The 42,793-nt window shown below is 72.2% G+C and carries 48 protein-coding genes and 1 pseudogene; 28 read left to right on the forward strand and 21 right to left on the reverse strand.

Annotated features, from left to right (window positions below; all coding sequences use genetic code 11):
• The first annotated feature begins 251 nt into the window (after positions 1–251).
• Positions 252–587 carry a hypothetical protein gene (locus tag ACWEJ6_RS46095; protein ID WP_358289570.1) on the forward strand — a complete coding sequence of 112 codons (336 nt, stop codon included), beginning with the start codon at positions 252–254 and terminating at the stop codon, positions 585–587.
• A 10-nt stretch (positions 588–597) separates the two neighbouring features.
• Entirely contained in the window at positions 598–1,404 is an 807-nt protein-coding gene (locus ACWEJ6_RS46100; protein ID WP_387679630.1) for an inositol monophosphatase family protein, read from the forward strand.
• A 24-nt stretch (positions 1,405–1,428) separates the two neighbouring features.
• Here the strand turns inward: ACWEJ6_RS46100 and ACWEJ6_RS46105 are convergent, their stop codons facing one another.
• Entirely contained in the window at positions 1,429–1,872 is a 444-nt protein-coding gene (locus ACWEJ6_RS46105; protein ID WP_452431715.1) for an HIT family protein, read from the reverse strand.
• Positions 1,873–2,040: 168 nt separating this feature from the next.
• Positions 2,041–3,087: a trypsin-like serine peptidase gene (locus tag ACWEJ6_RS46110; RefSeq protein WP_452431716.1), complete on the reverse strand. Its 1,047-nt coding sequence runs from the start codon at positions 3,085–3,087 to the stop codon at positions 2,041–2,043.
• A gap of 173 nt (positions 3,088–3,260) precedes the next feature.
• Here ACWEJ6_RS46110 and ACWEJ6_RS46115 point away from each other — a divergent pair, with 173 nt between their 5' ends.
• Positions 3,261–3,392, forward strand: coding sequence for a hypothetical protein (locus tag ACWEJ6_RS46115; RefSeq protein ID WP_452431717.1), 132 nt, complete (start codon positions 3,261–3,263; stop codon positions 3,390–3,392).
• 5 nt (positions 3,393–3,397) lie between these two features.
• Here the strand turns inward: ACWEJ6_RS46115 and ACWEJ6_RS46120 are convergent, their stop codons facing one another.
• On the reverse strand, positions 3,398–4,156 hold the full coding sequence (locus tag ACWEJ6_RS46120) for an NAD(P)H-binding protein (RefSeq protein WP_452431718.1): 759 nt from the start codon (positions 4,154–4,156) through the stop codon (positions 3,398–3,400).
• Positions 4,157–4,322: 166 nt separating this feature from the next.
• Between ACWEJ6_RS46120 and ACWEJ6_RS46125 the strand changes: the two genes are divergently transcribed.
• Positions 4,323–5,210 carry a maleylpyruvate isomerase N-terminal domain-containing protein gene (locus ACWEJ6_RS46125; protein ID WP_452431719.1) on the forward strand — a complete coding sequence of 296 codons (888 nt, stop codon included), beginning with the start codon at positions 4,323–4,325 and terminating at the stop codon, positions 5,208–5,210.
• A 41-nt stretch (positions 5,211–5,251) separates the two neighbouring features.
• Positions 5,252–5,479, forward strand: a complete 228-nt coding sequence (locus ACWEJ6_RS46130) for a hypothetical protein (protein WP_352327393.1) — start codon at positions 5,252–5,254, stop codon at positions 5,477–5,479.
• A 156-nt stretch (positions 5,480–5,635) separates the two neighbouring features.
• On the opposite strand, the gene ACWEJ6_RS46135 is transcribed toward ACWEJ6_RS46130, so the two are convergent.
• Entirely contained in the window at positions 5,636–7,435 is a 1,800-nt protein-coding gene (locus tag ACWEJ6_RS46135) for an alkyl/aryl-sulfatase (RefSeq protein WP_452431720.1), read from the reverse strand.
• Between the two features lie 160 nt (positions 7,436–7,595).
• Between ACWEJ6_RS46135 and ACWEJ6_RS46140 the strand changes: the two genes are divergently transcribed.
• The 5 genes from ACWEJ6_RS46140 (at position 7,596) to ACWEJ6_RS46160 (ending at position 11,174) form a co-directional block, all read left to right on the forward strand.
• On the forward strand, positions 7,596–8,222 hold the full coding sequence (locus ACWEJ6_RS46140; RefSeq protein ID WP_387679646.1) for an HAD family hydrolase: 627 nt from the start codon (positions 7,596–7,598) through the stop codon (positions 8,220–8,222).
• Positions 8,219–8,677, forward strand: a complete 459-nt coding sequence (locus ACWEJ6_RS46145) for an N-acetyltransferase family protein (protein ID WP_452431721.1) — start codon at positions 8,219–8,221, stop codon at positions 8,675–8,677. Before ACWEJ6_RS46140 ends, ACWEJ6_RS46145 begins: the two co-directional genes overlap by 4 nt.
• An 18-nt stretch (positions 8,678–8,695) precedes the next feature.
• Positions 8,696–9,634 carry a ribose-phosphate diphosphokinase gene (locus ACWEJ6_RS46150; protein ID WP_387679652.1) on the forward strand — a complete coding sequence of 313 codons (939 nt, stop codon included), beginning with the start codon at positions 8,696–8,698 and terminating at the stop codon, positions 9,632–9,634.
• A gap of 54 nt (positions 9,635–9,688) precedes the next feature.
• The gene (locus ACWEJ6_RS46155; protein ID WP_452431722.1) at positions 9,689–10,435 is read left to right on the forward strand and encodes a nucleotidyltransferase domain-containing protein; all 747 of its coding nucleotides are present in this window, start codon (positions 9,689–9,691) and stop codon (positions 10,433–10,435) included.
• Positions 10,436–10,535: 100 nt separating this feature from the next.
• Positions 10,536–11,174 (forward strand): maleylpyruvate isomerase N-terminal domain-containing protein, encoded by a 639-nt coding sequence (locus tag ACWEJ6_RS46160; RefSeq protein WP_452431723.1) that lies wholly within the window; start codon positions 10,536–10,538, stop codon positions 11,172–11,174.
• 13 nt (positions 11,175–11,187) lie between these two features.
• Here ACWEJ6_RS46160 and ACWEJ6_RS46165 read toward each other — a convergent pair whose 3' ends face one another.
• Positions 11,188–11,757, reverse strand: a complete 570-nt coding sequence (locus tag ACWEJ6_RS46165; RefSeq protein ID WP_452431724.1) for a TetR/AcrR family transcriptional regulator — start codon at positions 11,755–11,757, stop codon at positions 11,188–11,190.
• A 73-nt stretch (positions 11,758–11,830) separates the two neighbouring features.
• Between ACWEJ6_RS46165 and ACWEJ6_RS46170 the strand changes: the two genes are divergently transcribed.
• On the forward strand, positions 11,831–13,006 hold the full coding sequence (locus tag ACWEJ6_RS46170; protein WP_452431725.1) for an FAD-dependent monooxygenase: 1,176 nt from the start codon (positions 11,831–11,833) through the stop codon (positions 13,004–13,006).
• Between the two features lie 60 nt (positions 13,007–13,066).
• On the forward strand, positions 13,067–13,891 hold the full coding sequence (locus tag ACWEJ6_RS46175) for an NmrA family NAD(P)-binding protein (protein WP_452431726.1): 825 nt from the start codon (positions 13,067–13,069) through the stop codon (positions 13,889–13,891).
• Position 13,892: 1 nt separating this feature from the next.
• Here ACWEJ6_RS46175 and ACWEJ6_RS46180 read toward each other — a convergent pair whose 3' ends face one another.
• From ACWEJ6_RS46180 to ACWEJ6_RS46200, 5 genes are read right to left on the reverse strand one after another with little or no spacing between them, the layout of a single operon-like run.
• Positions 13,893–14,897 carry an ABC transporter ATP-binding protein gene (locus ACWEJ6_RS46180; protein WP_387679667.1) on the reverse strand — a complete coding sequence of 335 codons (1,005 nt, stop codon included), beginning with the start codon at positions 14,895–14,897 and terminating at the stop codon, positions 13,893–13,895.
• Positions 14,894–15,874: an ABC transporter ATP-binding protein gene (locus ACWEJ6_RS46185; protein ID WP_387679670.1), complete on the reverse strand. Its 981-nt coding sequence runs from the start codon at positions 15,872–15,874 to the stop codon at positions 14,894–14,896. Before ACWEJ6_RS46185 ends, ACWEJ6_RS46180 begins: the two co-directional genes overlap by 4 nt.
• Positions 15,871–16,752, reverse strand: a complete 882-nt coding sequence (locus tag ACWEJ6_RS46190; protein WP_364326693.1) for an ABC transporter permease — start codon at positions 16,750–16,752, stop codon at positions 15,871–15,873. The genes ACWEJ6_RS46185 and ACWEJ6_RS46190 overlap by 4 nt, the downstream gene beginning before the upstream one ends.
• Entirely contained in the window at positions 16,749–17,804 is a 1,056-nt protein-coding gene (locus ACWEJ6_RS46195; RefSeq protein WP_452431727.1) for an ABC transporter permease, read from the reverse strand. The genes ACWEJ6_RS46190 and ACWEJ6_RS46195 overlap by 4 nt, the downstream gene beginning before the upstream one ends.
• Positions 17,801–19,621: an ABC transporter substrate-binding protein gene (locus ACWEJ6_RS46200; protein ID WP_452431728.1), complete on the reverse strand. Its 1,821-nt coding sequence runs from the start codon at positions 19,619–19,621 to the stop codon at positions 17,801–17,803. Before ACWEJ6_RS46200 ends, ACWEJ6_RS46195 begins: the two co-directional genes overlap by 4 nt.
• Positions 19,622–19,767: 146 nt before the next feature.
• Here ACWEJ6_RS46200 and ACWEJ6_RS46205 point away from each other — a divergent pair, with 146 nt between their 5' ends.
• Positions 19,768–20,118, forward strand: coding sequence for a ribosomal maturation YjgA family protein (locus ACWEJ6_RS46205; RefSeq protein ID WP_387679680.1), 351 nt, complete (start codon positions 19,768–19,770; stop codon positions 20,116–20,118).
• Between the two features lie 4 nt (positions 20,119–20,122).
• On the opposite strand, the gene ACWEJ6_RS46210 is transcribed toward ACWEJ6_RS46205, so the two are convergent.
• Positions 20,123–20,383 (reverse strand): heavy-metal-associated domain-containing protein, encoded by a 261-nt coding sequence (locus ACWEJ6_RS46210; protein WP_352325934.1) that lies wholly within the window; start codon positions 20,381–20,383, stop codon positions 20,123–20,125.
• A gap of 110 nt (positions 20,384–20,493) precedes the next feature.
• On the opposite strand from ACWEJ6_RS46210, the gene ACWEJ6_RS46215 reads away from it, so the two are divergent.
• Positions 20,494–21,039 (forward strand): type 1 glutamine amidotransferase domain-containing protein, encoded by a 546-nt coding sequence (locus tag ACWEJ6_RS46215; RefSeq protein WP_452431729.1) that lies wholly within the window; start codon positions 20,494–20,496, stop codon positions 21,037–21,039.
• A gap of 108 nt (positions 21,040–21,147) precedes the next feature.
• On the opposite strand, the gene ACWEJ6_RS46220 is transcribed toward ACWEJ6_RS46215, so the two are convergent.
• Positions 21,148–21,702 carry a TetR/AcrR family transcriptional regulator gene (locus ACWEJ6_RS46220; protein WP_452431742.1) on the reverse strand — a complete coding sequence of 185 codons (555 nt, stop codon included), beginning with the start codon at positions 21,700–21,702 and terminating at the stop codon, positions 21,148–21,150.
• A 92-nt stretch (positions 21,703–21,794) separates the two neighbouring features.
• Between ACWEJ6_RS46220 and ACWEJ6_RS46225 the strand changes: the two genes are divergently transcribed.
• From ACWEJ6_RS46225 to ACWEJ6_RS46240, 4 genes are all read left to right on the forward strand, one after another.
• Complete coding sequence (locus tag ACWEJ6_RS46225) at positions 21,795–22,709, forward strand: zinc-binding dehydrogenase (RefSeq protein ID WP_452431730.1); 915 nt, start codon at positions 21,795–21,797, stop codon at positions 22,707–22,709.
• A 97-nt stretch (positions 22,710–22,806) separates the two neighbouring features.
• On the forward strand, positions 22,807–24,336 hold the full coding sequence (locus ACWEJ6_RS46230) for an amino acid permease (RefSeq protein WP_387679688.1): 1,530 nt from the start codon (positions 22,807–22,809) through the stop codon (positions 24,334–24,336).
• 116 nt (positions 24,337–24,452) lie between these two features.
• Positions 24,453–25,289, forward strand: coding sequence for an alpha/beta fold hydrolase (locus ACWEJ6_RS46235; protein ID WP_452431731.1), 837 nt, complete (start codon positions 24,453–24,455; stop codon positions 25,287–25,289).
• On the forward strand, positions 25,282–25,836 hold the full coding sequence (locus ACWEJ6_RS46240; protein WP_452431732.1) for a TetR/AcrR family transcriptional regulator: 555 nt from the start codon (positions 25,282–25,284) through the stop codon (positions 25,834–25,836). The genes ACWEJ6_RS46235 and ACWEJ6_RS46240 overlap by 8 nt, the downstream gene beginning before the upstream one ends.
• A 4-nt stretch (positions 25,837–25,840) precedes the next feature.
• Here the strand turns inward: ACWEJ6_RS46240 and lipB are convergent, their stop codons facing one another.
• Together lipB and ACWEJ6_RS46250 are read right to left on the reverse strand one after the other, a co-directional pair.
• On the reverse strand, positions 25,841–26,476 hold the full coding sequence (gene lipB, locus ACWEJ6_RS46245) for a lipoyl(octanoyl) transferase LipB (protein ID WP_352355707.1): 636 nt from the start codon (positions 26,474–26,476) through the stop codon (positions 25,841–25,843).
• Complete coding sequence (locus tag ACWEJ6_RS46250; protein WP_387679697.1) at positions 26,473–27,021, reverse strand: TetR family transcriptional regulator; 549 nt, start codon at positions 27,019–27,021, stop codon at positions 26,473–26,475. The genes lipB and ACWEJ6_RS46250 overlap by 4 nt, the downstream gene beginning before the upstream one ends.
• Positions 27,022–27,088: 67 nt before the next feature.
• On the opposite strand from ACWEJ6_RS46250, the pseudogene ACWEJ6_RS46255 reads away from it, so the two are divergent.
• Positions 27,089–28,441, forward strand: a pseudogene (locus tag ACWEJ6_RS46255) (FAD-dependent monooxygenase); the annotation flags it as partial.
• Positions 28,442–28,462: 21 nt separating this feature from the next.
• On the opposite strand, the gene ACWEJ6_RS46260 reads toward ACWEJ6_RS46255, so the two are convergent.
• The 3 genes from ACWEJ6_RS46260 to ACWEJ6_RS46270 all read right to left on the reverse strand — a co-directional run bounded on the left by ACWEJ6_RS46260 (position 28,463) and on the right by ACWEJ6_RS46270 (position 30,140).
• Entirely contained in the window at positions 28,463–28,651 is a 189-nt protein-coding gene (locus tag ACWEJ6_RS46260) for a PspC domain-containing protein (protein WP_352325923.1), read from the reverse strand.
• 62 nt (positions 28,652–28,713) lie between these two features.
• Positions 28,714–29,223, reverse strand: a complete 510-nt coding sequence (locus ACWEJ6_RS46265; protein ID WP_449912996.1) for an HAD domain-containing protein — start codon at positions 29,221–29,223, stop codon at positions 28,714–28,716.
• Entirely contained in the window at positions 29,220–30,140 is a 921-nt protein-coding gene (locus tag ACWEJ6_RS46270) for an AraC family transcriptional regulator (protein WP_452431733.1), read from the reverse strand. Before ACWEJ6_RS46270 ends, ACWEJ6_RS46265 begins: the two co-directional genes overlap by 4 nt.
• Before the next feature lie 75 nt (positions 30,141–30,215).
• Here ACWEJ6_RS46270 and ACWEJ6_RS46275 point away from each other — a divergent pair, with 75 nt between their 5' ends.
• A complete protein-coding gene (locus tag ACWEJ6_RS46275; protein WP_387679703.1) occupies positions 30,216–31,028 on the forward strand; it encodes an NmrA family NAD(P)-binding protein in 813 nt (270 codons plus the stop codon).
• Positions 31,029–31,137: 109 nt separating this feature from the next.
• Positions 31,138–31,965: an undecaprenyl-diphosphate phosphatase gene (locus tag ACWEJ6_RS46280; RefSeq protein WP_364326734.1), complete on the forward strand. Its 828-nt coding sequence runs from the start codon at positions 31,138–31,140 to the stop codon at positions 31,963–31,965.
• On the opposite strand, the gene ACWEJ6_RS46285 is transcribed toward ACWEJ6_RS46280, so the two are convergent.
• Positions 31,962–32,648, reverse strand: a complete 687-nt coding sequence (locus ACWEJ6_RS46285) for a hypothetical protein (RefSeq protein WP_452431734.1) — start codon at positions 32,646–32,648, stop codon at positions 31,962–31,964. The genes ACWEJ6_RS46280 and ACWEJ6_RS46285 overlap by 4 nt on opposite strands.
• Positions 32,649–32,728: 80 nt before the next feature.
• Entirely contained in the window at positions 32,729–33,694 is a 966-nt protein-coding gene (locus tag ACWEJ6_RS46290) for a hypothetical protein (protein WP_452431735.1), read from the reverse strand.
• A gap of 71 nt (positions 33,695–33,765) precedes the next feature.
• Between ACWEJ6_RS46290 and ACWEJ6_RS46295 the strand changes: the two genes are divergently transcribed.
• Positions 33,766–34,380 carry a TetR/AcrR family transcriptional regulator gene (locus tag ACWEJ6_RS46295; RefSeq protein WP_452431736.1) on the forward strand — a complete coding sequence of 205 codons (615 nt, stop codon included), beginning with the start codon at positions 33,766–33,768 and terminating at the stop codon, positions 34,378–34,380.
• On the opposite strand, the gene ACWEJ6_RS46300 is transcribed toward ACWEJ6_RS46295, so the two are convergent.
• Positions 34,329–35,480, reverse strand: a complete 1,152-nt coding sequence (locus tag ACWEJ6_RS46300; protein ID WP_358289670.1) for an MFS transporter — start codon at positions 35,478–35,480, stop codon at positions 34,329–34,331. The two genes, ACWEJ6_RS46295 and ACWEJ6_RS46300, sit on opposite strands and share 52 nt — an antisense overlap.
• Before the next feature lie 89 nt (positions 35,481–35,569).
• Here ACWEJ6_RS46300 and ACWEJ6_RS46305 point away from each other — a divergent pair, with 89 nt between their 5' ends.
• From ACWEJ6_RS46305 to ACWEJ6_RS46315, 3 genes are read left to right on the forward strand one after another with little or no spacing between them, the layout of a single operon-like run.
• Complete coding sequence (locus ACWEJ6_RS46305) at positions 35,570–35,887, forward strand: ArsR/SmtB family transcription factor (protein ID WP_452431737.1); 318 nt, start codon at positions 35,570–35,572, stop codon at positions 35,885–35,887.
• Positions 35,874–38,261 (forward strand): ATP-dependent helicase HrpB, encoded by a 2,388-nt coding sequence (hrpB, locus tag ACWEJ6_RS46310; protein WP_452431738.1) that lies wholly within the window; start codon positions 35,874–35,876, stop codon positions 38,259–38,261. The genes ACWEJ6_RS46305 and hrpB overlap by 14 nt, the downstream gene beginning before the upstream one ends.
• Entirely contained in the window at positions 38,258–38,947 is a 690-nt protein-coding gene (locus tag ACWEJ6_RS46315; RefSeq protein ID WP_452431739.1) for a hypothetical protein, read from the forward strand. The genes hrpB and ACWEJ6_RS46315 overlap by 4 nt, the downstream gene beginning before the upstream one ends.
• A 14-nt stretch (positions 38,948–38,961) precedes the next feature.
• Here ACWEJ6_RS46315 and ACWEJ6_RS46320 read toward each other — a convergent pair whose 3' ends face one another.
• Positions 38,962–40,140, reverse strand: coding sequence for a threonine synthase (locus tag ACWEJ6_RS46320; RefSeq protein ID WP_452431740.1), 1,179 nt, complete (start codon positions 40,138–40,140; stop codon positions 38,962–38,964).
• Positions 40,141–40,197: 57 nt separating this feature from the next.
• Between ACWEJ6_RS46320 and ACWEJ6_RS46325 the strand changes: the two genes are divergently transcribed.
• The 3 genes from ACWEJ6_RS46325 to ACWEJ6_RS46335 are packed head-to-tail and all read left to right on the forward strand — an operon-like array spanning position 40,198 to position 42,650.
• On the forward strand, positions 40,198–41,025 hold the full coding sequence (locus ACWEJ6_RS46325; RefSeq protein ID WP_358289681.1) for an SPFH domain-containing protein: 828 nt from the start codon (positions 40,198–40,200) through the stop codon (positions 41,023–41,025).
• Positions 41,018–41,191: a hypothetical protein gene (locus ACWEJ6_RS46330; protein WP_357706347.1), complete on the forward strand. Its 174-nt coding sequence runs from the start codon at positions 41,018–41,020 to the stop codon at positions 41,189–41,191. Before ACWEJ6_RS46325 ends, ACWEJ6_RS46330 begins: the two co-directional genes overlap by 8 nt.
• A gap of 19 nt (positions 41,192–41,210) precedes the next feature.
• On the forward strand, positions 41,211–42,650 hold the full coding sequence (locus ACWEJ6_RS46335) for an amidase (protein WP_452431741.1): 1,440 nt from the start codon (positions 41,211–41,213) through the stop codon (positions 42,648–42,650).
• The last annotated feature ends 143 nt before the right edge of the window (positions 42,651–42,793 follow it).

Below are 42,793 nucleotides of genomic sequence, written 5' to 3' on the forward strand. Positions count from 1 at the left end.
CTCGGCGCGGCCGGGCTCGCGGTGCGCCACGGCCTGCCCGCCGTGGCGTCCCGCTGCGGTCCCGCTGCGGTCCCGCTGCGGTCCCGCTGCGGTCCCGCTGCGGTCCCGCTGCTGGATGAGGGGAGGGTTGGCGGGACTCCGGCCGGTCGCGGCTCCTGGCGTCAGGAGCCGCGGCCGGCCGTTCACGACCCGGCCGTTCACGACCCGGCCGGGCCCGGCGTCCGGCCGGTCACGGGGGCTAGGCTGGGCGCATGGGTCATGCGAAGACGTCGTTCGTCTGCCTGCCGTGCCGGGCCTCGTACAAGCAGCCCTACCCGCTGCCCGGCGACCGGGGCCGGTCGTGCCCGCGGTGCGGCGAGCCGCTGATCCACGTGGGCTCCGCCTTCGCGGCTCCCCGGCGGCGCGACACCGCGGCCTGGCGGGTGCTCTCGCTGCTGCTGCACGCGGGCGTCGGCTTCCACAAGAGTTGTTGCGGCGGGCCCGGCTACCGGCCGCGCACGCTCGGCGCGGCCCGCGCGCGGATGGCGCACGCGCGGGCCACCGGAGAGCCGTTCGCCACGGCCCTGACGCGTCCCGAACTGCCCTAGGACGGCCCGCATGACCATCGACGTCCGGACGCTGCTGCCCGTCGCCGAGCGGGCCGCGTCGATCGCCGGCGAGATCATCACGACCCGGGCGCCCGGCGTCGTCACCGCCAAGGGCGACCGCGACATGGCCACCGAGGTCGATTACGCCGTCGAGCACGCCGTACGCGAGTTCCTCTCGAAGGAGACGCCCGAGCTGGGCTTCCTCGGCGAGGAGGAGGGCGCGAGCCGGCCGGGCCAGGGCCTGACCTGGGTGCTCGACCCCGTGGACGGCACGGCCAACTTCCTGCACGGCATCCCGCTGTGCGGGGTCTCCCTGGGCCTGGTCGACGGGGACGTGCCGCTGCTCGGCGTCGTCGGCCTGCCGTTCCTCGGCGTCCGCTACTCGGCCGCCCGAGGCGCCGGCGCGACGGCCAACGGCTCGCCCGTCCAGGTCAGCGGCGCCGCGGAGCTCCAGGACGCTGTCGTCGCCCTGGGCGACTACGCGGTGGGCGCGGACGCGGCGGAACGCAACCGTCCCCGCTTCGCCCTGACCCAGGAACTGGCCGCGCGCGTCCAGCGCGTCAGGATGCTCGGCTCAGCCGCGATCGACCTCGTGTGGGTGGCCGACGGCAAGGTCGACGCGAGCGTCATGCTCAGCAACAACCCGTGGGACACCGCGGCGGGCGTCGTCATCGCCCGCGAAGCCGGAGCCCTGGTGGTCGACCTCGACGGCAGCCCCCACGACATGGCCTCCCGGGCGACCATCGCGACGAGCCCCGCCCTCGCCCCCGAGCTCCTGAAGCTCCTCACCGCCGCCCTTCCGCACCCTTCGGAATAGGTCTGGCCGGCCCCGGGCCCCGCTTCAGCCGCCGGCGCTGCCCTGAGCCCCGTGGGCCGCGTACAGGACACCGAGTCGCCGGTCGATCTCCGCACGCACCGGGTCGTGCCTCGGTCCGAGGGCGAATCGCCGGTCGGTCCAGCTGTCGGGCGGATACAGCCACACCGGTCGGCCGACGAGGTGGTCCGGTTCCCACTCGTACCGCGGCCAGACGTGAGCGTGCAGGAACGGGTCGGTGTTGCCGAGGATCTCCAGGTTCACCCGCCGGAACGCCGCGTCCAGCGCGCCGCAGGCCCGCTCGACCGCCTCGCCGAGCAGCTCCATGTCCGACAGGAAGGCCATCCGCCTGGCCCGGGGCAGGTCGGACAGCCGCTCCACGCCGGGCTCGTCCGTCAGGAGAACCGAGTATCCCGGCAGGAACTGCGTGTCACCGATCACGGCGAAGCCGGCGTCCAGCCGCCTGAGCACCGTGGGATTCCGGCCCGCCAACGCACTGCCGACCCTGTCCCCCCGCCAGTCACCACTCACGGCCCCCGACCCTACACACAAGCCGCCACAACTCACCGGCGAGCAACTCCACCTGCGCACTGTGACGGCCCCAGGGCCCTGCGGATCCGCAAGGCCCTGGGGCGTCTCCTACGGCAGGACGATGGAGCCGCTCCACTGGGTGACCGCGTCGGAGTAGACCCCGCGCAGTTCGCCGTCGAAGTACGGCGAGAAGCTCTTGTCGTAGCGCAGGTCGCCGTCGGTGTCGGCGACGCTGATGGTGATCGCGTTGAGGTGGCCCACGCGCCCGGTCTTGTCGTAGCGCAGCAGCCAGGACGAGCCGAGGGAGCCCTCACCAGGGAACGGGGAATCGACGGCGGCGAGCCCCTCGGCCTTCAGGCTGGGCGCCTGGGCGGCGGACGTGCGTCCCGAGAAGGTTTCCAGGGTGTCGCCCGTCTGCGGGTGGGAGCCGTCCGGGTGGACGCCGGCCGGGAAGCCGAAGACGTCCACCGAGGAGTCGAGCGGCTGGTTCCAGGCCAGGCCCTGTCCGCCGACCTGGTCGACCAGCCTGCCGGTGTCGGTCAGCTCGCCCGTGGGAGAGGAGGTGACGCCGTTGTAGACGGTGACGAAGGCGTAGTCGCGGTCGTAGTCGCCGTAGGCGGGGAAGTCGTAGTGGGTGAAGAGCTGCTTTCCGACGTAGAGGCCGGACGGAGCGGCGCCGGCGGAGTATCCGGGGACGAAGACCCACTTGCCGAGCCCCCCGCCGTACTGCTGTTCGTAGGCGCAGTGGCCGGCGGTGGCCACGAGGTTGCGGTACTGCGACTGCATGGCGGTGCCGGTGCACCAGTGCGGCAGGCCGTCGGCGCCGACGAAGAACACCTTGCCCGAGCTGACGGGCCCCTTGCCGGCGCTTCCCGCGCCGTCGGGCGGGAGCACGGGCGGGACGGTGCCGGGCTTGCCGTCGGCAACGGCCGAACCGCTCAGGATGACCTTGCCGATGTCGGTCTGGACGGCGTAGGGAGTGGCGTTCGCCAGATTGGCGCCGCCGTTGCCCAGCCAGAACGCGGCCACCTCCACAGCGGACGTCTGCGTGACCGTCAACGGGTAGCTCGCCGTAGCGACCGATCCGGCGGCGGGCGTGGCCATGAGGCCGGAAACCAGGAGGCCGGTGGCCAACACGCCCAGCGTTGTCTTCATCTGGCCCTCTCCACTCTGCTCGGGGGGTAACGGCTTTTCGAACATACGATCGCCGTCGAGGGCCGACGCTACCCGCCGAACTCAAGATGATCAACACTTTCAACAGCCGGCTGTCAACCCGCCCCCTGCGCACGGGCGCTTGGCGGCCTAGCGGTGATCGATAGCATCGCCGGATGGAAGATGATCTGCCGTCTCAGCACTTCTCCGACGCGGGCATGGCCGTCGCGGGCGGCGTCATCGTGTTCCTGATTCTGCTGCCCACCATCGTCTGGATCGCCGTGGTGATGTCGCGCGGCCGCAAGTAGGGCGGTCAGAGGGTGGCGTGGAGGTGGGAGAGCATCGTGCGGGCGGGGTGGCCGAGGATGTTCTCCAGGTCGGGGGTCTGTCTCTCCAGGGCGCCGGCGCGGATCCGGGCGTTCAGCCAGGCCATCGGGCCGGGGGCGGCGTCGGGGACCTCGCGGTAGGGCACGCCCAGCGCCCGCGCCACCTCCGGGTGGGTCCACAGCGGCCCGGTGAAGTCGTAGGCGCGGCCCTCGTGGCCGTCGCCGGTCAGCACGTTGGCCGCTGCCTCGGCCAGGTCGGACCGGAACGCGGTGTTCAGGCCGCGCCCTCCGCCGCTCCCGGTCAGCTCGCCGCCCGAGACCCGGGGGACGAACGCGTCGCTGTAGAACGGGTGGCGCAGGATCGTGCACGGCAGGCCGCTGCGCAGGAGGGCCTGCTCGGTGGCGTGGTGGGCCTCGGTCACGCCGGTGGCGACGGTGTCGGCGTCCAGGAAGCTGGTGTAGACGACGGCGCCGACGCCCACGTCCGCGGCGGCGGCGAGGGCGGCCAGGTGGTGACCGATCCGGCGGCCGGGGTCGAGCTCCGGCGACGAGATCAGCAGCAGGCGGGCGGCGCCCTCGAACGCCGTGCGCAGGCTCGCCGGATCGTCGTAGTCGCCCCGCCGCACCGGGACGCCCTCGGGCGCGCGGGCGGGATCGCGCACGGCGGCGACGACGTCCGCCCGGGTGCGCAGCCGGTCGATGACGAGACGGCCGAGCGCGCCCGACGCCGCCGAGACAACGATCATGGAGCTCCCTCTGATCGGGATGGGTGCTCAAAGTGAACTGCCACCATGTCCTGCGACGCCACCGCTTTTCGCCCGGGACGGGCCCACGACGGCCCCAGAGGAGCATTTCCGGAGAAGACCGCCCAGGTCACCCGGGTTAGCGTGATCGTGGACCTCTGGAGAGAACATGGACGAGCTCATCACGTACGGCAAATGGGCGTCGGTGCGCGGCTCGCTCAAGGCGGCCACCGACCGGTTCGCGAAGCTGGTCTCCATCGTCGATCCCCACGCCATGGCGACCAGGGAGTGGACCGTCGCCGAGACCGCGGCCCACGTCACCGCGATCGCCTCGCTCTACACCTGCGTGGTGCGCGGCGACGTGACCACGCCCTTCCCGGCGCTGGCCGAGCCGATACTCGGCGCGAACGTCGACACGGTGAGCGCCCTGAACGAGCTGGCCTTCGAGCACTTCCCCGAGCGGGACCCGGTCGTCCTGGCCGAGCGGCTGCGCGGCGACGTCCGGGAGATCCTGCGCGCCGGCGCGGAGGTCGATCCGGCGACGCCGGTCCCGTGGCTGGGCGACGCGCGGGTGCCCGTCGCGGGCGTGCTGGCCCACCTGCTGAACGAGCTGCTGCTGCACGGCTGGGACATCGCCCGCGCCACCCGTACTCCCTGGTCGGTGCCCGCGCGGGACGCCGGACTGTTCTTCGACCTGTTCCTCATCGGGATGATCAGGAACGACTACGGACATCTGATGGACACCGGGACGCCCGCCCCTCCCCGCCGGATCACCGTCGGGTTCCACTCCGCGCACACCGCCCCGGCGGCGCTGGCGCTCGAGAACGGGCGGGTGTCAGTGGCCGAGATGGGGCCGCAGGTGGACGCGCACGTGCGGTTCGACCCGGCGGCGCTGAACCTGCTGCTGTTCGGCCGGATGTCCAGAACACGGGCCGCGCTCACGGGCAAAGTGGCGGTCTGGGGGCGGCGTCCGTGGCTGCTGCCGGCCTTCCTGCGGTTCGTACGGCTGCCCACGACGACGGTCCCGCGCTCACGCGCCGAGTCCATACAGGTGTGAACGCCACAAAGTATTCACCCGGTGGGCGCATACTGGAGGAGATGAAGCGAGCCAGCGGCGATTCTCGTCGTCACCTGCCCACAAGTCCCTTCAAACCGCCGCCTCCGGCGCCACCCGCGGAGCAGTTCGACATGCACGACCGGGTGAGCCACGACCGATTCGGCCTCGGTGTCGTCATCGGTGTGGAGGACGACGTCGCCGTACTGGTCGACTTCGGATCCCGGCAGGAACGGATCACGACGCCGTTCAACAAGTTGTACAAACTCTGAGAGCCGGTCCGCGACGCCCGTGTGCCCCGAGGGCCGCATGGGCGGGACCGACGCGCGGCGTGCCCGGCTGAGGGCGCCGGGGTTCAGTGACTCACGGGGACAGACGCTCGTGGGTCGATGGCGCGCGGAGTCGAGCCGCGGAGTGGAGTCGGTGGCTCAGGGGGTGACGATGGCGAAGTCGCGGGCCGGTGAGTCGAGCACGGCGACCAGCCGCTGCAGCGCCGTGATGTCGCCCTCCCGCTCCACCCCCTCCACGCCCTTGCCTGCCAGCAGGCCGAGCAGCTGGGCCCGGGTGAGGCGGAGCGTGAGGTCCACGGGCTCCTCCGGCGGGTTCAGCCGCTGGACGAGCACGCCGTTGGACAGCGTGGTGCGGTACAGCTCCCCCAGGTCCGTCAGGTGCCAGTCGATCGACAGGCTCTCGTGCCAGGCCTTGGGGCCGTCCACGCGGATGGCGAGGGAGTCGAAGATCTGCTCCACGGTCAGGGCCGCGAGCAGGTCGGGCGAGGTGGTGGTGACGCGGGTGGGGGCGATGCCGTCGGTCAGCTCCATGGCCCCCGTCAGGTACGAGTTGCGCCACGTCCCGTTCTCGGCGCCCTGGCCGAGCCGGGTGTAGACCTCGGCCAGCAGGTCCCTGGCCGCCTTGTTGCCCTCGTCGGCGAAGACGGCGTGGTTCAGCAGCTGGACGGCGAAGCGCAGGTCGTTCTCCTCGATGTAGCGGCGGGCGAAGGCCACGACGGCCGCGCCGCCGCCCATGCACTCGACGTACCGGATCGCGTTCTCCCTGGGCGGGTGCTCCCACAGGTGGGCGGGGTTGCCGTCGTACCAGCCGAGGTAGCGCTGGTAGACGGCCTTGACGTTGTGGCTGACCGAGCCGTAGTAGCCGTGGGTGTGCCAGACCTGTTCCAGCGCGGGCGGCACCCGCATCTGCTCGGCGATCTCGGCGCCGGTCAGTCCCTTGTTGAGCAGGCGCAGGGTCTGGTCGTGCAGGTAGGCGTACAGGTCTCGCTGTTCCTGGAGGAACCGGACGATGTTGCTCTTTCCCCAGGTCGGCCAGTGGTGGGAGGCGAAGGCGACCTCGGCCCGGTCGGCGAGCAGCGTGAGGGTCTCCGACAGGTAGCGGGCCCAGACGCGGGCGTCGCGCACCTGGGCGCCGCGCAGCGTGAGGATGTTGTGCAGGTTGTGGGTGGCGTTCTCGGCCAGGCACAGGGCGTCGCGGTCGGGGAAGAGGAAGTTCATCTCGGCGGGGGCCTCGGTGCCGGGGGTGAGCTGGAAGACGATCCGCACCCCGTCCACGATCTCCTCCTGGCCGGTGCGGCTGACGTCCACGGTGGGCGGGATGAGGGACGTGGTGCCGGTCGAGGACGTCATGCCGAGGCCGCAGCCGATCTGGCCGTCCGGGGCGTGCGGCAGGGCCAGGCCGAACATGTAGCCGGCGCGGCGGTTCATGGCGGGGCCGGCGTAGACGTTCTCGGAGACCGCGTGGTCCATGAAGCCGGCGGGGGCCAGGATCGGCACGTTGCCGTCGGTGACGCCGCGCACGCCGCCGAAGTGGTCGACGTGGCTGTGGGTGTAGACGACGCCGGTGACCGGCCGGTCGCCGCGGTGGCGGCGGTAGAGCGCGAGCGCGGCGGCGGCGCACTCGGTGGAGACCAGCGGGTCGATGACAATGACGCCGACGTCGCCCTCGACCAGGGTCATGTTCGACAGGTCCAGGCCGCGTACCTGGTAGATGCCGTCGGCGACCTCGTACAGGCCCTGTTTGGCGCAGAGCTGGCTCTGCCGCCACAGGCTGGGATGGGCGGTTTCGGGGCATTCGGCGTTGAGGAAGGCGTAGGAGTCGTTGTCCCAGACGACCTCGCCGCTTCTCGACTTGACCACGGCGGGGGTCAGCTTCGCGATGAAGCCGCGATCGGCGTCCTCGAAGTCGCCCGTGTCATGAAATGGAAGGTCTGCCATGTCTGCTCGCATGCCCCTGAATGGACGCTCGTAGCTCAACAACCAGCCCCAATAGCATGAAACTCGGGCAATAAGGACAGGGAGCGGCGGCGTAGCGACTCGGACGGTGTGATTGGGTGGTTCCAGGCTGATCTCATCGGGGGTGGTCATGGAAGCGTGCGTGTTCGACCTCGACGGCGTGCTCGTCGATTCCGAACCCGTCTGGGAGCAGGTGCGGCGCGCCTTCGTCGCCGACCACGGCGGCACCTGGCAGCCCGACACGCAGTCCAGGCTGATGGGCATGAGCACCGGCGAGTGGGCGGCCTACCTGCACGAGCTGGGGGTGCGCCTGACGCCCGACGAGATCGCCGCGGGCGTGGTCGACCAGATGGCCGAGCGCTACCAGGACGGCGTGCCGCTGCTGCCGGGCGCCCGCGAGGCCGTGCGCCGGCTGGCCGGGCACTTCACCCTCGGCCTGGCCAGCTCGTCGCCGCGGCGGCTGATCGACGTGGTGCTGGACGCGGCCGAGCTGCGCGAGTACTTCGTGACGACGGTCTCCACGGAGGAGGTCGCGCGCGGCAAGCCCGCCCCCGACGGCTACCTGGAGGCGGCCCGGCGGCTGGAGATCTACCCGAAGGACTGCGTGGCGGTCGAGGACTCCAGCAACGGGCTGCGTTCGGCGCACGCGGCCGGCATGCGGGTGATCGCCGTGCCGCATCCCGGCTACCCGCCCGACGACGACGCCCTCGCCCTCGCCTGGCAGGTCCTGCCCGACCTCGACGCGCTCACGGTCGAGGCGCTGACGTGACGACCGGGGGCATGGGCGTCCGCCTGCGGACGCCGGCCGACCTGAACGCCTGCGCCGACGCCCTGGCCCTGGTGCACGCCGCCGACCGCTACCCCGTCGACTGGCCGGCCGACCCGCAGGGCTGGCTGACTCCGGGCGACCTGCTGCGCGCCTGGGTGGCGGTCGAGGAGGGCCACGTGCTCGGCCACGTGGGCCTGGCCGGCACCGACGAGGGCCCGCAGGTCACCCGGCTCTTCGTGGTGCCCGCCGCCCGGGGCCGCGGGCTGGCTCCCGTGCTGCTGGACACCGTGCGGAAGGCCGCAGGAACGCCCGTCGTCCTGGAGGTCTCCGACGAGGGCCGGGCGGCCGTCGCGCTCTACGAGCGGCTGGGCTGGCGCCGCGTCGGCAGCACCCGGGCTCGATGGCTCAACGCCGCGGGCGAACCCGCCCTGCTCCACCACTACGTGAGCCCGTGAGGCTATCCTTTGGGAATCGTGCGAGACATCACGGTTTTCAGTGGCAGCGCCCACCCCGAGCTGGCCGAGGAGATCTGCTCCCACCTCGGGACCCCGCTCCACCCCGTCAAGGTCGCCCGCTTCGCCAACGACGCGCTTGAGGTGCAGCTCCAGGCCAACTGCCGCGAGCGCGACGTGTTCCTCATCCAGCCCCTGGTGCCGCCGACGCAGGAGAACCTGGTCGAGCTGCTGCTCATGATCGACGCGGCGCGCGGCGCGTCCGCGGCCAGGACGACCGTGGTCCTGCCTCACTACGCCTACGCCAGATCGGACAAAAAGGACGCGCCACGCATCTCCATCGGCGCGCGCCTGGTCGCCGACCTGATGGTGGCCGCGGGCGCGAACCGGGTGCTGGCCATGACGCTGCACTCGCCGCAGGTGCACGGCTTCTTCAGCGTGCCGGTCGACCACCTGCACGCGCTGCGCGAGCTGGCCGCGCACTTCCGCCGCCACGACCTGTCGAACGCCGTCGTCGTCTCCCCCGACCTGGGCAACGCCAAGGAGGCCGCGCACTTCGCCCGGCTGCTCGGCACGGGCGTCGCGATGGGCGCCAAGCAGCGCTTCGCCGACGACCGCGTGGTGATCAGCTCGGTCATCGGCGAGGTCGCCGGCAAGGACGTGATCATCCTGGACGACGAGATCGCCAAGGGCAGCACGGTCATCGAGCTGCTGGGCCGGCTGCGCGAGCAGGGCGTCAACTCCGTCCGGGTGGCGTGCACGCACGGGCTGTTCGCGGGCGGGGCGATCGAGCGGCTGAGCGCGTTCCCCGAGGTCATGGAGATCGTCTGCACGAACACCGTGCCGCCGCCCAAGCCGAGTGACAAGCTGACCGTGTTGTCGATCGCGCCGGCACTGGCCGAGGCCATGCGCCGGATCCACGACGGCGAGTCGGTGAGCGCTCTGTTCAGCACGTCCTGACGGCCCGCCCCGGTGATCTTCCGGGACGGCCGGGAATGGATCATAGTGGACATCATGCATGCGGCCACAGACGTCCTGCTCCGGCGGTTCCGAGATGGTGTGGGCGAGGTCGTGCCCCTGGTGTCGCTGTGGGCGCACGGCTCGCTGGGCGCCGGCGACTACCAGCCGGGGCGCAGCGACCTCGATCTGATCGCGGTGGTCGAGACACCGGTCACGATGGAGCAGTGGCGCCGGATCAAGGGGCTGCACCGCGGGCTCGACCTGCCGCTCGCCGACCTCCTCCACTGCTCCTACCTGCCGCTGGAGGAGCTGGCGGACCCGCGGGTCGAGCACGTGACGTGGGCCCACGAGGAGATCTTCCGCCGTCCGGTGACGGCGGTGACCCGCCGCGAGCTGCACACGGCCCCGCTCGTGCTGCACGGGCCGCCGCCCGCCGAGCTCCTGCCGGCCGTATCCGACGCCGTGCTGGCCGACTTCGTCCGTACGGACCTGCGCGAGTTCTGGCTGGACAAGACCCGAGGGCGGCGGCGCTGGCTGCGGGACGTCTGGGTGGACCTCGGCGTGCTGACCGTCGCCAGAGCCTCGGTCACGCTGCGGGAGGGCCGGTTGATCACCAAGCGGGAGGCCCTGGACGTGCTGGCCGGGATGGGCGCGCCGGAGGCCGTCCTGGCCGACGTGCGCGCCCGCCGGTACGGCACGCCGCGCCCGGTGCTGAGCCGCTTCAGAAGGGGCAGGCTGACCCGCGCCTTCGTCCGGTCGGCCATCGGGAAGGTGCTGGCGGAGGGCCCCGGCGAGACCTGAGCCCGCCCCCGTCTCAGTGGGCAGGACGGCGGCCCTCCGCGGATCGCCGAGGGATAGTCTTGGCCCCGAGTTACCACCTGAACCGGGGAAAGGGCGGCATATGGGGGAGATCAGGCAGTCCTATCTGGTGGCCGCGGCGTCGGCGATGTCGCTGCTGCGTGACCCGGCCGTCCGGGCGGCGTGGGACAAGCCCAGCGCGCTGACCGAGTTCAGCGTCGCGGGCCTGGCCGGGCACCTGGCCCACCAGATCGTCCGGGTCATCGACGTGCTCGACTCCGGCGAGGAACCCGGGGCGCCGATCCCGCTCATCGAGCACTACACGAGGTCGCCGTGGGTGCAGGCCGGCCTCGACCACGAGAGCAACGTCAGCGTCCGGGTGGGCGGCCAGGCCGCCGCCGCGGACGGGCACGCCGCGCTCGTCGAGCGCACGCAGGCGCTGCTGGACCGGCTGCTGGCCGAGCTGCCCGCCGAGCCGGCGGACCGGGTCGTGCGCCTGCCGTGGGCCGGCTGGTCGCTGCGGCTCGACGACTTCCTGCTCACCAGGGTGATGGAGCTGGTCGTGCACTCCGACGACCTGGCCGCCAGCGTGGGCGTCGAGACGCCGGAGCTGCCGCCGTCGATCAACGAGCCGGTCGTGGAGCTGCTGGCCCGCCTGGCGGTGCACCGGCACGGCGCGACCGCCGTCATCCGCACCCTCAGCAGGGCCGAACGCGCCCCCGCCACGATAAGCGCCTTCTAGCCCCCGGCCCGTTTCACGACCCGACCACCAGGCGCAGGGCCTCGGCCACCTCCCGCCCGGACAACGCGCTGTCCGGGTCGAGCAGCCACTGCGCCAGGAACCCCGTCAGCATGGCCTGGTACAGCGAGCCCACCAGCCGGGCCCGTTCGGGGTCCGTCTCCGCCCGCACGTCCTGGAACAGCTCGGCGAGCCCCAGCCGCGCGCCCTTGATCGCCGGGACGAGCTGCTCGCGCAGCTCCGGCACGTGATCGATCTGCCCGAGCAGCTCAAGCTGGGTGATCCAGAGCGGCCGCAGCCGGTCGAACGACTCCACCACCCGGTCCCACGCCGCCTCGAACCGCTCCAGCGGTGAGGCGCCCTCCTCGGTGTCGGCGACGAGCGTGCGCGCCAGGTCGTCGCCCCATTCCTGCATCACCTCGAACAGCGCCTCGTTCATCAGCGCGTCCTTGGACTTGAAGTGGTAGCCGATGCCCGCGAGGCTCACGCCCGACGCGGTCGCGATGTCGCGCGCGGTGGTACGCGAGTAGCCCTTCTCGATCAGGCAACGCTTCGCCCCGGCCAGCAGGTCTTCCCTGTTTCCCATGCCCAGACGTTAACACGAACGTCTGAAAACATCGTCCTAGACAAGCGTCTGAGACAGATGTACTGTTCTCGGCATGAAGAACGTCCTGATCTCCGGCGCGAGCATCGCCGGCACCTCGCTGGCCTACTGGCTGCGCCGCCACGGCTGCACCGTCACCGTCGTCGAGCGCGCTCCGGCCGTCCGCACCGGCGGCTACAAGGTCGACATCCGCGGCGCCGCCCTCGACGTGATCGGGCGCATGGGCCTGCTGGACGCGGTCACCGCCCGCAGCACCGGCATGCGCGTCGCCACCCACTACGACCGCAAGGGCCGCCGGGTGGCCACCATGGACGCCGACCTGTTCGGCGGGCGCGCGGGCGACGACGTCGAGATCATGCGCGGCGACCTCAACGAGCTCCTGTACGACCTCACCCGCGACGACGCCGAATACCTCTTCGGCGACTCCGTCACCGCCGTCTCCGACGACGGCCTGGTCACCTTCGAGCACGCCGCGCCCCGCCGGTTCGACCTGATCGTCGGCGCGGACGGCATGCGCTCCAACATCCGCAGGATCGTGTTCGGGGAGGACGCCCAGTTCGTCCGCGACCTGGGCTACTACGTCTCGATCTCCACCGTGCCCAACACCCTGGGCCTGGACCGCGAGGAGGCCGTGCACGCCGCCCCCGGCCGCACCGCCAACGTCTACAGCACCCGCCAGGACGACGCCGCCAAGGCGCTGTTCATGTGGGCCTCCCAGCCGCTGTCCTACGACCACCGCGACACCGGCCGCCAGAAGGACCTGCTGGCCGAGGCCATGGCGGGGGTCGAGTGGGAGGTGCCGGCGCTGCTCGGCGCGGTGCGCGACGCCGACGACTTCTACTTCGACTCGGTCAGCCAGGTGCACATGGACAGCTGGTCGAAGGGCCGGGTCGTGCTGCTCGGGGACGCCGCCTACTGCGCCTCGCCGGCCTCCGGACAGGGCACGAGCCTGGCGATCGTGGGCGCGTACGTGCTGGCGGGCGAGCTGGCCGAAGGCGGCGGCGCGGCGGGCTACGAGCGGGAGATGCGGGAGTTCGTCCGGGTCAACCAGGAGCTGGGCCCGGTGAACGTCAGGGGCATGGTGATGGGCTCACGGCTGGCGCTGTGGTTCCAGCTCAGGATGCTCAGGCTGCTGCCGTACCTGCCGGGCAAGGAGAAGGTCGTCGAACGGATCGCCGGGGCGATCCACCGGGCGGCCGTGGCGATCCGGCTCAAGAACTACTCGGAATGAAGTGTTCCGTTCTGCTATAGTAAGAGCAGAACGTTCCGTTCCGAAAGAAGTGGGGTTCACATGACCATCCTCGTCACCGGTGCCACCGGGACCGTCGGCCGCCTCGTCGTCGAGGAGCTCCTCCAGGCCGGCCAGAAGGTCCGCGCGCTGACCAGGAACCCCGCCAAGGCCGCCCTTCCCGAGGGCGTCGAGGTCGTCGGCGGCGATCTCGCCGAGCCGGCCTCCCTGGCCGCCGCCTTCGAGGGCGTCACCGCAGTGCACTTCATCAACTTCGCCGGCGACGACTACGCCCCGCTGCCCGACGGCGCCGGGCTCGTCGAGCTGGCCGTCAGGGCGGGCGTGCGCCGGGTCACCGTGCTCGGCGGCCGCGAGGACGGCGAGCTGGAGCAGGCGCTCGCCGCCACCGACCTGGAGTGGACGCTGCTCCACCCGGTCGAGTTCATGGCCAACACGCTCCAGTGGTGGGCGCACACGATCAGGACGGAAGGCGTCATCAAGGAGCCGTTCGGCGACCGGCTGAGCGCCCTGGTGCACGAGCGCGACATCGCCGCGGTGGCCGCGAAGGTCCTGACCGAGGGCGGCCACGGCGGCCGGACGTACGTGCTGACCGGCCCCCGCGCGATCACCCTGCGGGAGAAGGTCGCCGTCCTGGCCGAGGCCGTCGGCAGGGACGTCGGCTTCGTCGAGCTCACCGTGGACGAAGCGCGGGCCAAGTGGCGCGCCGACGGCATGGGCGAGCAGACCATCGAGTTCCTGGTCGGCGCGCTGGGCAACACGCCGGAGGTCGGCTACACGGTCGTCCCGACCGTCCGGGAGATCACCGGCCGGGACGCGCGTGACTTCGCCGAGTGGGCGCGCGAGCACGCCGACGCGTTCCGCGGGTGAGCTACCCGGTGACCGCCGCGTAGTGGCAGGCGGCCTGGGCGTCGGGGACCGCGGGCAGGATGCTCAGCGCCTGCGACCGGCAGGCCGCGTCCACGCCCGCCTCCGCCGCGCGGCCGGAGGCCAGCACGTGGCAGCGGGGATGGAACCGGCAGCCACCCGGCACCCTGGTCGGGTCCGGCGGCTCGCCGGTCAGCACGATCCGCTCGGGCGACTCCGGCAGCACCGACATCAGCGCCTGCGTGTACGGATGCCGCGGCGCCGTCAGCACCTGCTCCACCGGCCCCGACTCGACGATCCGCCCCAGGTACATGACCGCGACCCGGTCGGCGATGTTCCAGGCCAGGCCGAGGTCATGGGTGACGACCAGGGCCGACAGGCCGAGGTCGGTCTTGAGCTTGAGCATCAGCGCCAGGATCTCGCCGCGCACGGAGGCGTCGAGCGAGGCCACGGGCTCGTCGGCGATCAGCACCTTCGGGTCGAGGGCGAGCGCGCCGGCGATCACGACCCGCTGCCGCTGCCCGCCGGACAGCTCGTGCGGGTAGCGCAGGAAGAACCGCTCGGGCGGTCGCAGCCCGGCCCTGGACAGGGCCGAGGCCACGATCTCCTCCTCGTCGGGCAGGCCGTGGATGCGCGGCCCCTCGGCGACCGCCTCGTAGACGGTCTGGCGGGGGTTGAGCGAGCCCATCGGGTCCTGCAGGACGAGCTGGACCTGGCGGCGGTAGGACCGGAGCGCCTTGGAGCCGTAGTTCAGCGCGTTGCCGTCGTAGCGGACCTCGCCGGACGTGGGGCGTTCGAGGCCGAGCAGCGTGCGGGCCAGCGTGGTCTTGCCGCAGCCCGACTCGCCGACCAGGGCCACGATCTCGCCCTGGCCGATCGCCAGGTTGACGCCGTCGACGGCGCGGGCGCTGCGGCCCCGCGAGGAGAACGCGACGTGCAGGTCACGGGCCTCCAGCAGCGCGCCCTTGCCCGTCGAGACGGTCTCGGCCGCGGTCTGCGTCTCGGTCATGAAGCCTCGACCTCCTCCTTGGAGCGTACGTGCACGCAGGCCGCGGCGTGGCGGGGACCGGCGGGCCACAGCTCGACGTCGAGGCCCGCGCATTCGTCCAGCGCGACCGGGCAGCGCGGGTGGAACGCGCAGCCGGTCGGGAGCTGCATCGGGTCCGGCGGGTCGCCGCCGAGCCCCTTGGGGGCCAGCCGCGAGACCGGGTCGCCCACGGTGGGGAACGCGGCCGCCAGCGCCCGGCTGTAGGGGTGGCGGGCGTCGTGGAACACCTCGCGGGAGGGGCCGTGCTCGACCACCCGGCCGGCGTACATGACCGCGAGCTGGTCGCAGACGTCGGCCAGGACCGACAGGTCGTGCGAGATCATGATCAGGGAGATGCCGTGCTCGGCGATCAGCTCCTTGATCAGCGTCAGGACCTGCGCCTGGACCATCACGTCGAGCGCGGTGGTGGGCTCGTCGGCGATGATCAGGCGCGGCGAGCAGGCCAGCGCCATCGCGATCATCACGCGCTGCCGCTGACCGCCGGACAGCTCGTGCGGGTAGCTGCGGGCCCGCCAGGCGGGCAGGCCGACCTGTTCGAGCAGCTCGCCGACGCGCTTGCGGGCGCCGTCCGGCTTGGCCAGGCCGTGCACGAGCAGCGGTTCGGCGATCTGCTCGCCGATCCGGCGCACGGGGTTGAGTCCGTGCTGCGCGCCCTGGAACACGATCGAGGCCTCGGCCCAGCGCACGGCCCGCATGCGTCCCCACTTCATGGTGAGGACGTCGTCGCCGTCGAGCAGGATCCGGCCGCCGACGCGCGTGCTCTTGGGCAGGAGCCTGAGCAGCGCCATGGCCAGCGTCGACTTGCCGGATCCCGACTCGCCGGCGACTCCGAGCGCCGCTCCGGGGTCGAGGGTCAGCGACACGCCGCGCACCGCGGGCACCTCGCCCGACGCGATGCGGTAGGTCACCGACAGGTCGTCCAGTTCGAGGAGACTCATGCCGCCCTCCTGAGCCTTGGGTTCAGCACGGCCTCCAGCGCCCGTCCGACGAGGGTGAACGCCATGACGACCACGAGGATGGCCAGACCGGGGAGGATGATGTACCACCACGCGCCCTCGTTGGCCGCGCCGTAGTCGTAGGAGCCGCGCAGCATGGTGCCCCACGACGTCTTGTTCGCGCTGGCGCCGAGGAAGGCGAGCGTGGACTCGGTGACGATCGCGCTGGCCACCTCCAGCGTCGTGCTGGCCAGCAGCAGCGGCGCCACGTTGGGCAGCACGTGCCGGGTGGTGATGTGCCAGTGGCCGCCGCCGAGCGCCTTGGAGCGTTCGATGTAGGGCCGGGCCTCGACGGCGAAGGTCTGCGCCCGGATCAGCCGGGCCGTGGACGGCCAGGTGGTGACGCCGATCGCCATGATGATGGTGAACGTGCTGCCGCCGAGGATGGCCGCCAGCACCAGCGCGGTCACCAGCGAGGGCAGCACCAGGAACCAGTCGGTGACCCGCATCAGCGCGCCGCCGAGCCAGCCGCCGAAGTGCCCGGCGGCGATGCCGATGACCATGCCGATCACGATGCTGAGCAGCGCGGCGAGGAAGCCGATGAGCAGCGAGGCGCGCGAGCCCCACCAGATCATCAGCAGGATCGACCGGCCCGACTCGTCGGTGCCGAAGGGGAAGTCCAGGCCGGGGGCTTGGAACTTCTCGCCCGGCGCGTCGATCACGCTCGTCACGCCCTCGTCGATGAACAGCGGCGCGACCAGCGCGAGCACCACGGCCACCAGCAGGACGACCATCCCGGCCACCCCGGCGCGGTGCTTGCGGAAGTCGGTCCAGAAGTTGGTCAGCGCCTGCCGCCTGCGCGTGGCAGCGACACTCGTCATGCCGACCTCACCCTCGGGTCGAGAACGTGGTAGAGCAAGTCGGCCAGCGTGTTCATGAGGATCACGGCCACGGTGATGAGCATGAACGTGCCCTGCATGAGCGTGAAGTCGGGGACCCGGACCGCCCGGTAGAACAGCTGCCCGAGGCCCGGCCAGGTGTAGATCGTCTCCACGGTGACCGCGCCGCCGACCACGAAGCCGATGCGCATGAAGACCAGCGTCACCGTGGGCAGCAGGGCGTTGGGCACCGCGTGGCGGCGGCGTACCTCGTCGTCGCGCAGGCCCTTGGCGCGGGCCACGGTGACGTAGTCCTGGCTGACCTCCTCCAGCAACGACGACCGCATGACCAGCAGGTACTGGGCGTAGATCACCGCCACCAGGGTCAGGCACGGCAGCACCATGTGCGAGGCCACGTCGAGCACGTAGGCGAACCCGTCGGGCGCGTCGACGCTCTCGATGCCGCGGAAGGGCAGGATGCCGGGGATCGGGCCGATGCCCACGCCCAGCACCATCATCAGCAGCAGGCCGAGCCAGAACGTCGGCACCGACCACAACACCAGCGACAGACCGGTGGAGAAGCGGTCGAACCGGCTCCCCCGCCGCCATCCGGCCCTGGTGCCCTGCCAGATGCCCAGGCTGACCGCGATGACCAGACCGGTCCCGGCCAGCAGCAGCGTCGGGCCGATGCGCTCGCCGATGAGGTCGAGCACCGGCCGCTTGTACTCGTACGACGTGCCCAGGTCGAGCCTGAGCGTCTTGCCGACGAAGTCGAAGAACTGCTCGATCACCGGCTTGTCGAGACCGAGCCGGTGACGTTCCGCGTCAAGCTGCGTCGGGGTCATGTTGCGGCCCTGCGCCAGGTTCCGCACCGGGTCGCCGGGCAGCAGGCGGAAGACGAAGAACGTCCCGACGATCACCGCGGCGATGCTGAACAGCGCCCCGCCGACCTTCGACAACGCGTACTTCAGCGTGCCGCGGCGGGCGGGGCGGTCCTCACCAGGGCCCGCCGCCTGGACGGCGGCGGGCTCTGCTGCTTCGAGCGGTGTGGTCATTCGCGCTCGTCCGCGGCGCTCTTGCGCCGCCTGGTCAGGAGGAAGGCCACGAGGCCGATGACCACCACGCCGCCGACCACGCCGACGATGAGGCCGGTGTTGGAGCCGGAGTCGCCGCCCGCGCCGGAGCCGCCCGCCGCGGTCGCCTTGACGTCGGCCGTATAGAACGGCCAGTAGCCGCTGCCGCCGTACAGCAGGCCCTTGTCCTCGGGGATCGGGGTGATGCTGGTGATCCGGTCCTTGCGGTACCCCTCAAGGTCGTTGGGGTAGTAGATCGCGATGACGGGGGCGTCGGTGTAGAGCCGCTGCTCCATCTGCTTGATGATCTCGGCGCGCTTGGGCCGGTCGAGCTCCTTGAGCTGCTCCTGGTAGAGCTTCTCGAAGGTCGGGTCGCAGTAGAACGACTCGGTGCCGCCGCCCTCGCCGCCCGGCGCCGGCCTGCGGCTGCACAGGTGGGTGGCCAGGATCTCCTCGGGGTCGGGGTTGACCGACCAGCCGCTGATCGCGATGTCGAACAGCGCCGTGACGCCGGTCTCCTCGGTGAACTTGCTGGAGTCGAGCTTCTGGGTGGTCAGCGTGACGCCGATCTCCTTGAAGAAGCCGGTCAGGTACTCGGCGAGCTTGTCCTCGATCGGCTCGTCGGTGTGGATGCTGAAGCGGAACTCCAGCTTGCGCTTGCCGTCGGGCATCGTGCGGACGCCGTCGGCGCCCTTCTTGTAGCCGGCGTCGTCGAGGATCTTGTTCGCCTTGGCCACGTCGTAGGTGACCTTCTCGTCGCCCGTGGCCTCCCAGAAGAAGTCCTTGTACATGGGCGGGATGATCGAGCCGTCGGCGGGCTTGGCCAGGCCGCTCTGCACCTCGTCGACCAGCTTCTGCTTGTCGATGGCGAAGTGCAGCGCCTGGCGCACCTTCGGGTCCTTCAGCGCCGGGTGGCCGTCGCCGATGGGCTTGTTGTCGGTGGTCGTGGCGCCGTGGTTGATCTGCAGGTACGCGGCCCGGCGGCCCTGGGTGTTCCACGCCTCGATGTTCGGGTCGTTTCCGATGGCCTGGAACTGCGGCGGCGTCATGCGGCCGAGCAGGTCGATGTCGCCCTTCTTGAGCCCGGCGATGGCGGCCTGCGAGTTGTCGTAGAAGATGAACTGGAGTTCGTCGACCTTCGGCTTGCCCCGCCAGTAGTTGGGGTTGGCCTGCAGCTTGACGTACTGGTCCTTCTTGTGCTCGACCGCGATGTACGGGCCGCTGCCCACGGTCGGGTACGTCTCCGCCTCGTAGTTGGCCATGTCGGTGACCTTCTCCCACACATGCTTGGGCATGATCGGGACCGGGTTCTCCAGCATGGACGCCTGCGGGGCCTTGGTCTTGATGATCAAGTCCTGGCCGTTGGCGGTGACACTCTCGAAGTTCTCGACGGCGGGGCCGTTGGCCGTCTTGGCCGCCTCGTCCGTCATCATCTTGTTGAACGTCCAGGCGGCGTCCTCGGCCGTGACCGGCTGGCCGTCGGACCACTTGGTGTTGCGGATCTTGAACGTCCAGGTGAGCCCGTCGTCGGACGTCGTCCACGACTCGGCGAGATCGGGGCTGGGCTGGAGCGTCTTGGAGTCAGGGACGGTGAGGAAGCCGTACATCGTGCGCTGGATCGCGGTGGAGACCAGCCGGACCGCCAGGAACGGGTTCATGGAGTCCATCGCCTGGGTGGCGCCGACGCGTAGGATCTTCTTCCCCGCCGCAGGTTCCTGGGCCTGGGCCGCCGTGGCGCCTTGGCCGGCCACTAACAGCGCTACGCCCAGCACAGCCAGGCGTGCGAACCATTTCCTCATGATGCCTCACCTTCAGGCGGGGGATTCCTGTGTAGATGAAGGCACACCATACGGAGACCGCGTGTCAACGAGTCGCGGAAAATTGTTTCATTCTCGTTTCCTTTTGCGGTGTAAATTTTCAGTAGGCTTGGCGCTACCGTGATCGGGTGCCCCGCCTGCCCGTTCTCCTCGCCGCCGTCGCGACGGTCGTGGCCGGGCTCGGCGTCCGGGTGCTGTGGGACGGGCCCGTGCCCAAATACGCCGGTGACGCGCTCTACACCGTGCTGATCTACGCGCTCGTCGTGCTGGCGCTGCCGCGGGTGCGGCCGTGGGTGGCCGCGACGGTGTCGGGCGGGCTGAGCTGGGCGATCGAGTTCGCCCAGCTCGGTGAGATCCCGGCAGTCCTGCGGCCATTGTTGGGCAGCACCTTCAACCCGCCCGACCTGCTCTGGTACGCCGTCGGCGCGGCCGCCGCGTGCGCCGCGCACACCCTGTGGGCCCGGCGCCGATCCCCCTGAGGGGTCAGTGGCAGCCGCCCGAGCCGCAGCACGACCCGGCCTGCGGCAGCAGCTCGCGGCCGCCGCCCAGCTCGTAGCCGGCCTCGACGACGGCCGACTCGATGACGGCCTGGTCGATCGGCGCGCTGCTGGTCACGACCATCTCCTTGGCCGCGAGGTCGACCTCGACGGCCTGGACCCCGTCGACCTTGCCGACCTCGGCCCGCACCGAGCTGACGCAGTGGCCACAGGTCATGCCCTCGACCTGGTACGCGGTGATCACCATGCCCGAACTCCTCTTCTCTAGGCTTCGCAGCCCACTCTATACCCCCCCAGGGTAAGGAGTGCATACTTCCCCGGTGTCCGGATAGGGGAGGCGAAAACGAAGGGACAGTCATGTTGAACGGCAAGACCATCGCGTTCCTGGTCGCCCCCGAAGGGGTCGAGCAGGTGGAGCTCACCGAGCCGTGGAAGGCGGTCAAGCAGGCGGGCGGCACGCCCCGGCTGGTCTCCACGTCCTCCGGGAAGATCCAGGCGTTCAACCATCTGGACAAGGCCGACACCTTCACCGTGGACGCCACGGTGGACGACGCCGACCCCGGCGACTTCGACGCCCTGCTGCTCCCCGGGGGCGTCGCCAACCCCGACTTCCTGCGCACGGTGCCGCAGGCCGTCCGGTTCGCGCGCGCCTTCTTCGACACCGGCAAGCCGGTGGCCGCCATCTGCCACGCCCCCTGGACGCTGGTCGAGGCGGACGTCGTGCGCGGGCGTACGCTCACGTCCTGGCCGAGCCTGCAGACCGACCTGCGCAACGCCGGCGCGACCTGGAAGGACCAGGAGGTCGTGGTCTGCACGGACGGCCCGAACACCCTGGTCACCAGCCGCAAACCGGACGACCTCAAGGCCTTCTGCCAGGCCGCCACGGACGCCTTCTCGGCCTAGCCCGGCACAACGGCCCGAGCCCGGGCCTGCGGCCGCGTCGGCCCGACCCGAGCCCGGCCCGAGCCCGGCCCGGGCCTGGCCCGAGGCCGCCTCGGCCCCTTGGTGGGGTCAGGCGCGCAGGAGGGCCTCGGCGACGCCGCGCACCGAGGCCCTGAGCCGGTCGGCGCCGCCCTCGGCCATCACGTGCCGGGCGAGGTCGGCGTCGAAGGAGGCCAGCAACGTGTGGGCGGCGAACTCGGCGTCGAGCCCGGGCGCCGCCGCCGCGACCAGCGCCGTCACGTGGGCGTGCCACCGCAGGTAGGTGGGGTCGCGGTATTTGTCGGCCGCGCAGGCCCGTTCGTGCGCGGCGAACAGCGCCAGGTTGCGCTCGGCCAGCCCGGCCAGCTCGTCCAGGAACGCGAGCAGCCGCTCCCGCGGCGGCGCCCCCGGCCCGAGCGGCGAGCCGGGCGTCTCGATGGCCTCGGCCAGGGCGGCGGCGCGCTCGGCCAGCAGCTCCTGGAACAGGCCGGTCCTGCTGCCGAAGCGGCGGAAGACCGTGCCCTTGCCCACCCCGGCCGCCGCGGCCACCCGGTCGAGCGAGATGTGCTCGGCGCCGTGGGCGTCCAGGAGCTCTTCGGCGGCCCGCAGGATCGCCTCCCGGTTGCGGGTGGCGTCTGATCGCACCAAGGCCCCTCCTTGCAAGCGGACTATCGGTCCCCATAGTATCCCGGCAACGAAGCGGACCGCCGGTCCGCATGATGGCGGGAGGATCTCGTATGCGCGCACTGGTGGTCGGCCCCGGGGCCGTGGGGCGGCTCGCCGACGTCCCCGAGCCCGTTCCGGGGGCCGGGCAGGCACTCGTCGAGGTGCGGCGGACGTCGGTCAACTTCAGCGAGCTGCGGCACATGGACCGCCTGCCGGAGGGCGTCGTGCTCGGCTACGACGCCGCCGGGGTGGTGCTGCGGCCCGCCGCCGACGGCACGGGCCCGGCCGAGGGCGCGCGGGTGGCGGCGTTCGGGGCGGGGGCGTGGGCGGAGCGGGCGGCGTTCGACACCGGCTCGCTCGCCGTGGTGCCCGACGGGGTGGACCTGGCGGTGGCCGCCGCCCTGCCGATGTCGGGCCTGTCCGCCCTGCGCTCTCTACGCGCCGCCGGCGTCTCCCTCGGATCGCGCGTGCTCGTGACGGGGGCGTCCGGCTCGGTCGGGACGCTGGCCGTGCGGCTCGCCAGGCTGGCCGGGGCCCACGTCGTCGCCTCGGTGAGCTCTCCGGCCCGCGCCAAGGCCCTCGGCCCGGACGTGGACGTCGTGACCGCCCTGGACGGCGTGGCCCCCGTGGACGTCGTGATCGAGCTGGTCGGCGGCCCGACCCTGGTGGCCGCCTGGGGCCTGCTCAAGCCGGGCGGCAACCTCCAGAGCGTCGGCTGGGCCGGTGGGCAGCCGGCCGTCTTCCCGCCCGGCTCCACCTTCTCCCTCGGCCCCGCCCGTTCGATGAACTCCTTCGGCGACGTCAGCTCCCCCGGCCCCGACCTGGCCTTCCTGCTCGGCCTCGTGGCCGCGGGCGACCTGACCGTCGAGATCGGCCGCCGCGTGCCATGGGACCGCCTGGACGAGGCCGCCGCGGCCCAGCTCGACCGCACGGTCACGGGGAAGGTCGTGCTCGACGTCGGCCCGGCGGGACACGCTCTCTCCTGACCACGACGAAACTCATCTGTCACGCCTTGTCCCTGGGGAAGAAATGGTCTAGACCTAGACCAAACAGAGCGTCCTCCGCGCCCCCCAGGGAGACCTCATGTCACTCGAAGAGGATTCCAGGCGACTCGCCGAGCTCGGCTACAAGCAGGAGCTGGCCCGGACCTGGAGCGGCTTCTCCAACTTCGCGATCTCCTTCTCCATCATCTCGATCCTCGCCGGCTGCTTCACGACCTTCGGGCAGGCCTGGAACAACGGCGGCCCCATCGCCATCTCGTGGGGCTGGCCGCTGATCTCCGCGTTCATCCTGATCATCGGTTTCTGCATGTCGGAGCTGGTCTCGGCGTTCCCGACGGCGGGCGGCATCTACTGGTGGGCCGCCACCATGGGCAAGCCGATCCACGGCTGGTTCACCGGCTGGCTCAACCTGATCGGCCTGATCGCGGTCACCGCGTCGGTCGACTACGGCTGCGCCACGTTCCTCAACATCACGATCAGCCGCCTGACCGGCGGCGCGTGGGAGGGGACGCTCCCCCAGGCGTTCCTGCTGTTCGTGATCATCCTCATCCTGCACGCGCTCATCAACATCTTCAGCCACCGGCTCATCTCGCTGCTGCAGAACATCAGCGTGTGGTGGCACGTCGCGGGCGCGGTCGTCATCGTGGCGATCCTGGTGTTCGCGCCGTCCGAGCACCAGTCGCTCGGCTTCGTGTTCGGCGGCACGATCAACAACTCCGGCTTCGGCGACGGCGACGGCGGCGTGCCCTTCTGGCTGTACGTGCTGCCGCTCGGCTTCCTGCTCACCCAGTACACGATCACCGGGTTCGACGCCTGCGCCCACGTGTCGGAGGAGACGCAGGGCGCGGCCAGGACGGCCGCCCGCGGCCTGTGGCAGTCGATCTTCTACTCGGCGATCGGCGGCTGGATCCTGCTGCTGGCGTTCCTGTTCGCCGCGACCAACGTGGACGAGATCAACAAGCAGTCCGGCTTCGTCGGCGCCATCTTCGAGACCGCGCTCTCCTCCCCGCTGGCCACCGCGATCTTCGCGATCTCCACGATCGGCCAGTTCTTCTGCGGGATGAGCTGCGTGACCTCGATGTCGCGCATGACGTACGCGTTCTCGCGCGACGGCGCGGTGCCCGGCTGGCGGCTGTGGTCGAAGGTGGACCGCAACCGCACCCCGGTCAACGCGATCCTGGCCGGTTGCCTGATCGCGGCCCTGATCACCCTGCCCGCCCTGTACGCCCCGGCCGGCTCGACGACCCCGGTCGCCTTCTACGCCGTCGTGTCGATCGCGGTCATCGGCCTCTACCTGGCGTTCCTCATCCCGATCTGGCTGCGCCTGCGCATGGGCGACGCCTTCCGTCCCGGCCCGTGGACGCTCGGCCGCAAGTACCGGGTGCTGGGCTGGATCGCCTGCGTCGAGATCGTCATCGTGTCGATCTACTTCGTCATGCCGTTCTCCCCGGCCGGCGTGCCAGGCAACAAGGACTTCACCTGGACGTCGGTCAACTACGCGCCGATCGCGGTCGGCGTCGTGCTGATCGGCATCTGGTTGTGGTGGAGCCTGTCGGCCAAGCACTGGTTCACCGGCCCGCGCCGCACGATCGACGAGGTGCCGATCTCCTGAGCACCCTGTGGGCGGGCACGGCCGATCCGGCCGTGCCCGCCCTTTCTGCTGCTTGACACCGCTTGGCTAAACGCTTTAGCTTTATAGCTATAATAGTTAGCCGAGAGGGGTTGGACATGACGGAGTTCCTGACGGTCGAGGGTGGACAGCTCGCCTACGAGGTGACCGGCGAAGGGCCGCTGATGGTGCTGGCGCACGGCATGGGCGTCGGGCGGCAGTCGTTCAGGTTCCTGGTGCCCGAGCTGGTGGCGGCGGGTTTCCGGGTGGCGACCCCCGACCTGCGCGGCCATGGCGAGTCCAGCCGCGACTGGCCCTCCTACACCCGCACCGACGTCGCGGGCGACCTGCTCGCGCTGGTCCGCCACCTGGGCGGCCCGGCGGTCCTGGTGGGCCACTCGTTCGCGGGCGGGGCCGTCACGATCGCCGCCGCGCAGGCGCCCGAGCTGGTCAGCGCCGTGGTGGAGATCGGCCCGTTCACCCGGGTGCAGAAGATCGACGGCGGCGGCCTGCTGCGCAACGCCCGCCATCGCAAGGGGGCCATGCTGCTGCTCGGCGCGGCGCTCCTGCGCAGCATCGGCCTGTGGAAGAAGTACCTCGACCACGCCATGCCGGGCGTCAGGCCCGCCGACCACGCGGAGCACATCGCGGCGCTCGAAGCCGACCTGCGCCGGCCCGGCCGGATGGCCGTGGTCTCCAAGATGGGCCAGGTGCCCCCCACCGACGCCGGCGCGCGGCTTCCCGACCTGACCCGCGACGTCCTGGTCGTGATGGGCACGCTCGACCCCGACTGGGCCGACCCGCGCGCCGAGGCGGAGGGCATCGTGGCCGCCATGCCCGCCGGGCGCGGCCGGATCGCCATGCTCGAGGGCGCGGGCCACTACCCGCACGCCCAGTTCCCGGCCCAGGTGGCCGCCGAGGTGCTGGCGTTCGTCAAGGGGCGCGTGCATGCCTAGGGCGGCGTTGTCCCAGGACACGGTCGTCGACCTGGCGGTGTGCCTGGTGGACGAGAACGGGCCCGAGTCCCTGACGCTCTCGGCGCTGGCGGCCCGCGCCGGGGTCGCGACGCCGTCGTTGTACAAGCACGTGCGCAACCTGGCCGAGCTGCGCGAGCTGCTGTCGGTGCGGATCGCCGACGAGATCACCGGCGAACTGGCCCAGGCGGTGCTGGGCCGTTCCCGCGACGAGGCCGTCGGCGCGCTCATGGACGCCTGGCGCGCCTACGTCACCCGCCACCCGCACCGCTACGCGATGGTCATCCAGCAGCCGCACCCCGGCATGCGGGCGTCGGGCGAGCGCCTGATGGGCATCATGCTCGCGGCGCTGCGCGGTTACGGGCTGGAAGGCTCCGACGCGATCCACGCGGCCCGCTGCCTGCGCGCGACGGCGCACGGGTTCGCGGTGCTGGAGGCGTCGGGCGCGTTCGGCCTGCCCGAGCGGCTCGACGACAGCTACGACCTGCTCAAGCACATGGTCGTGGCCGGGCTGACCACTCCCCGCTGAGCGGTCAGGACGCCTCGAAGGCGGCGGCCACGGCGGGCCGCACGTCCTGCATGGTGATGTCGCCCAGCTCGCGCTTGAGCGAGGTCATGTCCACGTCGGGCATGCCGCAGGCCACCGCCCAGTTCCAGGGCGTGAGGTCGCCGTCGACGTTGAGCGCGAACCCGTGGCTGGTGACGCCCCTGCTCTGGCGCATGCCGATCGAGATGATCTTGCGGCCGGTCGCGGACGTCCAGACGCCGGTCAGCAGCTCCGAGCCCGGCGGGGTGTCACGCCGCTCGGCGGGCAGGCCGAGCTTGCCCAGCGCCTCGACCAGGCGCAGCTCCACCTCCCGCACGTAGTCGACGATCCCTTCGTCCTCGCCGAGCTTGACGATGAGATAGCCCACGAGCTGGCCGGGGCCGTGGTAGGTGAGCTGCCCGCCGCGCCCGGTCTCCAGCACAGGGATGCCGCGCGCGGGGTCGGGCAGGTGCTCGGCGGGGGTGCGCCGGCCGACGGTGTAGACGGGCGGGTGGCTGAGCAGCCAGAGCGTGTCCGGCCGTTCGTCGCGCTGGCGCTGCCCGACGAGGTCGGTCATGCGCTCCATCGCCGTGTCGTAGTCGACCAGATCGTCCTGCAGAAGTGTCAGCGGCCTTGCCCTCATCCTTCGAGGATAAGACGCATCCCGGACACCAGCGCACGCAGCCCGAACTCGAAGTCGCCGTCAGGGTCCTCCACCGGCCGCGCGTCGAGCGGCACGGCCGGGCCGCGCTCGTCGATCGCCGAGCCGAGGGCGAACCTGCCGACCGCGATCAGCGCCCTGACCGCCTGCTCGCCGGTGAAACCCGCCTCGGTCAGCGGCCTGATGAGCGCCGGGAGCTCGGCCAGCCGGCGCGGCGTGGGCCGGGACCCGGCGTGCACGAGCGCGCCGTCCCGGTACGACAGCAGCGTGCCGCGGATCGCCCGGCCGCGGGACATGAGCCAGTTGTCCCATTCCTGACCCGGTTCGGGCACGTCGAGACGCCCCAGCGTGTCGGCGAGCATCTCCTCGGCCATCTCGTCGAGCAGCTCCTGCTTGTTCTTGAAGTGCCAGTAGAGGGCCGGCTGCTTCACGCCCAGCTCGTCGGCCAGCCTGCGGGTGGTCAGCCCGTCGATGCCCACCTCGTTGAGCAGCCGCAGGGCCGCGCGTACCGCCGTCCGCCGTTCCACGCTTGACAACTTATCAAAGATAAGGCTTTATCACTGATAAGCATTTATCGTTGATAAGGAGACGTGGATGGACGTCGTCATCGCCGGGGCCGGGCCGGTCGGGCTGATGCTGGCCTGCGAGCTGCGCCTGCGCGGCGTGCGCACGCTCGTGCTCGAACGGCTCGCCGCCCCCAGCGGCCTGTCCAGGGCGCTCAACCTGCACCCCCGCTCGGTCGACACCTTCGCCATGCGCGGGCTGCTCGACCGGCTCGGCGACGCGCCCCGCCTGGACCTGCAGCACTTCGCCGGCATGCGGGTGCTCGACCTGACGGCCACGCGGACCCCGCACCCGTACGGGCTGCTGGTCCCGCAGTCGCGGGTGGAGGAGATCCTGGAGGCGCGGGCGCTGGAACTGGGCGCGGAGATCGTCCGGGGCCGGGCGGTGACCGGCCTGACGCAGGACGGGTCGGGCGTGACGGTCGAGACCGGCGACGGCACGGCGTACCGGGCGGGCTGGCTCGTCGGCTGCGACGGCGGCCGGAGCACGGTGCGCAAGCTGGCCGGGATCGCCTTCCCCGGCACCCCCGCCACCCTGGCCGCCTACGTCGGCGACGTCACGGTGGCCGGCGGCACGCCGACCGGCTGGGTCCGCACCGGCCACGGCCTGTTCCAGTGGCCGTTCGTCCGGCCCGACGGCACGACCAGGATCCTGACCGTGGACCACGGCCGGGTGCACCCGGACAGGGACGCGCCCGTGACGATCGAGGAGTTCGCGGCCAGCGTGCGCCGGCACCTCGGGGACGCCGCCCCCGAGATCACCGGGGCGACCTGGCTGTCCCGCTTCTCCGACGCGGCCAGGCAGGCCGAGCACTACCGGGCCGGCCGGGTGTTCCTGGCCGGCGACGCGGCCCACGTGCACATGCCGTTCGGCGGCCAGGGGATGAACACCGGCCTCCAGGACGCCGTCAACCTGGCCTGGAAACTGGCCCTGGCGGTGCGCGGGACGGCCCCGGCCGGGCTGCTCGACAGCTACCACGCCGAACGGCATCCGGTGGCCGCCGCCGTGCTGGCCAACACCCTGCAACAGGTCGAGCTGGCCGCGCCGGACGCCGGGACGACCCGGCTGCGCGACCTGTTCGCCCAGCTCATGACCGTCCCCGAGGCCAACAGGATGCTGGCCGAGGACGTGAGCGCGGTGTCGGTGCGGTACGCGACGGGCCCGAACCCGCTCGTCGGCGCGTTCATGCCCGAGGGCCCGCGGCTGGACGACGGGCGCGGGCTGCTCGTGACCTCCGACCCGGCCCTGCTCGCCGCGGGGGCGCGCTGGGCCGATCGGGTGGACGTGCTGCCCGGCGACCGCGGGCTGCTGGTGCGGCCCGACGGTTACGTGGCCTGGGCCGAACCCTGCGCGGAGCCCGCCGAGGCGGCGCTCACGCGGTGGTTCGGCGAGCCGGCGGACGCGTCAGTGGGAGTAGCCCCTCGGCTCCTCCGGGACGAGGATCCACATGGCGACGTAGACCACCCAGAGCGGCCCGGGGATGAGCGACAGCAGCAGCCAGAGGATGCGGACGAGGGTCGGGGGCAGCCCCATCTTGTCGGCGAGCCCGCCGCAGACGCCGGCCAGAATCCTGTGCTCCCTTGAGCGGTACATGCTGTTCCTCCGTGTCGTGATGACCTACCGGTAAAACGGACAGCAGTGCCGCCGATATCCCGCTAGGGACCCTGAGAAAACCCTGTAAGGGTCAGCCACTCATGAGCCATGCCCAGATGTTCCCTGGTCAGTCCATGTCTGGGATCGACGTGGATCAACAGGAAATTCTCCAGACCCTGATCGACCCTGAGGTACTGCTCGTCCTGCGCCCACACCTGGTCGTCGAACCACACGAACGGCCGCCGACCGGCGTACGCGGCGACGTGCGGCGTCTTGAACATCTCGCCGTGCTCGGTACGGGTCCGCTCGGGGCCCATGGCGATGACCGGGAGCGTGGGCAGGCCGATCCTGGGAGAGATCCACTCGTTGGCGTGCTGCTCCCAGGTGGTGGCCCAGACCAGCTCGGCGCCGGTGGTCAGGGCCAGGTCGAGCAGCCGGCGGCCGTGGCGGGGGTTGAGGTGCACGGTGTAGACCTCGGTGCCGATCGTGCAGCGGTAGCGCCGGAAGTCGGGCGTCGGGCGGCCCATCGGGTTGAGCACGCCGTCGACGTCGAGCAGCAGCAGGGGCTTCACCTCGACGCTCCGGCCCGGTGCTCCTGAGGGCTGACGCCGCGTACGCGCTTGAAGGCCGCGCTGAGCGCGAACGGGCTGCCGTAGCCGACCTTCCTGGCCACCGAGCCGATCGTGGCGTCGGGCTCGCGCAGCAGGTCGGCGGCGAGCGCGAGCCGCCAGTCGGTGAGGAAGGACATCGGCGGCTCCCCCACCAGGTCGGTGAACCGCCTGGCCAGCGCCGCCCTGGAGACCCCCACCTCGGTGGCGAGGGCGGCGACCGTCCAGGGGTGGGCGGGGTTGTTGTGCAACATCCGCATCGCCCTGCCCACGATCGGGTCGCCCATCGCGCGGTACCAGGCGGGCGCCTCGTGCGTGGCGAACCATGACCGCAGCACGGCGATCAGCAGCAGGTCGAGCAGCCGGTCGAGCACCGCGGACTGGCCCGGGTCGTCCTTGACGATCTCGGCGCCGAGCAGCGCGATGACCGGCCCGCCGGGCTGCACGAGGAGCTGCGGCAGCGCGTCGAGCAGGCGCCTGCTGACCTCGCCCTCCAGCGTGTACGTGCCGGTGATCAGCACGGTGCCGCCCGCCGGGTCGTTGCCCCAGGTGCGCACGCCGAGGTCCATCGACTGGTACAGCGACTCGCCGTCGAGGGTGGTGCAGCGCTGGCCGGGGTGGATGACGATCTGCGGCGCGGTGCCGGGGGCGTCGGCCACCACGTACGGCTCCGGCCCCCGCAGGATGGCCACCTGCCCGGGTTCGAGGCGGGCCGGCTCGCCCTTGTCCGGCAGCACCCACGCCTCACCGGACACCAGGGCCACCAGCGTGAGCGGGGCCTCGTCCTGGATGCGCATCGACCACGGCGGGTCGAGGATGGACCGGAGCAGGAAGGCGCTCCGCGCTCTCGGTCCGTCGAGCAATGCCGCGAGCTGATCCATGGGCTAGACGATCGCATATGGCAACGCGCTTCTCAACCATGGAGAGTCTTATGGGTATGACGGCTTACTAGATGCATGACGATTTTGGTTCTGGGCGGAACCGGCAAGACCGGCCGCCGTGTCGCTGACCGGCTCACCTCTCTCGGCCTTCCCGTGCGGATCGGCTCCCGCTCGGCCACGCCGTCCTTCGACTGGGCGGACCGCTCCACCTGGGCCGCCGCGCTCGACGGCGTCGAGTCCGTGTACGTGGCCTACTACCCCGACCTGGCGTTGCCCGGCGCGTACGAGGACGTCCTGGAACTCACCCGGCTCGCCGCGGACGCCGGGGTGCGGCGGCTGGTGCTGCTGTCGGGCCGGGGCGAGCCGGGCGCCGAGGCGAGCGAGCGGACCGTGCGGGAGTCCGGCCTCGACTGGACGATCGTGCGCTGCGGCTGGTTCATGCAGAACTTCAGCGAGGGCTTCCTCCTCGACCAGGTCCTCGACGGCGTGCTGGCGATCCCGGTGGCCGACGTGCCCGAGCCGTTCGTGGACGCCGACGACATCGCCGACGTGGCCGTGGCCGCCCTCACCCAGGACGGCCACGCGGGCCGCCTGTACGAGCTCACCGGCCCGAGGCTGCTGACGTTCGCCGACGCGGCGGCCGAGCTGTCGAAGGCCACGGGCCGCACGATCACCTCCATCGAGGTCACGCCGGAGGAGTACGTGGCCGGGGCGGTGGCGGCGGGCGTGCCGAAGGAGGAGGCCGAGGGCCTGACCGGGCTGTTCACCGAGGTGCTGGACGGCCGTAACGCCCACGTGGCGGACGGCGTCCGGGAGGCGCTGGGCCGTCCGGCCCGCGACTTCGCCGACTACGCCAGGGCGAACGCCGCGGCGTGGGCCGGACGCTGAGGACGGGCCGGCCCTCCCCCGGCCTGCTCAACCTGCTGGGCGGGCAACTGCGCGGCCCCCGTTTCCGCTAACCTCACCCTGGTCACTCCCGTAACCGGAAGGTGTAGTCGTGATCGGCTGGCTCGAAGCGGTGGTGCTGGGGCTCATCCAGGGGCTCACGGAGTTCCTGCCGATCTCCTCCAGCGCCCACATCCGTGTGGTCTCGGCCTTCTTCGGCTGGCAGGACCCGGGGGCGGCCTTCACGGCGGTCATCCAGCTCGGCACCGAGGCCGCGGTGCTCATCTACTTCCGCAAGGAACTGTGGGAGATCATCTCCACCTGGGTCCGCTCGCTGTTCGACCGGGAGCTGCGCGGCCACTGGGCGGCCCGCATGGGCTGGTACGTCATCGTCGGCACGCTCCCGATCGGCGTGCTGGGCCTGGCGTTCAAGGACCAGATCGAGACCGTCTTCCGCGACCTGCGCGTGGTCGGCACGACGCTGATCGTCTTCGGCTGCATCCTGTGGTTCGCCGACCGCACCGCGCGCAACAAGCTGACGCTGGAGAAACACCTCAGCTTCACCCATGCCATCGTCTACGGCTTCGCGCAGGCGCTGGCCCTCATCCCGGGCGTCTCCCGCTCGGGCGGCACGATCACGGCCGGCCTGCTGCTCGACTACCGCCGCGAGGACGCCGCCAAGTACTCGTTCCTGCTGGCCATCCCCGCCGTGCTGGCCTCCGGGGCGTTCGAGCTGAAGGACATCGGCGAGGGGCAGGCCCCCGCGTGGGGGCCCACCATCCTGGCGACGCTGATCTCGTTCGCCGTCGGCTACGCGGCGGTGGCCTGGTTCCTGAAGTACATCAGCACCCACCGGTTCACCGCGTTCGTGATCTACCGCATCCTGCTCGGCTTCCTCGTCATCCTGGCGGTCACCGCGGGCTTGATCCCGGCCGCCTAGGCCGAGACGGTCGTCCGGTCGAGGGCGGGCGAGGGGTAGTAGGCCGCCCACGCCTCGTCGCCCATGCGCAGCACCTTCAGGCCGGTCCAGCCGAGGCCGGCGACGGGCAGGGCCCAGAACAGCACGGTCACGGGGCCGTACTCGATGGGGAAGGAGACGACGTACCCGACGAAGACCAGCAGCGGCACCCACCAGCCGACGAACCCGGCCCGCCACACGGCGACGACCAGCAGCGGCAGGCCCAGCACGGCGAAGAACATCCACGGCATCTGGAAGCCGAAGATCACCCCGGGCAGGTTCAGCATCTCGTCGAGGATCTTCTGCGCCTGCTCCGGCGGGTTGTGCCGGCCCAGCCACCACTCGACGGGGTCGATCATCAGCAGGGCCGACGTCGAGATGTAGCCGATGGCCGTCGCCGCCCCGGCGATGTGGCCGAGCACGGTGGCCTTGCGCCTGGTGAGGTGCACCAGGGCGACGGCCGCCAGGCCCATGAGCATCCAGCTCCAGTGGTAGAGCGCCGACTCCGCCTGGGCCAGCGCGGGGTTGTCGCCGTAGCTGACCGCCTCGCGGGAGTCGCCCCACGTGCCGGGGTCGATGACGACGGCCACGAACTGCAGGAGCGGGGCCGCGATGAGCAACGTGCCCGCCGCGACGCGGCGGAAGGTCACCTGGTTCCTGAACATGGCGGCGACGGTACGTGCCGCCGCCGCCACCCGTCGTCCGCCTGCGGGGCGACCGCAGGTCACCTCCGAGGCGGAGAAGATCAGACCGCCACCGGCGTGCGCGGGGTGGCGGGGGCCGGCTGCGCCCGGCGGCCGGGCAGGGCGAGCAGGACCAGGCCGAGCAGCGCCCACAGCGCCAGCACCCCGACCGGCGTCCACAGGGCGGCCCCGCCGAAGAACACCGTGTTGCGCACGGCCTCGGCGGCCGGGCCCACGGGCAGGACGCGGCCGACGGCGGCGTACCACTCGGGGATGTAACGGGCGCCGAGCGGCCCGCCGCTGGCCGGGAGCCCGATCGGGACGAACAGCAGCGCCGCCACCCCCACCCCCGGCGTGCCGATGACCTTGACCAGCCCGGCGACCACCAGGCCGACCGCCAGCGCGATGCCCGCCGAGACCGCCACCAGCGGGACGAAGCTGCCCGGCAGCGCGCCGAACACCACGTCGGCCAGCCACGCGACGGCCGTGCCCGTCACCAGCGCGCCCCCGGCCAGGACGCCCGTCCGCGCCGCCGCGCCCAGGCCCGGCGCGACCCGGGCGAGCAGCACGGCCAGCGCGATCCCCGGCAGGAGCACGCTGAGCACGTAGAACATGCCGGCGATGCCGCCGGCATCACCGGGCGGCAGCGGGACGGCGTCCTCGATCTCCAGGGTGCGGCCCTGCGCCTGCGCGGCCCCCTGGAAGGCGGCGGTGATCACCGTGGCGCCGGTGCGGCCGCCCGCGCTCGCCACCACCAGCCTGCCCTCCCCCGGGACGAGCACGGCGTCCACCTCCCGCTCCAGCAGCGCGGCCCGCGCGGCCTCGGCCGACCCGTACGGGCTCAGCGTGAACGCCCCCGGCCGCCGCCCGTCGATGCCGCTCTGGAGCTGCCGCACCTGCCCGGCGGGCGCGACGACGGCGACGGGCACGCCGTGCGGTTCCGGCGCGCGGAAGGCCCCGAGGAACGACCCGGCGAACACCATCCCCAGCAGCGCGACCCCGACCACGAGGCCAATGATCCTGCGCATTTTTCACCACCTGATGAGTTCATCGATGTTGAATTCGAGGGTAGATGAATTCCACGTGGTTGAATAGCCCCATGGCCGACGAACGCGGAAGACGACCGGGAAACCCGCAGACCAGGCAGGAGATCCTGGAGGCGGCGATGGAGTCCTTCGCCGCCCACGGCTACGGCGGCACCACGATCAGGGCCGTGGCGCGGGCCGCGGGCGTCGATCCGGCGCTGGTGATGCACTTCTTCGGCAACAAGGACGGCCTGTTCGAGGCCGCGATCAAGGCCAGCATGCCGGTCGCGCTGATGGTCGGCGCCCTCGACGGCGACGCGTCCGGCATCGGCGAGCGGCTGGTGACCCGCTACCTGGAGCTCTGGGAGGACCCGCGGCACGGCCCCCGGCTCTCGGCCGTGCTGCACGCGGCCGCCGCCACCCCGGCGACGGCCGCGCTGCTGAAGGAGCTGCTGGGCCGGGAGCTGCTGGCCCCGATCGCCCGCCGGCTGCCCGGCGCCCACCCCGAGGTCCGCGCGCTGCTGGCGGCCTCGCAGCTGCTCGGCCTGGCCATGATCCGCTACATGCTCCGGCTCGATCCGCTGGCCTCGCTGCCCGCCGGCCAGGTCGCGGCCCTGACCGCGCCCAACGTCCAGCGTTACCTGACGGGCACGCTCTCGCTCGACGAGATCGCCGCCGCCCGGGGGTAGGTCGCCAGGGTGAACAGCAGCGCCGCCACGCCGAGCCCGGTGGCCAGCACGACCACCCCGGCCCGGCCGTAGGCGTCCAGGGCCACGCCGCCCGCGATGCCGGCCGCGAACAGGCCGACGTACTGGGCGGACGACAGCAGGCCGAGCCCGATGGGCACGTTGTCCGGCACCGCGGCCACCGTCCTGAACTGCTGGGCCGGCGCGACCAGCCAGCCGAGCGCGCCCCACAGGAGCGCCCAGACCAGCGCGATGGGCAGGGCCAGGTTCGCGACGGGGATCAGGGCCAGGAAGACCGTGGAGGCGGCCAGGCCGATCAGCACCATCCTGCGCGGCCCGTAGGCGTCGGTGAGGCGCCCGCCGAGCTGGTTGCCCACGATGCCGCCGAGCCCCCACGCCCACAACACGGCCGGCAGCGGCAGGTCGAACAGCGACCCGATGTAGGTGTAGGCGGTGAACCCGGCGCCGAACATCAGCAGCTGGGTGACCAGCACCACCAGCACCCGCCGGTCGGCCAGCGGCGCGAAGCGCTCGCCGAGCCGTCCCGACACGGCGACCCGCACGTCCGGCACGAGCGCCGCCACCCCGGCGAAGCCGATCACGCCCAGCCCGACGACCAGCCACATCGTCGCCCGCCAGCCCGAGACCGAGCCCAGCCAGGTGCCCAGCGGCACGCCGACGGCCGAGGAGACGCTCAGCCCGCCCATCACCAGCGCCAGCGCCCGCCCGCGCCGCTCGGGCGAGGTCAGCGCGTTGGCCACGCCCGAGGCGGTCGGGGTGAACATCGCCGCCCCGGCCGCGGCCACCACCCGCGTGGCCATGACCAGCGGGTACGTCGGAGCCAGCGCGGTCAGCACGTTGCCCGCGACGAACACGGCCAGCGCCAGCAGCAGCAGCCGCTTGCGCGACAGCCGGGCGGTGAGCGCGGCCAGCAACGGGGACAGCAGCGCGTACGCCAGGGCGAACACGGTCATGAGCTGCCCGGCGGCGGACGTGGAGATCCCGAGGTCCGCGGAGATGGGGGTGAGCAGCCCGGCGGTGACGAACATGCCAGTACCGATGGCGAAATTTCCGGCAGCAAGGGGGTAGAGCCGGGAACTCATGGAACCTCCAGCCAATTAGTTGGACGGGCATCAAACTGTCATCACAGTTGGATAGTTGTCAAACAATCAGAGCGAGGTAGGGTGCCACCATGCGCCTGCTACCGCACCCCGCGAAGGAGGACATCCAGCTCACCGAGGTCCTGCGTGCGCTCGCCGACCCCGTCCGGCTGGAGATCGTGGTCCGCCTGGCCACCCTCGGCGAGATGACGTGCACCGCCGCGGGCGACCATCTCGGCGTCCACAAGTCGACGGCGTCCCACCACTACCGCTCGCTGCGCGAGGCCGGCGTGATCGTCTCCAAGCAGGAGGGCCGGCTCAAGTACATCAGCCTGCGCCGCGACGACCTCGACGCACGTTTCCCCGGCCTGCTCGACTCCGTGTTGTCGGCCTCGCATGCCCCCGCCTGACCGGCTGCCGATCCACGACGCGCTCCCCGAGCTGCTCGCCACGCTGGAGCGCCACAGCACGGCGGTGCTCACCGCGCCGCCCGGCACGGGCAAGACCACGGTCGTGCCCCTGGCGCTGGCCGAAACCGGGCTGCGGGTGCTGGTCGCCGAGCCCCGGCGGCTGGCCGTCCGGGCGGCGGCCCGGCGCATGGGCGTCAGCTACACGATCCGCGGCGAGCGGCACACCGGGGCCAACCCCATGGTCGAGGTCGTCACCACCGGCGTGCTGCTCCAGCGGCTCCAGCGCGACCAGGAGCTCGCCGGGGTCGACGCGGTCGTGCTCGACGAGTGCCACGAACGCCATCTCGACGCCGACACCGCCCTCGCGTTCCTGCTCGACGTGCGCGAGACGCTCCGCCCCGACCTGCGGCTGCTGGCCACCTCGGCCACCGCCGACGCGGCCCCCTGGTCACAGCTGATCGGCGGGCCCGTGGTGGCCGCCTCGGGGACGGCCCATCCCGTGGAGACCGTGTGGGCGCCGCCGGAGCGTCCGGTCGCGCCGCCCCACGGCCTGCGCGTCGATCCGGCGCTGCTGTCGCACGTGGCCTCGGTCGTCCGGCGGGCGTACGCCGAGCGCGACGGCGACGTGCTGTGCTTCCTGCCCGGTGTGGGGGAGATCGCCCGGGTCGCGGGGATGCTGGGCGACCTCGACGTGCTCCAGGTGCACGGTCAGGCGCCGGCCCGCGTCCAGGACGCCGTCCTGTCGCCCGGGGCCGGCCGCCGGGTCGTGCTGGCCACGTCGGTGGCCGAGTCGAGCCTGACGGTGCCGGGCGTCCGCGTGGTGGTGGACTCGGGGCTGGCTCGCGAACCCCGTACCGACCACGCCAGGGGGCTCGGCTCGCTCACCACGGTCCGGGTCTCGAAGGCGTCCGCCGACCAGCGGGCCGGCCGCGCCGGGCGGGAGGCCCCCGGGGCCGTGTACCGCTGCTGGACGGCGGCCGAGCACGAACGCCTGGCCGACCACGCGCGGCCGGAGATCGCGCTGGCCGACCTGACCGGGTTCGCCCTCCAGGCGGCCTGCTGGGGCGACGCGGACGCGGTCGGCCTCGCCCTCCTCGATCGGCCGCCGCCCGCCGCGATGGCGGCCGCCGTCCGCACCCTTGAGGCGCTGGGCGCGCTGGAGGCCGGCCGGGTGACCGGCCGCGGGCGGCGCATGGCGCTCGCCGGCGTGCATCCCCGCCTGGCCAGGGCCCTGCTCGACCTCGGCCCGCGGGCCGCCGAGGTGGTGGCGCTGCTGTCGGAGCAGCTGCCCAGGGACGCGGGCGACGACCTCGCGGAGGTCTGGCGTGCGGCCCGCGGCGGCGGCACCGGCTTCGCGGCCCGCTGGCGCCAGGAGACCAGGCGCCTCGCCCGCGCCTGCGGCCAGGGGCCGGACGTGCGCGAGGTGGGTGACGACGCGCTGGCCGGGATGGCGGTGGCGCTGGCGTTCCCGGAACGGGTGGCGCGGCGGCGCGGCGGCGGCTATCTCATGGCGTCCGGCACGCAGGCCCAGCTCGCCGAGGGCTCCAGGCTGTCCACCGCGCCGTGGCTGGCGATCGCCGTCGCCGACCGGCCCACGGGCTCGGCCTCGGCCCGGGTGCGCCAGGCCGTGGTGATCGACGAGGAGATCGCCAGGCTGGCCCTGCCCGTCACGGTCGAGGAGGAGGTCGCCTGGCGGGTGCCGCCGGGCGAGCGGCGCGGCGACGTGTCGGCCCGCGTGGTCGAGCGCCTGGGCGCGATCGAGCTGTCCGCCACGCCGCTCAAGGACGCCGACGTACGCCCCGCCATCCTGCACGGCCTGCGCACCGAAGACCTCCTGACCTGGACGAGACAGACGAAGGACCTCAAGGACCGCCTGACCTTCGCCCACCGCGCGATCGGCCCCCCGTGGCCCGCCACCGACGACCTGATCGCCCTGGCCGACCTGTGGCTGGAGCCGGAGCTGTCCAGGGCCCGCCGCCGCGCCGACGTCGAGCGCATCGACGTGGCCGCCGCCCTGCGCCGCCTGATCCCGTGGAGCGAGCGCCTGGAGAACGTGGCTCCCGAACGCGTCGAGGTGCCCAGCGGCTCGCAGATCAGGATCGACTACTCCGGCGAGCAGCCGGTGCTCGCGGTGAAGCTGCAGGAGCTGTTCGGCTGGGAGGAGACGCCGCGGATCGCCGGCGTCCCCTTGCTGGTCCACCTGCTGTCCCCGGCGGGCCGTCCGGTGGCGGTGACCGCCGACCTGGCCTCGTTCTGGCGCGAGGGCTACCGGTCCGTACGGGCCGAGATGAGGGGCCGCTACCCTAAGCATCCATGGCCGGAGGATCCGCTCACCGCGCCGCCGACCCGCCGCGTCAACCGGAGCAGACCTTGATCGACGAAGCCGTCCGCGACAACGCCGCCTGGTGCGACACGATGTGCCGGGCGCACGGCCGTCCCGGCGTCTTCGGGCCGCTCGCCTGGACCAACCCGGCCAGGACGCCCGTCCTGTACCCCGACGCCGTCACGCTCTCCCCCGACGCCGGGCCGGCCGACGTGCTCGGCCACATCGACGCGGGTTCGGGCGCCTCGGTCAAGGACAGCTTCGGCACGCTCGACCTGCCGGGCTTCGACGTGCTGTTCACCGCCCAGTGGATCGCCCGGCCCGCGCCCGGCGCGCCCGAGCGTCCCCTCCGGGCGGCCACCGGCGACCCGATCGTGTGGGAGGTGGCCGCCGACCCCAGGGCGCTGGAGGAGTGGGCGCAGGCGTGCTTCTCCGGCGGCGCGCCCGGCCTGTTCCCGCCCGCGCTGCTCGACGAGCCGCAGGTGCGGCTGGTGAGCGGCCGCATCGGGGCCGACGTGGTCTGCGGCGCGGCGCTCAGCGCGAGCGGCGCGGTGACGGGCGTCTCGAACGTCTTCGCCTCGGGCTGCGACGAGTCCGCCGCCTGGGAGGGCACGGTGGCGATGGCGGCCGAGCTGTTCCCCGGCCGCCCGCTGGTCGGCTACGAGAGCGACCCGTCGGCCGCTCTCGCCCACGGCTTCACCACCCTCGGCCCCCTGCGCATCCTGCTCAAGCCCTGACAGACCGGGCGCGGTCAGTCCGTCAGGTCGGCCACCGTCAAACCGGTGCGGACCGGATGGGTCACCTCGCCCACCCCCATATCCTTGAACCCGCTCGACGTGCCCACGCACACCACCGGCCCGTCGAAGTCCCGGCGCAGCTTCCGGTAGCCCGCCAGGCCCGCCGCCCCCGACAGCTCCTGCCATATGCCCTGCCGCGCCAGGTCCCGCTGGGCGGCGCGCATCTCGTCGTCCGTCACGAGCACCGCCTCGCCGCCGCTGTCGCGCACCGCCAGCACGCCCCGGTGGCCGCCGACCGACCCCGCGATCCCGTAGGCCCGGCTGGCCCCCAGCTCGACGACCGCCGCGGGTGAGCCCTCGGCCAGGGCCCGCGCGTTGGGGCCGCCCGCGGCCGGCTCGCAGGAGAACATCCGCGGCACGTCCCCGGACAGCCCGAGCAGCCGCAGCTCGGTGAAGCCCTTCCACATCCCGAACAGCAGCTCGGCGTACCCGGTGGGCGCGAAGACCGCCGCGGGCACCCGTCCGAGCTGGAGGAACAGCTCGTACGCGATCGTCTTGTAGCCCTCCGGGCCGAACGGGTGGCCGGTGTGGGTCACGGTCTGGTTGCTGACCGGGTGGTAGCCCAGCCGGTCCACGATCTCCCGCAGCAGCGGCCACCGCTCCTCCGCCGGCACGGAGAACACCTTGGCCCCGTACGCCCGCACGAACGCCTGCACGCCGGCCGGCGAGTCCGCCGAGGCCAGCACGATGGCCGGCAGCCCGGCGCGGGCGGCGTACGCGGCGGCCGAGGCGCCGTGGTTGCCGGACGAGGCCACCACCACCCCCGCCGCCCCCTCCGCCAGGGCCGCGCTGACCGCCACCCGGTTCAGCCGGTCCTTGTGCGACCAGGTCGGGTTCCGGGACTCGTCCTTGACGTAGATCCCGTCGAACTCCAGCAGCGGCGTCCCGCCCTCCCCCAGCGTCGGCGCCTCCAGGGACGGCAGCAGCGGCGACCACCGCGCGATGTCCGGCCCCGGCTCCTGGTCGAACAGCCCCTTGTCGACGCCCGCGTAGTCGTAGACGACCTCGACCGGATAGGCGATCTCGGCGGTGCTGGTGCGCGGGCAGCCCCTGGTGAGCGGCGGGGACAGCGGGAACTCGATCGAAGGGTCACCCAGCGAGCGCTGGCGGAGGGCAAGTGAGGATCCGTTCACGCGCATGGAGTTTATATGGCTATCATGGTGATATCACTTCGATAGCAAGGAGTCGCGATGGAACGTCGTGCTTTCCGGGTCAACGGATTCCTCGTCCTGCTTGTCCTCCTCCTGTTGGGCGGCGCGGCGCTGGTCTCGATCAAGACGCTCGGCATAGCCTGGATCGTGCTCTTCGCGCTCGTGGCCTCCGGCTTCACCGTGGTCAACCCCAACGAGGCCAAGGTCGTGCAGTTCCTCGGCCGCTACGTCGGCACGGTCAACGTGGCGGGCCTGCAGTGGGTGACGCCGTTCACCACCAAGCGCCGCATCAGCCTCCGGGTGCGCAACTTCGAGACCGCCAAGCTCAAGGTCAACGACGCCGACGGCAACCCGGTCGAGATCGCCGCGGTGGTGGTCTACAAGGTCACCGACACGGCCAAGGCCGCCTTCTCCGTCGACGACTACGAGGAGTACATCGCGATCCAGTCCGAGGCCGCCGTGCGCCACCTCGCGACCACCCACCCGTACGACTCGCACGAGCCCGAGCGCACCAGCCTGCGCGACGGCGCCGAGGTCGCCGGCGAGCTGACCGCCGAGCTGCGCGAGCGCACCGAGCTGGCCGGGATCGAGATCCTGGAGGCCCGCATCACCCACCTGGCCTACGCGCCGGAGATCGCCCAGGCCATGCTGGTGCGCCAGCAGGCCAGCCAGGTGGTGGCCGCCCGCACCAGGATCGTCGAGGGCGCGGTCGGCATGGTCCAGCTCGCGCTCGACCGGCTGGCCGCCGAGGGGGTCGTGGAGCTCGACGAGGAGCGCAAGGCCCAGATGGTCTCCAACCTCCTGGTCGTCCTGTGCGGCGACCGGGCGACCCAGCCGGTGGTGAACGCCGGCAGTCTGTATGCCTGAGCGGAAGAAGCTCCTCCTCCGCCTCGACCCGGCCGTCTACGACGCCATCGCCAAGTGGGCGGCCGACGACCTGCGCAGCATCAACGCGCAGATCGAGTTCGCGCTGCGGCTGGCGCTGAAGGAGGCCGGGCGCGAGCCCGGCAGGAGCTCTCGCAAGGAAGAGTGAAAACCTGCACACTCTAGACATGTTGTGGGCAGGCAGGACCGCCATCGAGATCGCGGCGGCCGTCCGGCGCGGCGACGTCACGGCCACGACCGTCGTGGCGGAGCACCTTCACCGCATCTCCGAGCGGGATTCCCGGGTGGGCGCCTTCCGGCTGGTCAGGAAGCAGGCGATGGACGAGGCGCGGGCCGTGGGCGACCGCCGCGACCTGGCCGACCTGCCGCTCGCCGGGGTTCCGGTGGCGGTCAAGGACAACCTGGAGGTGGCCGGCGAGCCCACCCGCGGCGGCTCGGCGGCCACGTCCGGCGCGCCCGCCCGGGAGGACCATCCGGCCGTGGCCCGCCTGCGCGCGGCGGGCGCGGTGATCGTCGGGCTGACCAACCTGCCGGAGCTGGGGCTGGTCGGCTTCGGCGACAGCCCGTACGGCGTCGTGCGCAACCCCTGGAACCTCGCCCGCACCGCCGGCGGCTCGTCCTCGGGCAGCGCGGCGGCGGTGGCGGCCGGGATGGTGCCGATCGCGCTCGGCAACGACGGCATGGGGTCGCTGCGCATCCCGGGCGCCTGCTGCGGCGTGCTGGCCGTCAAGCCGGGGACGGGCCTGGTCCCGCCGCCCGCCGACGACTGGGACGGGCTCACCGAGAACGGCCCCCTCGCCACGACCGCGGCCGACCTGTCGCTCGCGCTGTCCGTCCTGGCCGCCGACCCGGCGCTGGCCGAGGCGTGGCGTACCGGCCACCGGGTCGAGCCGAAGCCGCGCATGCTGCGCTCGGTCTGGGCCGACGACGACGAGGTGTGGGAGCCGCAACCGCCGCAGGACAGCCCGGAGCCGTTCGACCTGCGGGTGGCCTACGCCCCTCAGCCGTTGCCGCCGGGCCTGCCCGTGGACCGGGAGTTCCAGGCGGCGGTGCGAGCGGCCGCCGAGACGTTGCGGCACGCCGGGCACACCGTGGTCGAGCATCCGCACCGCCTGCCCGCCTGGCTCGGCCCCGCCGCCGTGGCCACCTGGCTCGGCCGGGCCGCAGCCGCCGCCGACGGTCTCGATCCGCACGGACTGGAACGCCGCACCCGCGCGCTGGCCCGCGCCGGCCGCGTGCTCACCAGGATCGGCCTGGACGGCCGGCGCGGCCGCGAACGCTGGAGCGGCTACGGCGCCGACACCTGGTTCGGCGACGCCGACGTGATGATCACGCCGGCGCTCGCCGCCCTGCCGCCGCGCGCCGACCGCTGGGGCGGGCGCGGCCTCCTGCCCAACCTGCTGGCCAACGTCAGGTACGCGCCCGCCACGGGCCCGTGGAACCTGTGCGGCTGGCCCGCGATGGCCGTGCCGGTCGCCACGCACTCCAGCGCGCTGCCGATCGGCGTGCAGCTCGTGGCGCCGCCGGGCGGCGAGCCGCACCTGCTGGCCCTGGCCGCCCAGCTCCAGGCGGCCCACCCGCCGCTACGCCCGCCCGGCTTCTCCTAGACGCCCTGCTTCTCCTAGACGCCCTGCTTCTCCTGGACGCCTGTTTCTTCTAGGCCGTGTTTCGAAAGATCACGACGTGGTTGGGCGTGTCGTTGATCGTTAAAAGAAGAGGTCTCCGGTAGTTGGTTCAACGACCAAGAAGA

The organism is Nonomuraea sp. NPDC004702 (genome assembly GCF_053601695.1).

Coding starts and splice junctions, on each gene's coding strand:
- ACWEJ6_RS46305 (WP_452431737.1), top strand. CDS start 35,570: ATGCGCCTGCTACCGCACCCCGCGAAGGAGGACATCCAGCTCACCGAG.
- ACWEJ6_RS46285 (WP_452431734.1), bottom strand. CDS start 32,648: ATGTTCAGGAACCAGGTGACCTTCCGCCGCGTCGCGGCGGGCACGTTG.
- ACWEJ6_RS46135 (WP_452431720.1), bottom strand. CDS start 7,435: ATGGCAGACCTTCCATTTCATGACACGGGCGACTTCGAGGACGCCGAT.
- ACWEJ6_RS46180 (WP_387679667.1), bottom strand. CDS start 14,897: ATGACCGAGACGCAGACCGCGGCCGAGACCGTCTCGACGGGCAAGGGC.
- ACWEJ6_RS46230 (WP_387679688.1), top strand. CDS start 22,807: ATGTCACTCGAAGAGGATTCCAGGCGACTCGCCGAGCTCGGCTACAAG.
- ACWEJ6_RS46240 (WP_452431732.1), top strand. CDS start 25,282: ATGCCTAGGGCGGCGTTGTCCCAGGACACGGTCGTCGACCTGGCGGTG.
- ACWEJ6_RS46330 (WP_357706347.1), top strand. CDS start 41,018: ATGCCTGAGCGGAAGAAGCTCCTCCTCCGCCTCGACCCGGCCGTCTAC.
- ACWEJ6_RS46235 (WP_452431731.1), top strand. CDS start 24,453: ATGACGGAGTTCCTGACGGTCGAGGGTGGACAGCTCGCCTACGAGGTG.
- ACWEJ6_RS46300 (WP_358289670.1), bottom strand. CDS start 35,480: ATGAGTTCCCGGCTCTACCCCCTTGCTGCCGGAAATTTCGCCATCGGT.
- ACWEJ6_RS46270 (WP_452431733.1), bottom strand. CDS start 30,140: ATGGATCAGCTCGCGGCATTGCTCGACGGACCGAGAGCGCGGAGCGCC.
- ACWEJ6_RS46130 (WP_352327393.1), top strand. CDS start 5,252: ATGAAGCGAGCCAGCGGCGATTCTCGTCGTCACCTGCCCACAAGTCCC.
- ACWEJ6_RS46185 (WP_387679670.1), bottom strand. CDS start 15,874: ATGAGTCTCCTCGAACTGGACGACCTGTCGGTGACCTACCGCATCGCG.
- ACWEJ6_RS46160 (WP_452431723.1), top strand. CDS start 10,536: ATGGGGGAGATCAGGCAGTCCTATCTGGTGGCCGCGGCGTCGGCGATG.
- ACWEJ6_RS46120 (WP_452431718.1), bottom strand. CDS start 4,156: ATGATCGTTGTCTCGGCGGCGTCGGGCGCGCTCGGCCGTCTCGTCATC.
- ACWEJ6_RS46155 (WP_452431722.1), top strand. CDS start 9,689: ATGCATGCGGCCACAGACGTCCTGCTCCGGCGGTTCCGAGATGGTGTG.
- ACWEJ6_RS46190 (WP_364326693.1), bottom strand. CDS start 16,752: ATGACGAGTGTCGCTGCCACGCGCAGGCGGCAGGCGCTGACCAACTTC.
- ACWEJ6_RS46095 (WP_358289570.1), top strand. CDS start 252: ATGGGTCATGCGAAGACGTCGTTCGTCTGCCTGCCGTGCCGGGCCTCG.
- ACWEJ6_RS46100 (WP_387679630.1), top strand. CDS start 598: ATGACCATCGACGTCCGGACGCTGCTGCCCGTCGCCGAGCGGGCCGCG.
- ACWEJ6_RS46225 (WP_452431730.1), top strand. CDS start 21,795: ATGCGCGCACTGGTGGTCGGCCCCGGGGCCGTGGGGCGGCTCGCCGAC.
- ACWEJ6_RS46115 (WP_452431717.1), top strand. CDS start 3,261: ATGGAAGATGATCTGCCGTCTCAGCACTTCTCCGACGCGGGCATGGCC.
- ACWEJ6_RS46200 (WP_452431728.1), bottom strand. CDS start 19,621: ATGAGGAAATGGTTCGCACGCCTGGCTGTGCTGGGCGTAGCGCTGTTA.
- ACWEJ6_RS46335 (WP_452431741.1), top strand. CDS start 41,211: ATGTTGTGGGCAGGCAGGACCGCCATCGAGATCGCGGCGGCCGTCCGG.
- ACWEJ6_RS46170 (WP_452431725.1), top strand. CDS start 11,831: ATGAAGAACGTCCTGATCTCCGGCGCGAGCATCGCCGGCACCTCGCTG.
- ACWEJ6_RS46110 (WP_452431716.1), bottom strand. CDS start 3,087: ATGAAGACAACGCTGGGCGTGTTGGCCACCGGCCTCCTGGTTTCCGGC.
- hrpB (WP_452431738.1), top strand. CDS start 35,874: ATGCCCCCGCCTGACCGGCTGCCGATCCACGACGCGCTCCCCGAGCTG.
- ACWEJ6_RS46175 (WP_452431726.1), top strand. CDS start 13,067: ATGACCATCCTCGTCACCGGTGCCACCGGGACCGTCGGCCGCCTCGTC.
- ACWEJ6_RS46195 (WP_452431727.1), bottom strand. CDS start 17,804: ATGACCACACCGCTCGAAGCAGCAGAGCCCGCCGCCGTCCAGGCGGCG.
- ACWEJ6_RS46290 (WP_452431735.1), bottom strand. CDS start 33,694: ATGCGCAGGATCATTGGCCTCGTGGTCGGGGTCGCGCTGCTGGGGATG.
- ACWEJ6_RS46260 (WP_352325923.1), bottom strand. CDS start 28,651: ATGTACCGCTCAAGGGAGCACAGGATTCTGGCCGGCGTCTGCGGCGGG.
- lipB (WP_352355707.1), bottom strand. CDS start 26,476: ATGAGGGCAAGGCCGCTGACACTTCTGCAGGACGATCTGGTCGACTAC.
- ACWEJ6_RS46210 (WP_352325934.1), bottom strand. CDS start 20,383: ATGGTGATCACCGCGTACCAGGTCGAGGGCATGACCTGTGGCCACTGC.
- ACWEJ6_RS46215 (WP_452431729.1), top strand. CDS start 20,494: ATGTTGAACGGCAAGACCATCGCGTTCCTGGTCGCCCCCGAAGGGGTC.
- ACWEJ6_RS46295 (WP_452431736.1), top strand. CDS start 33,766: ATGGCCGACGAACGCGGAAGACGACCGGGAAACCCGCAGACCAGGCAG.
- ACWEJ6_RS46125 (WP_452431719.1), top strand. CDS start 4,323: ATGGACGAGCTCATCACGTACGGCAAATGGGCGTCGGTGCGCGGCTCG.
- ACWEJ6_RS46275 (WP_387679703.1), top strand. CDS start 30,216: ATGACGATTTTGGTTCTGGGCGGAACCGGCAAGACCGGCCGCCGTGTC.
- ACWEJ6_RS46325 (WP_358289681.1), top strand. CDS start 40,198: ATGGAACGTCGTGCTTTCCGGGTCAACGGATTCCTCGTCCTGCTTGTC.
- ACWEJ6_RS46165 (WP_452431724.1), bottom strand. CDS start 11,757: ATGGGAAACAGGGAAGACCTGCTGGCCGGGGCGAAGCGTTGCCTGATC.